The organism is Enterobacter sp. BIDMC93 (assembly GCF_001037805.1).
GTDB classification, from domain to species: Bacteria; Pseudomonadota; Gammaproteobacteria; order Enterobacterales; family Enterobacteriaceae; genus Enterobacter; species Enterobacter hormaechei_C.
Genome location: NZ_KQ089962.1, coordinates 646,085 through 703,755 on the forward strand (window position 1 = coordinate 646,085; position 57,671 = coordinate 703,755).

General features: G+C 55.8%; 40 protein-coding genes, 2 tRNA genes and 3 rRNA genes (2 of these 45 running past the window's edge). 30 read left to right on the forward strand and 15 right to left on the reverse strand.

Annotated elements, in window-relative coordinates; genetic code table 11:
• Positions 1–345, reverse strand: partial view of a xylose ABC transporter ATP-binding protein gene (locus SK58_RS02985; RefSeq protein ID WP_015572746.1) — the 5' end (the start) only. The gene continues 1,197 nt to the left of window position 1, outside the view; only the first 345 of its 1,542 coding nucleotides appear in the window; it begins with the start codon at positions 343–345; the stop codon falls past the left edge of the window.
• A gap of 72 nt (positions 346–417) precedes the next feature.
• Entirely contained in the window at positions 418–1,410 is a 993-nt protein-coding gene (xylF, locus tag SK58_RS02990; protein WP_006808602.1) for a D-xylose ABC transporter substrate-binding protein, read from the reverse strand.
• A 371-nt stretch (positions 1,411–1,781) separates the two neighbouring features.
• Between xylF and xylA the strand changes: the two genes are divergently transcribed.
• Both xylA and xylB read left to right on the forward strand, forming a co-directional pair.
• Positions 1,782–3,104, forward strand: a complete 1,323-nt coding sequence (gene xylA, locus SK58_RS02995) for a xylose isomerase (protein ID WP_048220425.1) — start codon at positions 1,782–1,784, stop codon at positions 3,102–3,104.
• A gap of 59 nt (positions 3,105–3,163) precedes the next feature.
• Positions 3,164–4,618: a xylulokinase gene (gene xylB, locus SK58_RS03000; protein WP_032669007.1), complete on the forward strand. Its 1,455-nt coding sequence runs from the start codon at positions 3,164–3,166 to the stop codon at positions 4,616–4,618.
• Between the two features lie 52 nt (positions 4,619–4,670).
• Here the strand turns inward: xylB and SK58_RS03005 are convergent, their stop codons facing one another.
• On the reverse strand, positions 4,671–5,666 hold the full coding sequence (locus SK58_RS03005; protein WP_023304607.1) for an acyltransferase: 996 nt from the start codon (positions 5,664–5,666) through the stop codon (positions 4,671–4,673).
• A gap of 184 nt (positions 5,667–5,850) precedes the next feature.
• On the opposite strand from SK58_RS03005, the gene SK58_RS03010 reads away from it, so the two are divergent.
• The 3 genes from SK58_RS03010 (at position 5,851) to glyS (ending at position 9,307) form a co-directional block, all read left to right on the forward strand.
• Positions 5,851–6,156 (forward strand): YsaB family lipoprotein, encoded by a 306-nt coding sequence (locus SK58_RS03010; protein ID WP_017693801.1) that lies wholly within the window; start codon positions 5,851–5,853, stop codon positions 6,154–6,156.
• A gap of 160 nt (positions 6,157–6,316) precedes the next feature.
• Complete coding sequence (glyQ, locus tag SK58_RS03015) at positions 6,317–7,228, forward strand: glycine--tRNA ligase subunit alpha (protein ID WP_003860141.1); 912 nt, start codon at positions 6,317–6,319, stop codon at positions 7,226–7,228.
• Between the two features lie 9 nt (positions 7,229–7,237).
• Positions 7,238–9,307: a glycine--tRNA ligase subunit beta gene (glyS, locus tag SK58_RS03020; RefSeq protein WP_015572740.1), complete on the forward strand. Its 2,070-nt coding sequence runs from the start codon at positions 7,238–7,240 to the stop codon at positions 9,305–9,307.
• Between the two features lie 145 nt (positions 9,308–9,452).
• Here the strand turns inward: glyS and fadA are convergent, their stop codons facing one another.
• Positions 9,453–10,616: an acetyl-CoA C-acyltransferase FadA gene (gene fadA / locus SK58_RS03025; RefSeq protein WP_048219340.1), complete on the reverse strand. Its 1,164-nt coding sequence runs from the start codon at positions 10,614–10,616 to the stop codon at positions 9,453–9,455.
• 9 nt (positions 10,617–10,625) lie between these two features.
• A complete protein-coding gene (gene fadB, locus SK58_RS03030) occupies positions 10,626–12,815 on the reverse strand; it encodes a fatty acid oxidation complex subunit alpha FadB (protein ID WP_048219343.1) in 2,190 nt (729 codons plus the stop codon).
• A gap of 190 nt (positions 12,816–13,005) precedes the next feature.
• On the opposite strand from fadB, the gene pepQ reads away from it, so the two are divergent.
• From pepQ to birA, 11 genes are all read left to right on the forward strand, one after another.
• Positions 13,006–14,337, forward strand: coding sequence for a Xaa-Pro dipeptidase (gene pepQ, locus SK58_RS03035; protein ID WP_017382602.1), 1,332 nt, complete (start codon positions 13,006–13,008; stop codon positions 14,335–14,337).
• The gene (locus tag SK58_RS03040; protein WP_047745919.1) at positions 14,337–14,951 is read left to right on the forward strand and encodes an IMPACT family protein; all 615 of its coding nucleotides are present in this window, start codon (positions 14,337–14,339) and stop codon (positions 14,949–14,951) included. The genes pepQ and SK58_RS03040 overlap by 1 nt, the downstream gene beginning before the upstream one ends.
• A 41-nt stretch (positions 14,952–14,992) precedes the next feature.
• Positions 14,993–16,444: a Trk system potassium transporter TrkH gene (gene trkH / locus SK58_RS03045; RefSeq protein WP_006808591.1), complete on the forward strand. Its 1,452-nt coding sequence runs from the start codon at positions 14,993–14,995 to the stop codon at positions 16,442–16,444.
• Between the two features lie 10 nt (positions 16,445–16,454).
• Complete coding sequence (gene hemG / locus SK58_RS03050; protein ID WP_017382603.1) at positions 16,455–17,000, forward strand: menaquinone-dependent protoporphyrinogen IX dehydrogenase; 546 nt, start codon at positions 16,455–16,457, stop codon at positions 16,998–17,000.
• Positions 17,001–17,355: 355 nt separating this feature from the next.
• Positions 17,356–18,897 (forward strand): 16S ribosomal RNA (locus tag SK58_RS03055).
• A gap of 70 nt (positions 18,898–18,967) precedes the next feature.
• A tRNA-Ile gene (locus tag SK58_RS03060) sits at positions 18,968–19,044 on the forward strand.
• Positions 19,045–19,149: 105 nt separating this feature from the next.
• Positions 19,150–19,225, forward strand: a tRNA-Ala gene (locus SK58_RS03065).
• 180 nt (positions 19,226–19,405) lie between these two features.
• A 23S ribosomal RNA gene (locus SK58_RS03070) occupies positions 19,406–22,310 on the forward strand.
• A 65-nt stretch (positions 22,311–22,375) separates the two neighbouring features.
• Positions 22,376–22,491 (forward strand): 5S ribosomal RNA (gene rrf / locus SK58_RS03075).
• The 16S, 23S and 5S rRNA genes sit together here with 2 tRNA genes alongside, the layout of an rRNA operon.
• A gap of 134 nt (positions 22,492–22,625) precedes the next feature.
• A complete protein-coding gene (gene murB, locus SK58_RS03080) occupies positions 22,626–23,654 on the forward strand; it encodes a UDP-N-acetylmuramate dehydrogenase (RefSeq protein ID WP_017693803.1) in 1,029 nt (342 codons plus the stop codon).
• Positions 23,651–24,613 (forward strand): bifunctional biotin--[acetyl-CoA-carboxylase] ligase/biotin operon repressor BirA, encoded by a 963-nt coding sequence (birA, locus tag SK58_RS03085; protein WP_003861169.1) that lies wholly within the window; start codon positions 23,651–23,653, stop codon positions 24,611–24,613. Before murB ends, birA begins: the two co-directional genes overlap by 4 nt.
• A gap of 35 nt (positions 24,614–24,648) precedes the next feature.
• Here birA and bcsG read toward each other — a convergent pair whose 3' ends face one another.
• From bcsG to bcsE, 3 genes are read right to left on the reverse strand one after another with little or no spacing between them, the layout of a single operon-like run.
• Complete coding sequence (gene bcsG / locus SK58_RS03090; protein WP_032672219.1) at positions 24,649–26,328, reverse strand: cellulose biosynthesis protein BcsG; 1,680 nt, start codon at positions 26,326–26,328, stop codon at positions 24,649–24,651.
• A complete protein-coding gene (gene bcsF / locus SK58_RS03095) occupies positions 26,321–26,515 on the reverse strand; it encodes a cellulose biosynthesis protein BcsF (RefSeq protein ID WP_017384193.1) in 195 nt (64 codons plus the stop codon). Before bcsF ends, bcsG begins: the two co-directional genes overlap by 8 nt.
• A complete protein-coding gene (gene bcsE / locus SK58_RS03100; RefSeq protein ID WP_017693805.1) occupies positions 26,512–28,074 on the reverse strand; it encodes a cellulose biosynthesis c-di-GMP-binding protein BcsE in 1,563 nt (520 codons plus the stop codon). Before bcsE ends, bcsF begins: the two co-directional genes overlap by 4 nt.
• Before the next feature lie 174 nt (positions 28,075–28,248).
• Here bcsE and bcsR point away from each other — a divergent pair, with 174 nt between their 5' ends.
• The 9 genes from bcsR (at position 28,249) to SK58_RS03145 (ending at position 44,110) form a co-directional block, all read left to right on the forward strand.
• Positions 28,249–28,437 carry a cellulose biosynthesis protein BcsR gene (gene bcsR / locus SK58_RS03105; RefSeq protein ID WP_003861175.1) on the forward strand — a complete coding sequence of 63 codons (189 nt, stop codon included), beginning with the start codon at positions 28,249–28,251 and terminating at the stop codon, positions 28,435–28,437.
• Between the two features lie 11 nt (positions 28,438–28,448).
• The gene (gene bcsQ / locus SK58_RS03110) at positions 28,449–29,201 is read left to right on the forward strand and encodes a cellulose biosynthesis protein BcsQ (RefSeq protein ID WP_003861177.1); all 753 of its coding nucleotides are present in this window, start codon (positions 28,449–28,451) and stop codon (positions 29,199–29,201) included.
• On the forward strand, positions 29,198–31,813 hold the full coding sequence (gene bcsA, locus SK58_RS03115; protein WP_017693806.1) for a UDP-forming cellulose synthase catalytic subunit: 2,616 nt from the start codon (positions 29,198–29,200) through the stop codon (positions 31,811–31,813). The genes bcsQ and bcsA overlap by 4 nt, the downstream gene beginning before the upstream one ends.
• Positions 31,814–31,823: 10 nt before the next feature.
• On the forward strand, positions 31,824–34,247 hold the full coding sequence (gene bcsB, locus SK58_RS03120) for a cellulose biosynthesis cyclic di-GMP-binding regulatory protein BcsB (protein ID WP_071591748.1): 2,424 nt from the start codon (positions 31,824–31,826) through the stop codon (positions 34,245–34,247).
• Between the two features lie 6 nt (positions 34,248–34,253).
• Complete coding sequence (gene bcsZ / locus SK58_RS03125) at positions 34,254–35,360, forward strand: cellulose synthase complex periplasmic endoglucanase BcsZ (RefSeq protein ID WP_048219345.1); 1,107 nt, start codon at positions 34,254–34,256, stop codon at positions 35,358–35,360.
• Entirely contained in the window at positions 35,342–38,824 is a 3,483-nt protein-coding gene (bcsC, locus tag SK58_RS03130; protein ID WP_048219347.1) for a cellulose synthase complex outer membrane protein BcsC, read from the forward strand. The genes bcsZ and bcsC overlap by 19 nt, the downstream gene beginning before the upstream one ends.
• A 120-nt stretch (positions 38,825–38,944) precedes the next feature.
• Complete coding sequence (hmsP, locus tag SK58_RS03135; protein WP_048219353.1) at positions 38,945–40,951, forward strand: biofilm formation regulator HmsP; 2,007 nt, start codon at positions 38,945–38,947, stop codon at positions 40,949–40,951.
• A gap of 159 nt (positions 40,952–41,110) precedes the next feature.
• Positions 41,111–42,397: a C4-dicarboxylate transporter DctC gene (dctA, locus tag SK58_RS03140; protein ID WP_015571524.1), complete on the forward strand. Its 1,287-nt coding sequence runs from the start codon at positions 41,111–41,113 to the stop codon at positions 42,395–42,397.
• A 222-nt stretch (positions 42,398–42,619) separates the two neighbouring features.
• Positions 42,620–44,110, forward strand: a complete 1,491-nt coding sequence (locus SK58_RS03145; RefSeq protein ID WP_023295577.1) for a M16 family metallopeptidase — start codon at positions 42,620–42,622, stop codon at positions 44,108–44,110.
• A gap of 62 nt (positions 44,111–44,172) precedes the next feature.
• Here SK58_RS03145 and SK58_RS03150 read toward each other — a convergent pair whose 3' ends face one another.
• Positions 44,173–45,102, reverse strand: a complete 930-nt coding sequence (locus tag SK58_RS03150) for a 2-dehydro-3-deoxygluconokinase (RefSeq protein ID WP_017384186.1) — start codon at positions 45,100–45,102, stop codon at positions 44,173–44,175.
• A gap of 230 nt (positions 45,103–45,332) precedes the next feature.
• On the opposite strand from SK58_RS03150, the gene pdeH reads away from it, so the two are divergent.
• Positions 45,333–46,106: a cyclic-guanylate-specific phosphodiesterase gene (gene pdeH, locus SK58_RS03155; protein WP_015571521.1), complete on the forward strand. Its 774-nt coding sequence runs from the start codon at positions 45,333–45,335 to the stop codon at positions 46,104–46,106.
• Between the two features lie 65 nt (positions 46,107–46,171).
• Positions 46,172–48,214, forward strand: coding sequence for an AsmA family protein (locus tag SK58_RS03160; RefSeq protein WP_048219356.1), 2,043 nt, complete (start codon positions 46,172–46,174; stop codon positions 48,212–48,214).
• A gap of 77 nt (positions 48,215–48,291) precedes the next feature.
• Here the strand turns inward: SK58_RS03160 and SK58_RS03165 are convergent, their stop codons facing one another.
• The 3 genes from SK58_RS03165 to SK58_RS03175 all read right to left on the reverse strand — a co-directional run bounded on the left by SK58_RS03165 (position 48,292) and on the right by SK58_RS03175 (position 51,850).
• Positions 48,292–49,614 (reverse strand): MFS transporter, encoded by a 1,323-nt coding sequence (locus tag SK58_RS03165; protein ID WP_015571519.1) that lies wholly within the window; start codon positions 49,612–49,614, stop codon positions 48,292–48,294.
• Positions 49,615–49,874: 260 nt separating this feature from the next.
• A complete protein-coding gene (gene yhjD / locus SK58_RS03170) occupies positions 49,875–50,900 on the reverse strand; it encodes an inner membrane protein YhjD (RefSeq protein ID WP_023295574.1) in 1,026 nt (341 codons plus the stop codon).
• A 50-nt stretch (positions 50,901–50,950) separates the two neighbouring features.
• Positions 50,951–51,850 (reverse strand): LysR family transcriptional regulator, encoded by a 900-nt coding sequence (locus SK58_RS03175; protein ID WP_017384184.1) that lies wholly within the window; start codon positions 51,848–51,850, stop codon positions 50,951–50,953.
• Positions 51,851–51,969: 119 nt separating this feature from the next.
• On the opposite strand from SK58_RS03175, the gene SK58_RS03180 reads away from it, so the two are divergent.
• Together SK58_RS03180 and SK58_RS03185 are read left to right on the forward strand one after the other, a co-directional pair.
• A complete protein-coding gene (locus tag SK58_RS03180) occupies positions 51,970–52,728 on the forward strand; it encodes an SDR family NAD(P)-dependent oxidoreductase (protein ID WP_017693813.1) in 759 nt (252 codons plus the stop codon).
• Between the two features lie 174 nt (positions 52,729–52,902).
• A complete protein-coding gene (locus SK58_RS03185) occupies positions 52,903–53,505 on the forward strand; it encodes a response regulator transcription factor (protein ID WP_017384182.1) in 603 nt (200 codons plus the stop codon).
• On the opposite strand, the gene SK58_RS03190 is transcribed toward SK58_RS03185, so the two are convergent.
• Entirely contained in the window at positions 53,484–53,822 is a 339-nt protein-coding gene (locus SK58_RS03190) for a lysozyme (RefSeq protein ID WP_015571514.1), read from the reverse strand. The two genes, SK58_RS03185 and SK58_RS03190, sit on opposite strands and share 22 nt — an antisense overlap.
• 77 nt (positions 53,823–53,899) lie before the next feature.
• Positions 53,900–54,433, reverse strand: a complete 534-nt coding sequence (locus SK58_RS03195) for a GNAT family N-acetyltransferase (protein WP_045910933.1) — start codon at positions 54,431–54,433, stop codon at positions 53,900–53,902.
• A gap of 146 nt (positions 54,434–54,579) precedes the next feature.
• On the opposite strand from SK58_RS03195, the gene SK58_RS03200 reads away from it, so the two are divergent.
• Positions 54,580–56,166 (forward strand): STY4199 family HEPN domain-containing protein, encoded by a 1,587-nt coding sequence (locus SK58_RS03200; RefSeq protein ID WP_048219358.1) that lies wholly within the window; start codon positions 54,580–54,582, stop codon positions 56,164–56,166.
• A gap of 57 nt (positions 56,167–56,223) precedes the next feature.
• On the opposite strand, the gene SK58_RS03205 is transcribed toward SK58_RS03200, so the two are convergent.
• Positions 56,224–57,671: the 3' portion of an alpha,alpha-trehalase gene (locus SK58_RS03205; RefSeq protein ID WP_015571511.1), read on the reverse strand. 202 nt of this gene lie beyond the right edge of the window; the window shows 1,448 of its 1,650 coding nt (coding positions 203–1,650); its start codon lies off the right edge, out of view; its stop codon occupies positions 56,224–56,226.

The following is a 57,671-nucleotide window of genomic DNA, read 5'->3' on the forward strand; positions in this document are numbered from 1 at the left end:
ATCCAGTACGCCGTGGCGTGAGAGTTCGGCACCGAGAAAGATATTTTCCAGCACGGTAAGGTGCTTCACCAGCGCCAGCTCCTGGTGAATGATAGCGATGCCTTTACGTTCGGTATCGCGAATGTGCGTGGCCTGGAGCACCTCACCGGCAAAAACGATTTCGCCCTCGTAGCTGCCGTGCGGGTAGATCCCGCACAACACTTTCATCAGCGTAGATTTTCCCGAGCCATTTTCACCGCACAGCGACATCACTTCGCCGGGATTCAGCCGCAGGCTTACGTTATCGACTGCTTTCACCGCCCCGAAGGCTTTGGTGATGCTTTTCATTTCAAGTAAATAAGACATAACTGCTCCGCATAGCCCAACAGATGAACAGGGCAGGTCAATGCGCCCCTGCCGGGCAGGGGCTGCGCTGGATTACAGTTCACTCTTCTTATGGAAACCGTCTTTCACCACGGTGGCGTCAATATTCTCTTTGTTGACTTCGATAGGGGTAAGCAGGCGAGCAGGTACGTCTTTCAGGCCGTTATTTAACGTCGCGTCTGCTTTAGGTTGCTGGCCATTGCCCAGCTCAACGGCAATTTCGGCGGCCGTATTGGCAAGCTCGGTAATGGGCTTATACACCGTCATGGTCTGGGTACCCGCGATGATGCGTTTTACACCCGCAAGGTCGGCGTCCTGTCCGGAAATAGCGACTTTCCCGGCCAGTCCCTGCGCGCTCAGCGCCTGAATGGCGCCACCCGCAGTGGCATCGTTAGAGGCCACCACCGCATCGATTTTGTTGTTATTTGCGGTCAACGCGTTTTCCATAATTTTCAGCGCGTTTTCCGGTAACCAGCCGTCAGCCCACTGGTCGCCGACGACTTTAATTTTGCCCTCGTCGATATACGGCTTCAGCACTTTCATTTGTCCCTGGCGGAACAGTTTGGCGTTGTTATCCACAGGCGAGCCGCCCATCAGGAAATAATTTCCCTGAGGCACTTTTGCGACCAGGCTTTTAGCCTGTAATTCTCCCACCTTTTCATTGTCGAACGAAATATAATAATCAATATCGGCATTATTAATCATGCGGTCATAAGCCAGGACTTTTATCCCTTCCTGTTTCGCTTCTTTCACCACGTTGCTTAATACCTGGCCGTTATACGGGATAATGACCAGCACATCGACGCCACGGTTGATCATATTCTCGATTTGCGACATTTGCGTCTCTTCGTTGCCGTTAGCGGACTGAACGAACACCTCCGCGCCGAGAGATTCCGCTTTTTTAACAAATATATCGCGATCTTTTTGCCAGCGCTCCAGGCGTAAGTCATCAATCGCCATGCCGATTTTGACCTCTTTGGCATGTCCGGCAAAGCTTGCAAGCAGGAGAGTAGTGCAGAGCGTTAGGGTCAGGTTCTTTATCTTCATAATTATTAGGCCTTTTTGTAGGGGTATGTGTAGCTGAGATAAAAGAAACGTTCACTGCTGAGACGCAGCAAATTTTTAACGTGGAAAGGCCTGCTGGCAATTACAGATTTTTATCTTCTCATTACGATATTTGGTTTATTTCTGAATTTATGACCGCGATCGGATTTTAAAAAGCGTAACCTATTAATTACATTTGATTCTGGAATGCGCGCCGAAAAATAGTTTGTCTGCGCATTATTTTGCGAGCCAGCGCACAATTGCGCATTATCTCAATAGCAGTGTGAAATAACGTAATTGAGCAACCTCCAATGTCTATTCACTATTACTCCAGAAGCAAGACCACGCCGCATACCCTGATTATGGAGCTCAATATGCAAGCTTATTTCGACCAACTCGATCGCGTTCGTTTCGAAGGCACGAAAACGACCAATCCTTTAGCATTTCGTCACTACAACCCGGATGAGCTGGTGCTGGGTAAGCGCATGGAAGATCACTTGCGCTTTGCCGCCTGCTACTGGCACACCTTCTGCTGGAACGGTGCCGATATGTTCGGCGTGGGCTCTTTTGACCGTCCATGGCAACAGCCGGGCGAGGCCATTGAGCTGGCGAAGCGTAAAGCCGACGTCGCGTTCGAGTTCTTCCATAAGCTGAACGTGCCGTACTACTGTTTCCACGATGTGGACGTGTCGCCGGAAGGGGCATCGCTGAAAGAGTATCTGAACAATTTCGCGCAGATGGTCGACGTACTGGCTGAAAAACAGCAGCAAAGCTGCGTGAAGCTGCTCTGGGGTACGGCTAACTGCTTTACCAATCCTCGCTATGGCGCGGGTGCGGCAACCAACCCGGACCCGGAAGTCTTCAGCTGGGCGGCAACCCAGGTCGTGACCGCGATGAACGCCACGCATCAGCTGGGCGGTGAGAACTATGTACTCTGGGGCGGTCGTGAAGGCTATGAAACGCTGCTGAATACCGACCTGCGTCAGGAGCGTGAGCAGATTGGTCGCTTTATGCAGATGGTTGTGGACCACAAACACAAAATCGGTTTCCGCGGCACGCTGCTGATTGAGCCAAAACCACAGGAGCCAACCAAGCATCAGTATGATTATGATGTCGCCACCGTGTATGGCTTCCTGAAGCAGTTTGGTCTGGAAAAAGAGATCAAAGTGAATATTGAGGCTAACCACGCTACCCTGGCGGGCCACTCGTTCCATCACGAAATTGCCTCTGCGATTGCGCTGGGCATCTTCGGCTCTGTCGATGCTAACCGTGGTGATCCACAGCTGGGCTGGGATACCGACCAGTTCCCGAACAGCGTGGAAGAGAATGCGCTGGTGATGTACGAGATCATCAAAGCGGGCGGTTTCACCACCGGCGGCCTGAACTTCGACGCCAAAGTGCGTCGCCAGAGCACCGACAAATACGATCTGTTCTACGGGCATATTGGCGCGATGGACACCATGGCGCTGGCGCTGAAAGTAGCGGCCCGTATGATTGAAGACGGTGAGCTGGATAAGCGCGTGGCGAAGCGCTACAGCGGCTGGAACAGTGAGCTGGGCCAGCAAATTTTGAAAGGTCAGTTATCGCTTGCGGAGATCGCGAAGTACGCTGAACAGCATCAGCTTGCGCCGCAGCATCAGAGCGGCCATCAGGAGCTGCTGGAAAACCTGGTCAATCACTACCTGTTCGATAAATAACAGCATCCAGGCCCGGTAAGCGCAGCGCCACCGGGCATTTCTGTCAAAGGAGTCACCACATGTATATCGGGATCGATCTTGGCACGTCGGGGGTGAAAGCCATCCTGTTAAGCGAGCAGGGCGATGTATTAGCCACGCAGACTGAAAAGTTGCAGGTTTCACGTCCGTATCCGCTATGGTCGGAACAAGATCCGGAGCAGTGGTGGCAGGCGACAGAGCGTGCGATGAAAGCCTTAGGCGAGCAGCACAGCCTGCGCGACGTGAAGGCGCTGGGCATTGCCGGGCAAATGCATGGCGCAACGTTGCTGGATAGTCAGCATCGCGTTCTGCGCCCGGCTATTCTCTGGAACGATGGCCGCTGTGCGGAAGAGTGCGCGATCCTTGAGGAGCGTGTGCCTGCGTCCCGCGAAATTACGGGCAACCTGATGATGCCCGGTTTTACCGCGCCAAAACTCCTGTGGGTGCAGCGTCATGAGCCTGAGATTTTTCGTCAGGTGGCGAAGGTTCTGTTGCCGAAAGACTACCTGCGTTTTCGCATGACGGGGGATTTTGCCAGCGACATGTCTGACGCCGCGGGCACGATGTGGCTCGACGTGGCGAAACGGGACTGGAGCGAGGCGATGCTGGATGCCTGCCAGCTGACGCGCGACCATATGCCTGCGCTGTTTGAAGGCAGTGAAATCACGGGCGCTTTGCAGCCTTCTGTTGCTGAACGCTGGAACATGCCAGCCGTACCTGTCGTCGCCGGCGGCGGCGATAATGCGGCGGGTGCGGTCGGCGTGGGGATGGTCGAGGCAGGGCAGGCCATGCTCTCGCTCGGCACTTCCGGCGTCTATTTTGCCGTCAGTGACGGGTATCGTAGCAACCCGGGAAGCGCCGTACACAGCTTCTGCCACGCGTTGCCGGGTAAATGGCATTTGATGTCGGTGATGCTGAGCGCGGCTTCCTGCCTTGACTGGGCGGCAAAGCTAACCGGAATGGCGGACGTCCCGGCGCTTATCACAGCGGCACAGCAGGCAGATGATAATGCCGGTGCGGTCTGGTTTTTACCGTACCTTTCCGGCGAGCGGACGCCGCATAACAACCCGGAAGCGAAAGGGGTGTTCTTCGGTCTTACCCATCAGCACGGCCCGGCAGAGCTTGCGCGCGCGGTGCTTGAAGGCGTTGGCTATGCTCTGGCGGACGGAATGGATGTCGTGCATGACTGTGGACTGACGCCATCCAGCATTACGTTAATTGGCGGCGGTGCACGAAGCAGCTACTGGCGGCAAATGCTTTCCGATATCAGCGGGTTGCAGCTGGACTATCGTACGGGAGGCGATGTCGGCCCGGCGCTCGGTGCGGCACGGCTGGCGCAAATTGCGCTGAACCCGGATAAACCACTGCACCAGCTTTTGCCCCAGCTACCGCTTGAACGACAGCATCGTCCTGATGCGAAAAATCATGCTCGCTATGCTGAAAGACGAGACGTGTTCCGCAAAATCTATCAGCAGCTTTTGCCGCTAATGTCATAAACAGGAGCCGGGTGGCGATAACGCTTACCCGGCCTACCAGCCTTCAACCGGGTTAGCTTACAAACCTGCGCGTATCGATTCTTTGCAGCAACATTGACAGCAGCAGGCTGACAACCAGCGTAACGGTAAATATCCAGACAATATCCAGCACCGGCCAGCTTTTAAGCTCAACGCCGCGGGTGCGCAGGGCGTGGATCACCAGCGCGTGAAAACCGTAAATGCCCAGCGAGTGGCGAGAGATAAACCCCAGCACCGGAAGCGGGCGGGCATTCAGGGTGTTTTTAACCAGCGTCAGCAGAGAGATCGCGCAGATAAAGACCATCGGCCCGCAGTAGAGATACCAGGTATCGGCAAAGTTGCCGCGCCATTGCAGCTCATGCAGCGTCCCGCGAGAGATAATAAACACACCGACGAGAAACGCGGCTGCGCATAGCCAGTTTATTCCTCGCTTTTGCGTCTCCATCATGCCAATGGCGCGCCCCAGCATGCCGTACAGCACGTAATAAAATGTATCCCCGGTGATATAGAGGTTAACGGGCAGCCATTCAAAGCCATCAATTTTCTGTGAAACGGTATTCGGGTTGGCCACGATCCCGATTATTACCATCAAGGCCAGCAGCATTTTACCGCTGACGTTTTTTACCTGAATTAACGGTGACACCAGATAGATAACGATTATCGCGAAGAAAAACCACAGATGATAGAACACAGGTTTTTGCAACAAATTGAGCAGGGAACGTTCAGCGTTAATTGAAGTGAACAGGATGATATAGAGCAGCGAAATGGCGCTGTAAAACAGCAGACAGGAGACAATACGGATGAAATGTCTTGGCTGCGCGCTACGCTCGCCAAAAAAGAGAAAACCGGAAATCATAAAGAACAGCGGGACGCTCACGCGGGAGGCCGAGTTCAGAATATTGGCGACATCCCAGTTAACAGGGCTGATACTGTGCGCGTTCGTGACATACCAGGTCGTTGTGTGGATCATCACCACCATCAGACAGGCTATTCCCCGCAGGTTATCAATCCAGTTAATTTTTGACTGCATCAGTTCCTCTGTATTCCTGATAAAAAAAGTGTGACTGCGATTGTGTAAAACTTTTCCCTTGGAAAATTCTGAGTTTAGCCAGGCTAACTTGTAGGGAGCTGGCGAGATTCGCAGAATGACGGACTTTAATCTATAAACGTGTTGCTACTAAAAATAACAGCCACTGACCAGGGCGGTAATAAAAATGATGATGAAGCGTGGGGTGTCACTCTTTCTGCTGCTCTTATTAACAGGATGCAGTGCTTCTGAGGAGATACCTGTCCAAAAAGCGCAGCAGGGGAAAATGAGCCCGGAGCGTTCCCTGAATATGGAACAGCTGTGCAGGGATCAGGCGGCTCACCGCTATAATTCCGAAGCACAGAAAATTCATATAAACGGCTTCGAGCGCTTTCAGGGCAGCTATGAACTGAAAGGCTATACGGCGCGTAAAGAGGGCTTTGTCTGCTCTTTTGATGCAGACGGCCAGTTTTTACATCTCTCAATGCGTTAAATTGCTCGTATAAGCAGCAACCAGAGCCTTCGCAGGTTCTGGCTGTAGGGCTTATTCCCCAATTTTCCCTAAACAACCCCGTTTCGTACTGTATATCTTGCAGCCAGCGGGTATACTGATCCCTTCCATTTAAAACCACACGTATCCAGCACGAAATACTATGCAAAAGTTTGATACCAAGACCTTCCAGGGCCTGATCCTGACCTTACAGGATTACTGGGCTCGTCAGGGCTGCACCATTGTTCAACCTTTGGACATGGAAGTTGGCGCAGGCACCTCACACCCGATGACCAGCCTGCGCGCGTTAGGGCCAGAGCCAATGGCGACCGCCTATGTGCAGCCATCCCGTCGTCCGACCGATGGCCGTTACGGCGAAAACCCGAACCGTTTGCAGCACTACTATCAGTTCCAGGTGGTGATTAAGCCATCACCCGACAACATTCAGGAACTGTACCTCGGGTCACTGAAAGAGCTGGGTATGGATCCAACCATTCACGACATTCGTTTCGTGGAAGATAACTGGGAAAACCCAACGCTGGGTGCCTGGGGTCTGGGTTGGGAAGTGTGGCTGAACGGCATGGAAGTGACCCAGTTCACTTACTTCCAGCAGGTTGGCGGTCTGGAATGTAAACCGATTACCGGCGAAATCACCTATGGTCTGGAACGTCTGGCCATGTACATTCAGGGCGTAGACAGCGTTTACGACCTGGTCTGGAGCGACGGCCCGCTGGGTAAAACCACCTACGGCGACGTGTTCCATCAGAACGAAGTGGAGCAATCCACCTATAACTTCGAATACGCGGACGTGGACTTCCTGTTCACCTGCTTCGAGCAGTACGAGAAAGAAGCCCAGCAGCTGCTGGCGCTGGAGACTCCGCTGCCGCTGCCTGCCTACGAGCGTATTCTGAAGGCTGCCCACAGCTTCAACCTGCTGGATGCCCGCAAAGCGATCTCCGTGACTGAACGTCAGCGCTACATTCTGCGTATTCGTACCCTGACCAAAGCCGTTGCAGAAGCTTACTACGCGTCCCGTGAAGCCCTTGGCTTCCCGATGTGCAACCGAAACAAATAAGAGGCGGCCATGTCTGAGAAAACTTTCCTGGTGGAAATCGGCACTGAAGAGCTGCCACCAAAAGCCCTGCGCAGCCTGGCTGAATCTTTCGCTGCGAACGTCACTGCTGAGCTGGATAACGCTGGCCTGGCGCACGGTAAAATTGAGTGGTTTGCTGCGCCGCGTCGTCTGGCGCTGAAAGTGGCAAACCTGGCGGCGTCCCAGCCGGATCGCGAAGTTGAAAAACGTGGCCCGGCCATTGCTCAGGCGTTCGACGCGGAAGGCAAGCCGAGCAAAGCGGCAGAAGGCTGGGCGCGCGGCTGCGGCATCACCGTTGATCAGGCTGAGCGTCTGACCACCGACAAAGGTGAATGGCTGCTGTACCGTGCCCATGTGAAAGGCGAAAGCGCCGAAGCGCTGCTGCCTGACATGATCGCGACCTCGCTGGCAAAATTGCCGATTCCTAAGCTGATGCGCTGGGGCGCGTCCGACGTACACTTTGTGCGTCCGGTTCACACCGTGACCCTGCTGCTGGGCGATACCGTTATCCCGGCGACCATTCTGGGCGTGGCGTCCGATCGCGTGATCCGCGGCCATCGCTTTATGGGCGAGTCGGAGTTCACTATCGACAATGCTGACCAGTACCCGCAGATCCTGCTGGAGCGCGGCAAGGTCATTGCTGACTACGAACAGCGTAAAGCCAAAATCAAAGCGGACGCAGAAGACGCGGCGCGCAAAATTGGCGGTAATGCTGATCTGAGCGACAGCCTGCTGGAAGAGGTGACCTCGCTGGTCGAATGGCCAGTTGTACTGACCGCGAAATTCGAAGAGAAATTCCTGGCCGTTCCGGCAGAAGCGCTGGTTTACACCATGAAGGGTGACCAGAAGTACTTCCCGGTTTACGCCAACGACGGCAAGCTGCTGCCAAACTTCATCTTCGTGGCGAACATCGAATCGAAAGATCCGAGCCAGATTATCTCCGGTAACGAGAAAGTGGTGCGTCCGCGTCTGGCGGATGCCGAGTTCTTCTTCAATACCGACCGTAAAAAACGACTGGAAGACAACCTGCCGCGTCTGCAAACCGTACTGTTCCAGCAGCAGCTGGGTACGCTACGCGACAAGACCGACCGTATCGCGGAGCTGTCCGGCTGGATTGCCCGTGAAATTGGCGCCGACGTTAACCACGCTACCCGCGCAGGCCTGCTCTCCAAGTGCGACCTGATGACCAACATGGTGTTCGAATTTACCGACACCCAGGGCGTGATGGGCATGCACTACGCGCGTCACGATGGCGAAGCGGAAGACGTGGCGGTAGCGCTGAACGAGCAGTATCAGCCGCGCTTTGCCGGTGACGATCTGCCGTCTAACCCGGTTGCCTGCGCTGTGGCGATTGCCGATAAGATGGACACCCTGGCGGGTATCTTCGGTATCGGTCAGCATCCGAAAGGCGATAAAGACCCGTTTGCGCTGCGTCGTGCTGCGCTGGGCGTGCTGCGAATCATCGTAGAGAAGAACCTCAACCTCGATCTGCAAACGCTGACCGAAGAAGCGGTACGTCTGTACGGCGATAAGCTGACCAACGCGAAGGTTGTGGATGATGTTATCGACTTTATGCTCGGTCGTTTCCGCGCGTGGTATCAGGACGAAGGTTACTCCGTTGATACCATTCAGGCGGTGCTGGCGCGTCGTCCGACCCGTCCGGCAGATTTCGATGCGCGTATGAAAGCGGTATCCCACTTCCGTACGCTGGAAGCGGCGTCTGCGCTGGCCGCGGCCAACAAGCGCGTATCCAACATCCTCGCGAAATCCGACGAGACTCTGAACGAGCGCGTCAACGCTGCAACCCTGAAAGAGCCGGAAGAGATTTCTCTGGCGATGCAGGTTGTGGTGCTGCGCGACAAGCTGGAGCCGTACTTCGCGGAAGGTCGCTACCAGGAAGCGCTGGTGGAGCTGGCGGAGCTGCGTGACGTCATCGACGCCTTCTTCGAGAAGGTGATGGTGAACGTGGAAGATAAAGAGCTGCGGATTAACCGTCTCTCGATGCTTGAGAAACTGCGTGAGTTGTTCCTGCGCGTGGCGGACATTTCGCTGCTGCAATAACGTAAAAAACCCGCCCCTGACAGGCGGGAAGAACGGCAACTAAACTTTTTCTCTTCGTAGGCCGGGAAAGCGTAGCGCCTCCCGGCAAAAGCCCGATGGCGCGATGCTTATCGGGCCTACGTTACTTTGAGATACTTTTCCTTATTTACACCCTCTCAAACACCGTCGCGATCCCCTGACCTAACCCGATACACATCGTTGCCAGACCAAACTGGGCATCTTTGCGTTCCATCAGGTTAATCAGCGTGGTACTGATACGCGCCCCGGAGCAGCCCAGCGGGTGACCGAGGGCGATCGCGCCGCCGTTGAGGTTAATCTTCTCGTCGATCTGATCCATCAGTCCCAGATCTTTAATGCACGGCAGGATCTGCGCGGCGAACGCTTCGTTCATCTCAAAGAGGTCGATATCACTTGCGCTCAGCCCCGCTTTTTTCAGCGCCAGTTTTGACGCCGGAACCGGACCGTAACCCATGATGGAAGGATCGCAGCCCACGACCGCCATCGAACGCACGCGGGCGCGTGGCGTCAGGCCTAATTCGCGGGCGCGGCTTTCGCTCATCACCAGCATCGCGGCGGCGCCGTCGGACAGGGCGGACGAGGTGCCCGCCGTTACCGTGCCGGTGACCGGATCAAACGCCGGACGCAGGGTAGAAAGCGCTTCGACCGTGGTTTCCGGGCGGATAACTTCGTCGTAGCTGAACTGCTTCAGTACGCCGTCTGCGTCGTGACCGCCGGTTGGGATGATCTCATTCTTAAAGGCACCAGACTGCGTGGCGGCCCAGGCGCGGGCATGCGAGCGTGCGGCAAACGCATCCTGCATCTCACGGCAGATGCCGTGCAGACGGGAGAGCATCTCGGCGGTCAGGCCCATCATACCGGCGGCTTTCGCCACGTTGCGGCTCATGCCTGGATGGAAATCGACCCCGTGGCTCATTGGCACGTGGCCCATGTGCTCCACGCCGCCCACCAGACAGGCCTGCGCATCGCCGGTCATGATCATCCGTGCCGCGTCGTGCAGCGCCTGCATCGACGAACCGCAAAGACGGTTGACGGTGACGGCCGGAACCGAATGCGGGATCTCCGCCAGCAGGGACGCGTTACGGGCAATGTTGAAGCCCTGCTCCAGCGTCTGCTGGACGCAGCCCCAGTAGATATCGTCCAGCGCTGCTGGGTCCAGCGCCGGGTTACGCGCCAGCAGGCTACGCATCAGGTGCGCGGAGAGGTCTTCCGCGCGCACGTTACGGAACGCACCGCCTTTTGAACGGCCCATCGGGGTGCGAATCGCATCAACAATGACAACCTTTTCCATTGTGACTCCTTAAGCCGTTTTCAGTTCGCCAACCGGACGGGCTGGCTCAACTGCTGGGTAGTAGGGTTCGTTATGGCGCGCTTTGTTACGCAGCCCTTCCGGCACCTCATAAAGCGGGCCGAGGTGCTGGTACTGCTGAGCCATATCGAGATAGCGGGCGCTGCCGAGCGTATCCAGCCAGCGGAACGCGCCTCCGTGGAACGGAGGGAAGCCGAGGCCGTACACCAGCGCCATATCCGCTTCTGCCGGGCTGGCGATAATGCCTTCTTCGAGGCAGCGCACCACTTCGTTGACCATTGGGATCATCATCCGTGCGATGATCTCATCGTCGGTGAAGTCGCGTTTTGGCTGACTGACGTTGGCCAGCAGGCCATCCACCGCCGGATCTTCTTCTTTCTTCGGTTTGCCTTTGCTGTCTTCTTTATAGCGCCAGAAGCCCAGACCGTTTTTCTGCCCGAAGCGGTTGGCGTCGAACAGGGCATCAATGGCGTCGCGATAATCTTTCTGCATGCGCTGCGGGAAGCCCGCCGCCATCACCGCCTGCGCGTGATGGGCAGTGTCGATGCCGACAACGTCCAGCAGATACGCCGGGCCCATCGGCCAGCCGAACTGTTTTTCCATCACTTTGTCGATTTTGCGGAAGTCTGCGCCGTCGCGCAGCAGCTGGCTGAAACCGGCGAAGTACGGGAACAGCACGCGGTTAACGAAGAAGCCCGGGCAGTCGTTAACCACGATCGGCGTTTTGCCCATCTTGCTCGCCCACGCCACCACTTTGGCGATGGTTTCGTCGGAGGTTTTTTCCCCTCGGATCACTTCGACCAGCGGCATGCGGTGCACCGGGTTAAAGAAGTGCATCCCGCAGAAGTTTTCCGGACGCTTCAGCACGCTCGCCAGTTCGCTGATAGGAATGGTGGAGGTGTTAGAGGCCAGCACGGTTTCCGGACGCACCTTGTCTTCGGTTTCGGCCAGCACCGCTTTTTTCACTTTCGGGTTCTCGACGACCGCTTCAACCACCACGTCCACACGGTCGAAACCGCTGTATTCCAGCACTGGCTGGATGGTGGAGATCACGCCTGCAAGCTTCAGACCATCAATTTTGCCGCGCTCAAGCTGTTTATTCAGCAGCTTGGCCGCTTCGGTCATGCCCAGCGTCAGGGATTTCTCGTTGATGTCCTTCATCACCACCGGCACGCCTTTCCAGGCAGACTGATAGGCGATGCCGCCCCCCATAATGCCCGCGCCGAGTACCGCCGCGTGTTTTGGCGTTTCAACGTTTTTGGTGAGTTGTTTGGCTTTGCCTTTCACGAACTGATCGTTAAGGAAGATACCAACCAGCGCGCGGGCTTCGTTGGTGTGCGCCAGCGGGACAAAGCTCTGGTTTTCAAGCTTCAGAGCGTCATCACGGCCCAGACGGGCTGCCGCTTCAATGGTTTTCACCGCCGTGATCGGCGCCGGGTAGTGTTTACCCGCCGTCTGCATCACCATGCCTTTGGCGATGGTGAAGCTCATGGTGGCTTCAATTTTGCTGAGCTTTAATGGCTCCAGCTTTGGCTGACGTTTGGCTTTCCAGTCGAGATCGCCGTTAATCGCCTGACGGAGGATGGCGATAGCACCCTCAATCAGTTTTTCAGGCTTAACCACGCCGTCCACCAGGCCGATTTTCTGCGCCTGTTCTGCGCCGACATCTTTACCCGCGGCAATGATCTCCAGCGCGCTGTCGGCACCCAGCATGCGCGGCATACGCACGGAACCGCCAAAGCCCGGCATGATGCCCAGCTTGGTTTCCGGCAGGCCGATGCGCAGGTCCGGCGTCGCCAGACGGTAGTCGGTCGCCAGCACGCACTCGCAGCCACCGCCCAGCGCGTAGCCGTTAACGGCGGAAAGGGTCGGGACAGGCAGATCTTCCAGACGATTAAAAACGCTGTTGGCAAAGTGCAGCCACTGGCTCAGCTGTTCTTCGGGCACCAGGAACAGCGACAGGAATTCGGTGATATCCGCGCCAACGATAAAGGCCGCTTTGTTGGAGCGCAGCAGCAGCCCTTTCAAATCTGATTGCTTTTCAAGTACATCCAGCGCCTGGCCAAGACTGGCCACCGTCGCGGTATCAAGCTTGTTCACTGAGCCGGGGGCATCGAACACCAGTTCGGCAATGCCATCTTCCAGCCAGTCTACGTACAGGGTGTCGCCTTTGTAGAGCATGTCGGTCTCCTGAATCCAGCAATTGGATCTGGTCATACCAGATGAAACGGAGTGTGGAATTTATGTTAATAAAATGCAAATTAGTCATTAAGAAATTGCTGCGCTGATCACGGTCGGTGGAAATCACGCAGCCGCAGTGAGGTGTGCTAAGATGCGATGACTTGAGGTCAAAAAAACGAAAGGAAGAATGATGGACTCACTGGCTTCGCTTTATAAAAATCATATCGTTACCCTACAGGAACGTACCCGCGATGTACTGGCCCGCTTCAAGCTGGATGCCCTGCTGATCCACTCCGGCGAGCTGATGAATACTTTTCTTGATGACCATGCTTATCCCTTCAAGGTTAACCCGCAGTTTAAAGCCTGGGTGCCTGTCACGCAGGTTCCAAATTGCTGGCTGCTGGTGGATGGCGTGAACAAGCCGAAACTGTGGTTCTACCTGCCGGTCGATTACTGGCACAACGTGGAGCCGCTGCCGACCTCATTCTGGACCGAAGAAATTGACGTGATTGCGCTGCCAAAAGCAGACGGCATTGGCAGCCAGCTGCCAGCGGCGCGCGGCAACATCGGCTACATTGGTCCGGTTCCTGAGCGTGCGCTGGGTCTGGATATTCCGGCAGATAAACTCAACCCGAAAGGCGTGCTGGATTATCTGCACTACTATCGCGCCTACAAGACCGACTACGAACTTTACTGCATGCGTGAAGCGCAAAAAACGGCGGTGAATGGCCACCGTGCGGCGCACGAAGCGTTCCAGTCCGGTATGAGCGAGTTCGATATTAATCAGGCCTACCTGACGGCGACCGGCCACCGCGATACCGACGTGCCGTACAGCAACATCGTGGCGCTGAATGAACATGCCTCGGTCCTGCACTACACCAAACTGGATCATCAGGTTCCGGCTGAGATGCGCAGCTTCCTGCTGGACGCGGGGGCTGAGTACAATGGTTATGCGGCAGACCTGACCCGTACCTGGGCGGCGAATGCGGACACCGATTTTGCGCAATTGATCAAAGACGTGAACGACGAACAGCTGGCGCTGATTGGCACCATGAAGGCCGGAACCAGCTACGTGGATTATCACATCCAGTTCCATCAGCGCATCGCTAAACTGCTGCGTAAGCATCAGATTGTCAAAGACATGAGCGAAGAGGCGATGGTTGAGAACGATCTGACCGGGCCATTTATGCCGCATGGTATCGGTCACCCGCTGGGTTTGCAGGTTCATGACGTCGCGGGCTTTATGCAGGATGATACCGGTACGCACCTGGCGGCACCGTCTAAATATCCTTATCTGCGCTGCACCCGCGTTCTGGCGCCGCGTATGGTATTGACCATCGAGCCGGGCATCTACTTTATTGAATCCCTGCTGGCGCCGTGGCGCGAAGGGCAATTCAGCAAGCACTTCAACTGGGAGAAAATTGAAGCGCTGAAGCCGTATGGCGGCATTCGTATCGAGGATAACGTGGTTATTCACGAGAACAGCATTGAGAACATGACGCGAGATCTGAAGCTGGCCTGATGGAAAGCTGGCTGATACCGGCCGAGCCGGTCACCTTTGTTGAGGAAATCAAGAAAAGCCGCTTTATCACGCTGCTGGCGCATACCGACGGCGTGGAGGCGGCGAAGGCGTTCGTCGAGTCCGTCCGCGCGCAGCACCCCGATGCCCGCCATCACTGTGTGGCGTGGGTCGCAGGGCCGCCAGACGACTCACAGCAGCTCGGGTTTTCTGACGACGGTGAACCGGCGGGTACGGCCGGAAAACCGATGCTATCCCAGTTGATGGGCAGCGGCGTGGGTGAAATCACCGCCGTTGTTGTCCGCTACTACGGGGGCATTTTGTTAGGCACCGGAGGGCTGGTTAAAGCCTACGGAGGTGGTGTCCAGCATGCGCTTAATCTGCTGATAACAACCCGCAAAACGCCACTTACGGAATATACTTTGTTATGCGATTACGCCCAGCTATCGGGTATCGAAGCACTGCTTAAACAGTTTAACGGTGTCATCGCACACAGTGATTATCAGGCAATGGTGCAATTACGCGTGGCGCTTCCTCAGGCGGAACTGGCTGCTTTTTCAGCAAAACTCGCTGATTTTAGTCGCGGTTCATTGCAATTACTGCCGATTGAAGAATAATCCCCACCTCACAATTTTGAATACCTAAGGAAGCGGCAGAGATGCATTTTCGTGCCATTACCCGAATCGTTGGATTGCTGGTCATACTTTTCTCCGGGACAATGATCATTCCCGGACTGGTGGCGCTCATCTACCGGGACGGTGCGGGGCGTGCATTTACGCAAACCTTTTTTGTCGCGCTGACGATTGGCTCCCTGCTGTGGTGGCCAAACCGCCGTGAGAAAGGTGAACTGAAATCCCGGGAGGGGTTTCTGATTGTGGTCCTGTTCTGGACGGTACTGGGAAGCGTGGGTGCGCTGCCGTTTATCTTCTCCGAACAACCGAATCTCACCGTCACGGATGCGTTTTTTGAATCGTTCTCCGGATTAACGACCACCGGGGCCACCACGCTGGTGGGGCTGGATTCGCTCCCGCATGCGATTCTCTTTTACCGGCAGATGCTCCAGTGGTTCGGCGGTATGGGGATCATCGTCCTGGCGGTGGCTATCCTGCCGATTCTGGGCGTCGGGGGGATGCAGCTTTACCGGGCGGAGATGCCCGGCCCGCTGAAAGATAACAAGATGCGCCCGCGTATTGCGGAGACGGCGAAGACCCTGTGGCTTATCTATGTCCTGCTGACGGTGGCCTGCGCGCTGGCGCTGTGGTTTGCCGGGATGCCTGCGTTTGATGCCATCGGACACAGCTTTGCGACTATTGCTATCGGCGGGTTCTCCACCCACGATGCCAGCGTCGGCTACTTCGACAGCCCGACAATCAATACCATCATTGCCATCTTTCTGCTGATTTCAGGCTGTAACTACGGTCTACACTTCTCGTTGCTTAGCGGACGGAGCCTGAAGGTGTACTGGCGCGACCCGGAATTCCGGATGTTTATTGGCGTCCAGCTGACCCTGGTGGTTATCTGTACCCTGGTACTGTGGTTCCACGATGTTTATAACTCGGCGGTCACGACCCTGAACCAGGCCTTCTTCCAGGTGGTATCGATGGCGACAACCGCTGGTTTCACCACGGACAGTATTGCGCGTTGGCCACTGTTCCTGCCGGTGCTGCTGCTGTGCTCTGCGTTTATCGGCGGTTGCGCCGGGTCAACGGGCGGCGGTCTGAAGGTGATCCGCATCCTGCTGCTGTTCAAGCAGGGGAACCGTGAGCTGAAACGTCTGGTCCACCCGAATGCGGTTTACAGTATTAAGCTGGGGAACCGCGCGCTGCCGGAGCGCATCCTCGAAGCGGTGTGGGGATTCTTCTCCGCTTATGCACTGGTCTTTATTGTCAGTATGCTGGCGATTATCGCCACGGGCGTGGATGATTTCTCTGCCTTCGCCTCTGTGGTGGCAACGTTAAACAACCTGGGGCCGGGGCTGGGCGTCGTGGCGGATAACTTCGCCAGTATGAACCCGGTGGCGAAGTGGATCTTAATCGCCAATATGCTGTTTGGGCGTCTTGAGGTCTTTACGCTGCTGGTGCTGTTTACCCCAACATTCTGGCGTGAGTAAGGAGACATTGGTGAAAACGTTAATTCTTTTCTCAACGCGTGACGGACAAACGCGTGAGATTGCTTCATATCTGGCTTCTGAACTCAAAGAGCTGGGCATTTATTCTGATGTGGTGAACCTGAATCGCACAGAGCAGATTGCCTGGCAGGATTACGACCGCGTGGTCATTGGCGCTTCAATTCGTTACGGCCATTTCCATCCGGCGCTGGATCGCTTTGTGAAAAAGCATACGGCGGAGCTCGCTCAACTGCCTGGCGCGTTTTACTCGGTCAACCTGGTTGCCCGTAAAGCGGAGAAGCGTACGCCGCAGACCAACAGCTATACGCGCAAGTTTTTGCTAAGTTCGCCATGGCAGCCCGATATCTGTTCTGTCTTTGCTGGCGCGCTGCGTTACCCGCGTTACCGCTGGTATGACCGCTTTATGATCCGCCTGATCATGAAAATGACGGGCGGGGAAACGGATACGCGTAAAGAAGTGGTTTATACCGACTGGGCCCAGGTCGCCAGTTTTGCCCGTGAAATTGCGCGTTTAACGGACGATGCGCGGGATAAATAAGCGTTGAGTTTGAAAAGTGAGCGAACGGAAAGTTTTTTGTATTTAGTGCTTGTCACTTCAGAAGAACTCCCTATAATGCGCCTCCACTGACACGGAACAACGGCACGCAAGCCGCCGGGTCAGCAGAGAAAAGCAAAACAAACGCTTGACTCTGAAGCGGGAAAGCGTAATATGCACACCCCGCGCCGCAGCGAAAACGAAGCGGCACTGCTCTTTAACAATTTATCAGACAATCTGTGTGGGCACTCAAAGTGACATGGATTCTTAATGTCCTCGGACACTAAATGAATACCAAGTCTCAACGAGTGAACACGTAATTCATTACGAAGTTTAATTCATTGAGCATCAAACTTTTAAATTGAAGAGTTTGATCATGGCTCAGATTGAACGCTGGCGGCAGGCCTAACACATGCAAGTCGAACGGTAACAGGAAGCAGCTTGCTGCTTCGCTGACGAGTGGCGGACGGGTGAGTAATGTCTGGGAAACTGCCTGATGGAGGGGGATAACTACTGGAAACGGTAGCTAATACCGCATAACGTCGCAAGACCAAAGAGGGGGACCTTCGGGCCTCTTGCCATCGGATGTGCCCAGATGGGATTAGCTAGTAGGTGGGGTAACGGCTCACCTAGGCGACGATCCCTAGCTGGTCTGAGAGGATGACCAGCCACACTGGAACTGAGACACGGTCCAGACTCCTACGGGAGGCAGCAGTGGGGAATATTGCACAATGGGCGCAAGCCTGATGCAGCCATGCCGCGTGTATGAAGAAGGCCTTCGGGTTGTAAAGTACTTTCAGCGGGGAGGAAGGCGATAAGGTTAATAACCTTGTCGATTGACGTTACCCGCAGAAGAAGCACCGGCTAACTCCGTGCCAGCAGCCGCGGTAATACGGAGGGTGCAAGCGTTAATCGGAATTACTGGGCGTAAAGCGCACGCAGGCGGTCTGTCAAGTCGGATGTGAAATCCCCGGGCTCAACCTGGGAACTGCATTCGAAACTGGCAGGCTAGAGTCTTGTAGAGGGGGGTAGAATTCCAGGTGTAGCGGTGAAATGCGTAGAGATCTGGAGGAATACCGGTGGCGAAGGCGGCCCCCTGGACAAAGACTGACGCTCAGGTGCGAAAGCGTGGGGAGCAAACAGGATTAGATACCCTGGTAGTCCACGCCGTAAACGATGTCGACTTGGAGGTTGTGCCCTTGAGGCGTGGCTTCCGGAGCTAACGCGTTAAGTCGACCGCCTGGGGAGTACGGCCGCAAGGTTAAAACTCAAATGAATTGACGGGGGCCCGCACAAGCGGTGGAGCATGTGGTTTAATTCGATGCAACGCGAAGAACCTTACCTACTCTTGACATCCAGAGAACTTTCCAGAGATGGATTGGTGCCTTCGGGAACTCTGAGACAGGTGCTGCATGGCTGTCGTCAGCTCGTGTTGTGAAATGTTGGGTTAAGTCCCGCAACGAGCGCAACCCTTATCCTTTGTTGCCAGCGGTCCGGCCGGGAACTCAAAGGAGACTGCCAGTGATAAACTGGAGGAAGGTGGGGATGACGTCAAGTCATCATGGCCCTTACGAGTAGGGCTACACACGTGCTACAATGGCGCATACAAAGAGAAGCGACCTCGCGAGAGCAAGCGGACCTCATAAAGTGCGTCGTAGTCCGGATTGGAGTCTGCAACTCGACTCCATGAAGTCGGAATCGCTAGTAATCGTGGATCAGAATGCCACGGTGAATACGTTCCCGGGCCTTGTACACACCGCCCGTCACACCATGGGAGTGGGTTGCAAAAGAAGTAGGTAGCTTAACCTTCGGGAGGGCGCTTACCACTTTGTGATTCATGACTGGGGTGAAGTCGTAACAAGGTAACCGTAGGGGAACCTGCGGTTGGATCACCTCCTTACCTTAAAGAACCTGCCTTTGCAGTGCTCACACAGATTGTCTGATGAAAAACAGCAGTAAAAAACCTCTACAGGCTTGTAGCTCAGGTGGTTAGAGCGCACCCCTGATAAGGGTGAGGTCGGTGGTTCAAGTCCACTCAGGCCTACCAAATTTTTGCTGATGCTGCGTTGCGGCGACACTCACATACATAAGTATGCTTCGTGTCACCACGCCTTGCCTCAACAAAAATTACCGGTACAGAGGTGACTTCGATGGGGCTATAGCTCAGCTGGGAGAGCGCCTGCCTTGCACGCAGGAGGTCTGCGGTTCGATCCCGCATAGCTCCACCATCTTTTACTGCGAACACAAGAAAACTTCAGAGTGAACCTGAAAAGGTGCACTGCGAAGTTTTGCTCTTTAAAAATCTGGATCAAGCTGAAAATTGAAACGACACACAGCTCATGTGTGTTCGAGTCTCTCAAATTTTCGCAAGTCGATGGTGAATCGAAAGAAACATCTTCGGGTTGTGAGGTTAAGCGACTAAGCGTACACGGTGGATGCCCTGGCAGTCAGAGGCGATGAAGGACGTGCTAATCTGCGAAAAGCGCCGGCGAGGTGATATGAACCCTTGACCCGGCGATGTCCGAATGGGGAAACCCAGTGCAATCCGTCACACTATCGTTAACTGAATACATAGGTTAACGAGGCGAACCGGGGGAACTGAAACATCTAAGTACCCCGAGGAAAAGAAATCAACCGAGATTCCCCCAGTAGCGGCGAGCGAACGGGGAGCAGCCCGGAGTCTGAATCAGCTTGTGTGTTAGTGGAACGGTCTGGAAAGTCCGACGGTACAGGGTGATAGTCCCGTACACGAAAGCACACATGCTGTGAACTCGAAGAGTAGGGCGGGACACGTGGTATCCTGTCTGAATATGGGGGGACCATCCTCCAAGGCTAAATACTCCTGACTGACCGATAGTGAACCAGTACCGTGAGGGAAAGGCGAAAAGAACCCCGGCGAGGGGAGTGAAAAAGAACCTGAAACCGTGTACGTACAAGCAGTGGGAGCCTCTTTATGGGGTGACTGCGTACCTTTTGTATAATGGGTCAGCGACTTATATTCTGTAGCAAGGTTAACCGTATAGGGGAGCCGAAGGGAAACCGAGTCTTAACTGGGCGTTAAGTTGCAGGGTATAGACCCGAAACCCGGTGATCTAGCCATGGGCAGGTTGAAGGTTGGGTAACACTAACTGGAGGACCGAACCGACTAATGTTGAAAAATTAGCGGATGACCTGTGGCTGGGGGTGAAAGGCCAATCAAACCGGGAGATAGCTGGTTCTCCCCGAAAGCTATTTAGGTAGCGCCTCGTGAACTCATCTTCGGGGGTAGAGCACTGTTTCGGCTAGGGGGCCATCCCGGCTTACCAACCCGATGCAAACTACGAATACCGAAGAATGTTATCACGGGAGACACACGGCGGGTGCTAACGTCCGTCGTGAAGAGGGAAACAACCCAGACCGCCAGCTAAGGTCCCAAAGTCATGGTTAAGTGGGAAACGATGTGGGAAGGCACAGACAGCCAGGATGTTGGCTTAGAAGCAGCCATCATTTAAAGAAAGCGTAATAGCTCACTGGTCGAGTCGGCCTGCGCGGAAGATGTAACGGGGCTAAACCATGCACCGAAGCTGCGGCAGCGACACTATGTGTTGTTGGGTAGGGGAGCGTTCTGTAAGCCGTTGAAGGTGTGCTGTGAGGCATGCTGGAGGTATCAGAAGTGCGAATGCTGACATAAGTAACGATAAAGCGGGTGAAAAGCCCGCTCGCCGGAAGACCAAGGGTTCCTGTCCAACGTTAATCGGGGCAGGGTGAGTCGACCCCTAAGGCGAGGCCGAAAGGCGTAGTCGATGGGAAACAGGTTAATATTCCTGTACTTGGTGTTACTGCGAAGGGGGGACGGAGAAGGCTATGTCAGCCGGGCGACGGTTGTCCCGGTTTAAGCATGTAGGCGGAGGTTCCAGGTAAATCCGGTACCTTGTTAACGCTGAGGTGTGATGACGAGGCACTACGGTGCTGAAGTGATAAATGCCCTGCTTCCAGGAAAAGCCTCTAAGCATCAGGTAACACGAAATCGTACCCCAAACCGACACAGGTGGTCAGGTAGAGAATACCAAGGCGCTTGAGAGAACTCGGGTGAAGGAACTAGGCAAAATGGTGCCGTAACTTCGGGAGAAGGCACGCTGATGTGTAGGTGAAGCCCCTGCGGGCGGAGCTGAAATCAGTCGAAGATACCAGCTGGCTGCAACTGTTTATTAAAAACACAGCACTGTGCAAACACGAAAGTGGACGTATACGGTGTGACGCCTGCCCGGTGCCGGAAGGTTAATTGATGGGGTTAGCTGTAAGGCGAAGCTCTTGATCGAAGCCCCGGTAAACGGCGGCCGTAACTATAACGGTCCTAAGGTAGCGAAATTCCTTGTCGGGTAAGTTCCGACCTGCACGAATGGCGTAATGATGGCCAGGCTGTCTCCACCCGAGACTCAGTGAAATTGAACTCGCTGTGAAGATGCAGTGTACCCGCGGCAAGACGGAAAGACCCCGTGAACCTTTACTATAGCTTGACACTGAACACTGGTCCTTGATGTGTAGGATAGGTGGGAGGCTTTGAAGCGTGGACGCCAGTCTGCGTGGAGCCAACCTTGAAATACCACCCTTTAATGGCTGGTGTTCTAACGTAGACCCGTAATCCGGGTTGCGGACAGTGTCTGGTGGGTAGTTTGACTGGGGCGGTCTCCTCCCAAAGAGTAACGGAGGAGCACGAAGGTTGGCTAATCCTGGTCGGACATCAGGAGGTTAGTGCAATGGCATAAGCCAGCTTGACTGCGAGCGTGACGGCGCGAGCAGGTGCGAAAGCAGGTCATAGTGATCCGGTGGTTCTGAATGGAAGGGCCATCGCTCAACGGATAAAAGGTACTCCGGGGATAACAGGCTGATACCGCCCAAGAGTTCATATCGACGGCGGTGTTTGGCACCTCGATGTCGGCTCATCACATCCTGGGGCTGAAGTAGGTCCCAAGGGTATGGCTGTTCGCCATTTAAAGTGGTACGCGAGCTGGGTTTAGAACGTCGTGAGACAGTTCGGTCCCTATCTGCCGTGGGCGCTGGAGAATTGAGGGGGGCTGCTCCTAGTACGAGAGGACCGGAGTGGACGCATCACTGGTGTTCGGGTTGTCATGCCAATGGCACTGCCCGGTAGCTAAATGCGGAAGAGATAAGTGCTGAAAGCATCTAAGCACGAAACTTGCCCCGAGATGAGTTCTCCCTGAGACCTTGAGTCTCCTGAAGGAACGTTAAAGACGATGACGTTGATAGGTCGGGTGTGTAAGCGCAGCGATGCGTTGAGCTAACCGATACTAATGAACCGTGAGGCTTAACCTTACAACGCCGAAGGTGTTTTGGCGAAGAGACGAAATTTTCAGCCTGATACAGATTAACAGAATTTGCCTGGCGGCTTTAGCGCGGTGGTCCCACCTGACCCCATGCCGAACTCAGAAGTGAAACGCCGTAGCGCCGATGGTAGTGTGGGGTCTCCCCATGTGAGAGTAGGGAACTGCCAGGCATCAATCAAGTGAAGAGGCCATCCGCAAGGATGGCCTCTTTGCGTTTCTGCACCTGCTTCCTTTCCATAAACAAATCACCTATCCCCCCATATATACGGTAAACTATCCCGGTTTTTGCATCAGGATAGCGTCTATGAATCACTCCCTTAAGCCCTGGAATACCTTTGGTATTCAACGGAATGCTAATCAAATTGTACGTGCCGACAGTACTCAGCAGTTGCTGAATGCATGGCAAAACGCAACAGAAAACGGTGAACCCGTACTTATTCTGGGCGAAGGAAGTAATGTCCTGTTTCTCGATGATTTTGCGGGGACGGTAATCGTCAATCGCATCATGGGGATTGAGTGTAAAGAGAGCGCTGACAGCTGGCATTTACACGTGGGTGCTGGCGAGAACTGGCATCATCTGGTGCAATATACCCTTGAAAAAGGGATGCCCGGACTGGAAAACCTGGCCCTGATCCCGGGCTGTGCAGGATCATCTCCTATTCAAAATATCGGTGCCTACGGCATCGAACTGAAACACGTCTGCGAATATGTCGACTGCATTGAACTCGCGACCGGAACGGCGAAGCGCCTGACCGCAGAGCAGTGCCGCTTTGGCTATCGCGACAGCATTTTCAAGCACGACTATCAGGATCGTTTCGTCATTGTGGCCGTTGGTCTGCGCCTGGCGAAAGCCTGGAAACCCGTTCTGACATACGGCGATCTGACCCGTCTTGACCCGGCAACCGTCACACCGCGTGAGGTATTTGATTCCGTTTGCCATATGCGAATGACCAAGCTCCCGGACCCGAAAGTTAACGGAAATGCGGGCAGTTTCTTCAAAAACCCGGTGATCAGCAGCGAAAATGCAAAAGCGTTTCTCGCCGGCTGGCCAACGGCCCCGCATTATCCTCAGGCGGATGGCAGCGTGAAGCTGGCCGCAGGCTGGCTTATCGATCAGTGTGAATTAAAAGGTACGACTCTTGGTGGCGCTGCTGTTCATCGTCAGCAGGCGCTGGTACTGATCAACCAGTCCAACGCGACAAGTGAGGATGTCGTCAACCTGGCGCATCATGTTCGCCAGCGCGTGGGCGAAAAATTCAATGTCTGGCTGGAGCCTGAAGTTCGCTTTATTGGCCGAACGGGCGAAGTGAATGCCGTGGAGACCATTGCGTGAAGGACAATACTATTCCGTTAACTCTCATCGGTATCCTTGCTGATGGCGAGTTTCATTCTGGCGAGCAACTGGGCGAACAGCTGGGCATGAGCCGTGCTGCGATCAATAAGCATATTCAAACGCTCCGCGACTGGGGCGTGGATGTGTTTACGGTGCCGGGAAAAGGCTACAGCCTGCCGGAACCGATCCAGTTACTGAATGAAGAGATTATCCGCAGCCAGATTGGGCACGGTAACGTCGCGGTATTGCCGGTCATTGATTCGACGAACCAGTATCTGCTGGATCGCCTGAGCGAGCTGAAATCCGGTGATGCCTGCGTTGCCGAGTACCAACAGGCAGGACGTGGCCGCCGGGGGCGTAAGTGGTTCTCACCATTTGGCGCCAACCTCTACCTTTCCATGTACTGGCGGCTTGAACAGGGGCCAGCTGCGGCCATCGGGCTGAGCCTGGTCATCGGCATTGTGATGGCAGAGGTGCTGCACGATCTGGGTGCCGATCAGGTGCGGGTAAAATGGCCCAACGATCTGTATCTCAACGATCGAAAGCTGGCGGGCATCCTGGTCGAACTGACGGGAAAAACAGGCGATGCCGCACAGATCGTCATTGGAGCGGGGCTGAACATGGTGATGCGAAACGTGCAGAACGATGTCGTGAACCAGGCCTGGACCAACCTACAGGAAGCGGGGATCACCATCGATCGCAATACGCTAGCCGTCCGCATGATCAATGAGTTGCGTAGTTCGCTGACGCTCTTTGAACAAGAGGGGTTAGCGCCATTCCTGTCTCGCTGGGAAAAGCTGGATAACTTTATTAACCGACCGGTGAAGCTGCTGATTGGGGATAAAGAGATTTACGGCACATCACGCGGCATTGACGCGCAGGGCGCGTTGCTTCTTGAACAGGATGGCGTGATTAAGCCCTGGGTGGGCGGTGAAATTTCGTTACGAAGTGCAGAGTAACCCTCTCCCCACAGGGGAGAGGGTGTAGCAGGTCATTACTGCGGATACGGCACCCAATCCCCGGCATTCAGTCGGACATAAGGCTTATTCTGATACTGGATCACCACCGCATTGGCGTTTTCCGATACCTCCGCCGTCTGCGGCAGCCCGCTGGTGAGCTGATCCCAGTTCACGCTATCTTCCACAAACAGCTTACCGTCTACAGCGCGAGCAACCAGTTCCGAGATAGCCAGATAGCTGCTTGGCTGGGTGATTTCAATGGGCGCTCCCTGATGCGGCGCCTTCATGCCAAAGAACTTAATCCCGGCCGGAACGTTAGTGATGGACGGGCTTGGGATATCGCGCAGACCAGACACCTGCATCCTGTCGCCTTTCAGCGCCCCTCCGTGTTCTGGTACCACCACCACCATCACTTTGCGACCTGATTTTTCCAGCTCGTTGAAGAACGCGTTCAGCTCGTCAAAGAACTTCTGAGCACGGGCCTTATAATCGGCCGTTTTACTCACGCCGGGATAATGATTCCCGTCGTGCAGCGGCAGCGTGTTATAGAACGTCGCACTACGTGTCCCTTCCTCTTTGCCGACGGTATCTAACCAGCGCTGAAGCACGGCGGTATCGTCATACACCGGCGAGCCATCAAAGCCCAGCAACGTTACCGGCAGCCCTTTCTGGTCCATCAGCGGGGCCTGCATGCCACCCTGTTCACGCACTTCTTTCAGGAAGTTACCGAACTGACCGTTATGGCCCATCATCAGGTGCTGGGTAAAGCCCAGTTTTGCGAGGTTATCAAACAGATAACACTGGTTAGCTGCCGGCTGGTAGAGGTTCTTATGCGAAGGCTGTCCGCAGCTGGCACGCAGCAGGCGGATAGCCGCCGGGCCGCTGTACGACGTGGCCGAGTTGAAGTCCTTAAACTGAATATCGAAATGCGACCACAGCGGGTGCGACATCAAACCAGCCGCGTCAACGTCAGCCCAGGACAGAGAACAGATGTTAATGACCAGCAGCTCAAACGGCTGAGCATCGGCAGGCAGCGCGTCCGGGAATTTCGTCTGACGCTTATCTTCCGCAGCGTAAAAACTGGAGAGCCACGCGTTCAGGTTAGTGGATGTCGGCGGTGCAGTCTGCGCAGGAATATCCCCAACCACTGGCGTATCCCCTGCTGTCGCAACGGTCGCGGCGGCGGAACCGCCCGTGGTGGTCACGGTTGTCGTCGGCTGACCGGCTGGCCACAGCGAGAAGCTCGGGCCCGTCAGTGTCAGGACGTTAAGCCAGATCATAATCGCGACGACAAACACCGTCACCCGGATCCACTGAGACAGGAACAGCCAGGCGACCAGCAGGACAAATACCGCGCCAATCATCTGCCAGTTAATAAAGCGCTCAACCAGATCGAGCATATAGTCCGCACTGAAACCTGCGACCTGGGAGCCCTGGCTCATGATGCTTTCAGGGCCGGGCAGCCAGGTATCATGCCAGAACAGGGCGAAACCGATGGGGATAGCGACCCAGTGACGTATACGGTGCAGCCTGAGGTTCGGGATTGGCATCAGCAGGAATGCCATAAACACCAGGTTAAGCAGAGGGTGGAAATTAAGATAGCCTGCCCACAGCAGACCAAACTTCACCAGAAAGTAGAAATTCCAGCCGGACAGGCCGCGCCAGTATTGCCAGAGTGGCGAGGGCGCCGAAGAGGTATAGGTAGAATTAGTCATGTTTTCGGTTTGCCTTGACGTTCGGAGCGCGAGTCAGTGTTCCGGCGGGTTTAATATAGCGAGGTTTGACGAACAGTAATCTGATCGTATCGCGAATACGGCGCAGGGAATGGCGTGCATAGTAGCCAAGCGGCAAAAAAATCAGCGCGCACAGAACAACCAGTTGGATGATATCGCTGATATTCATAATGGCGCGCTCTCCTTGTTCTCATCCAGTAAGCGTAGCGGCTCGGGTACCCGTCGCCAGACATGCCCGTCATGTTTCGCGTTCAGAACCGGTTTGGCGCCGCTTGTGACAGGCAACGGTTTGGCCCACTTTTCAGGTGGCAGGGCACGCATCTGGACAAGCTCAGCCGCGATCAGGTTATCTTCAAACCAGACCATACGGTTCGAGAAGATATCCGCGGTAGGAAGCGGGAAGATATGGTTAAGCGCAGTATCCAGATCGTTCACCCGGCAGAAGGAGAGGAACAGCACCAGGCGGTTATCGCCAATGGTCATGATGTCCCCGATACGGTTAGGGCGGCACAGAGTGAGCGCCTGCTCAACGCGAATACCCGGCACGGGGCGCAGGGCAACCATCACCCCTTTTCCGTCTGCCGGTAACAGCGTATTGCTCATCATGTTGCCCACCGCATCGCAGAAGGTGTCCCATTTCTGGTAGCCGCGCAGTTTCATCGGCTGCGTCATTGAAAGCAGGGTGCTGATATCTTCCGGAACATGTCGATTAAACTGCTGGCCCTGGATGCTTTCGATCAGCGTCAGACAGCGCGACAGGGGAGCATTCCACGGAATGACCATATTCGCGCCGCAGCCCAGTAATAAGCGCTCATCGGTGGCGCGCAGGCTGGTATTATTTTCACGCACCACAATTTTTAACGCGCTGCCGCGCTGGCGACGTAATGTGTGAATGTGCCTTGCCAGCGTTTCGATTTGGTTATTCTGGATCAACGAGAAGATAATAGTCGCCGCCTGCGTGGTGCGCGCCTCATCAAATAAGGCTTCATTGGTATCGAACAGTGACCAGTGCTCAGACAGTGCAGGCGCACCTTCCAGTACCGCAATATGGCTCAGAACGCGTTTTTCATCACTGCGTGGCTGAACTACCGTCTCTTCCTGTTGAGCAAGATGCCACTCATCCCCGACATGTTTGAGGGTAAGTTGTTGTCGGGAGCTCACCCCTTTTTCATTGCACCAGAAAGCCACGTCGTAAAGATGGCTGTCGGTCTGGACGCGAATACTGGCCAGGCCATAGAGGGAACGGTATTCACTCATTAAAAGTGAAAAAAGCTTGTCATTATTACTGCCTGGGTTAACAACCAATAAGGTGCAATTTTGATTTTTTGCCCATCTGTTGATTCTTTCCAGCCATTTCAGCAGTTTTTCAGACGGGATATTTTGCAGGCCGTTATTAGAGCATTTTAGAATCAGTAAATAGTGTTCGGGAACAATAGAACACTGAATATCGCGGGGTAAAAAGTATAGACTGTCAGCCTCCGCAGGCATGGAAAATAATCGTACTGTCTGGGGCCCACGGTCACTGTCGAGCCTGATGATTGACTTCGGCTCTTCGCCCATCGTAATGACGGCCACGCGGGAATCCTTCCCCTGCGCCGCTATCGTCTGGTTTACCAGACTGATGGCATCTTCATTACGATCCGTATTAACCCACCAGACTCCTCCGACTGGCATGTGGCGCAATTCGTCCCATAATGACTGGATGCCAATAGAAAATATGGAGTCCACGGTGTCCCTCTTTTCGTCGAATTTCTATGTCTCTCAGTTTACTAGCGAAAGCGTAGAAATAAACCTAACATTGAAATTAAAGAACATCAGATTTAGCATGTAAATGAAATTTAATGGGCAGGACGCCTCGCTGCATCTGAATCTTATGATTTTACTCAAAGGGATGAAAAAAGAATGCAAAATAACGAACCCGCAACCCCAGTCGACTCAAGTCTGGGTTACACATTCCAGAACGATTTTTTGGCACTCACGCAGGCTTTTTCTTTGCCTGAAATAGATTACACCGATATTTCCCAGCGTGAACAGTTGGCGGCGGCTATTAAACGTTGGCCGTTATTAGCTGAGTTTGCCCAACAACAATAAGGAAGCCATTGATGGCTGTACTAGGATTACAGGGCGTCCGTGGTGGGGTGGGTACAACTTCCGTTACCGCGGCGCTGGCGTGGTCATTGCAGGTATTAGGTGAATCGGTACTGGTCATTGATGCCTGTTCCGATAATTTGCTGCGCATGTCATTCAATGTCGACTTTACGCATGCAAACGGCTGGGGACGCGCGCTTCTGGACGATAAAGACTGGCGGGATGCGGGTTTGCGTTATACCTCCCAGCTCGATTTGCTTCCCTTTGGTCAATTGACCGAAACCGAGCGCGGGAATGAAGCCGCGTACCAGCGCCTGTTCTCTCGCTTCATCACCGCATTGCAGAGCCTGAAAGAGAGCGGGCACTATCAGTGGATCCTGCTGGACCTGCCGCACGGCGCCGCGTCGCTGACCCGCCAGCTGCTGGCGCAGTGCGACCATGTGCTCTCCATCGCGAACGTAGATGCGAATTGTCATATCCGTCTGCATCAGCAGCCGATGCCTGCCAATGCCCATATTCTGATCAACGATCTGCGCATTGGCAGCCAGATCCAGGACGATCTCTACCAGGTCTGGCTCCAGAGTCAGCGCCGCCTGTTGCCGATGGTGATCCATCGTGACGAAGCGATGGCGGAGTGCCTCGCGTCCAAACAACCTCTCGGGGAGTACCGTAGCGATTCACTGGCGGCGGAAGAGATCCTGACGCTGGCCAACTGGTGTCTGCTGCACTTTGCTAAACGGCCGGAGCCTGCCGGGAGTTCAGTATGAGCCGCCTGACTAACTGGCTGCTCATTCCGCCGGTCAGTTCGCGCTTAAGTGAACGCTACCGCCATTACCGTCATCACGGCGCCTCGTCGCTGAGCGCTGCGCTGGGCTGTTTGTGGATGATTCTGGCGTGGATGTTCATCCCCCTCGAACATCCCCGCTGGCAACGCATTCGTGCGCGCCAAGGTGAACTCTATCCGCATATCAACCCTGACAAGCCGCGTCCGCTGGATCCCGCGCGCTACGCTATTCAGTCCATCTGGCTACTAACGACCTCAACGGGCGCGGAGAAAAAAACGTCCCGCTGGCGCAGCTTCGATCGTGTGCAGAACCTGCGTGAACACTACCACCAGTGGCTTGACCGGCTACCTGACCGGGTGGGCGACAAAACGGGTCATTTAGATAACCACAAAGAGCTCGGGCACCTACACCCGGGCTTGCGGCGTTTTATTCTCGGCGTGGTTGTGGTGTTCTCGCTGATTCTTGCGCTGGTCTGTATTACCCAGCCCTTCAATCCGCTGGCGCAGTTCACCTTCCTGATCCTGCTGTGGGGCGTGGCGCTGCTGGTGCGGCGCATACCAGGGCGTTTTTCTGCCCTGATGCTGATTGTGCTATCGCTGACCGTTTCCTGCCGCTACATCTGGTGGCGATATACCTCAACGCTGAACTGGGACGACCCGGTCAGCCTGGTGTGCGGCTTAGTCCTGCTGTTTGCTGAGACTTACGCCTGGATCGTGCTGGTGCTGGGTTACTTCCAGGTTATCTGGCCGCTGAATCGACAGCCGGTGCCGCTGCCAAAAGACACGACCCAGTGGCCTACGGTTGACCTTTTCGTGCCGACCTACAACGAAGATCTGTCGGTGGTAAAAAACACCATTTACGCCGCGCTGGGTATCGACTGGCCGAAGGATAAAATCAAAATCTGGATCCTCGATGACGGTGGCCGTGCCGAGTTCCGCCAGTTCGCGGACGAAGTGGGGGTAGAGTACATCGCCCGTACCACGCATGAACACGCGAAAGCCGGTAACATCAACAATGCGCTGAAATATGCCAAAGGGGAGTTCGTCTCTATTTTCGACTGCGACCACGTGCCAACGCGCTCGTTCCTGCAAATGACCATGGGCTGGTTCCTGAAGGAGAAAGAGCTGGCGATGATGCAGACGCCGCACCACTTCTTCTCGCCGGACCCGTTTGAACGTAACCTCGGCCGTTTTCGTAAAACCCCGAACGAGGGCACGCTGTTCTATGGACTCGTGCAGGACGGGAACGACATGTGGGACGCAACGTTCTTCTGCGGCTCCTGTGCGGTGATCCGCCGGAAACCGCTGGATGAAATTGGCGGGATCGCCGTCGAGACGGTCACGGAAGATGCGCACACCTCGCTGCGTCTGCACCGTCTTGGCTATACCTCCGCCTACATGCGTATTCCTCAGGCGGCGGGGCTGGCCACGGAATCCCTGTCGGCGCACATCGGCCAGCGTATTCGCTGGGCCCGCGGCATGGTGCAAATTTTCAGGCTCGATAACCCGCTGATGGGTAAAGGGCTGAAGCTGGCGCAACGGCTGTGCTACGTTAACGCCATGTTCCACTTCCTGTCCGGTATTCCACGGCTTATCTTCCTCACTGCGCCGCTGGCGTTCCTGCTCCTTCACGCTTACATCATCTATGCGCCTGCGCTGATGATTGCCCTGTTCGTTCTGCCGCACATGATCCACGCCAGCCTGACGAACTCGAAGATTCAGGGGAAATATCGCCACTCCTTCTGGAGTGAAATTTACGAAACGGTGCTGGCCTGGTACATCGCGCCGCCCACCATGGTGGCGCTGATTAACCCGCATAAAGGGAAATTCAACGTCACCGCGAAGGGCGGGCTGGTGGAAGAGGAGTATGTCGACTGGGTGATCTCCCGGCCCTATATCTTCCTGGTGCTGCTGAATATTGTGGGCGTGATTGTTGGGATCTGGCGCTACTTCTACGGCCCGGAAAACGAAATTCTGACGGTCTTCGTGAGTATGGCGTGGGTGTTTTATAACCTGATTATCCTCGGTGGCGCGGTGGCGGTATCGGTGGAGAGCAAACAGGTTCGCCGTGCGCATCGCGTCGAAATCAGCATGCCAGCGGCCATTGCCCGCGACGATGGACATCTCTTCTCCTGTACCGTACATGACTTTTCGGATGGCGGTCTGGGTATCAAGATCAACGGTCAGGCAAAGGTGCTGGAGGGGCAGAAGGTCAACCTACTGCTTAAGCGCGGCCAGCAGGAGTATGTCTTCCCGACGCAGGTGGTGCGTGTGAGAGGAAATGAAGTGGGTCTGCAACTGATGCCGCTGACCAAAAAGCAACACATTGATTTTGTGCAGTGTACGTTTGCCCGCGCGGATACGTGGGCTCTCTGGCAGGACAGCTTCCCTGAGGATAAGCCTCTGGAAAGCCTGCTGGATATTCTTAAGCTGGGGTTCCGTGGCTATCGTCACCTTGCAGAATTTGCCCCGTCGTCGGTGAAATTAATTTTCCGGTCACTTACTTCACTGGTTTCCTGGGTCGTGTCGTTCATTCCGCGTCGACCTGAGCGAGATGAAGCGAAGCAGGCGGACCCGGTTATGGCTCAACAATGATGATAACGCGATGAAAACAAAACTTTCCTGGTTATGTGCAGTGGCAATGGGGATGAGTGCGCTCCCTGCAACAGTGGCTAACGCAGCGCCTGATAACGCAGCGGCCACGCCCGCGCCAACGGTGCCTGTCGTCGCGCAAGCGACCGATCCGGTTGTGACGGCCGCGCCGGGGCAGACGGAAAACGTCGTCCCGAATCAGCCGACGACGGGGAATACGCTGCCCGCCGACAACCCGGTGGTTGGGCAGGTCATGCCTGGCGTGCCGGGAGCCAGTGCGCCGGTGGTTGCCGAAAATACGCCGTCGCGTGACGTTAAGCTGACGTTTGCCCAGATCGCGCCTCCTCCGGGCAGCATGGTTCTGCGCGGCATCAACCCAAATGGCGGTATCGAATTCGGTATGCGCAGCGATGAAGTCGTGTCGAAAGCGATGCTCAACCTGGAATACACCCCATCGCCGTCGCTGCTGCCGGTGCAGTCCCAGCTTAAGGTCTATCTGAATGACGAGCTGATGGACGTCCTGCCCGTCACCAAAGAGCAACTGGGTAAGAAAACCCTGGCTCAGGTGCCGATTAATCCGCTGTTTATCACCGACTTTAACCGCGTGCGTCTGGAGTTTGTCGGCCACTACCGCGATGTCTGTGAAAACCCGGCCAGCAGCACCCTGTGGCTGGATGTCGGGCGTAACTCTTCGCTTCAGATGACCTATCAGCCGCTGGCGTTGAAAAACGATCTCTCCGCCTTCCCGGTGCCGTTCTTCGACCCGCGTGATAACCGTCCGCTGAACCTGCCGATGGTCTTTGCCGGCTCTCCCGATGTGACCGAACAGCTGGCGGCCTCTATCGTGGCATCCTGGTTTGGTTCCCGCTCCGGCTGGCGTGGTCAAAGTTTCCCGGTCATGTACGACAAAATGCCGGACAAAAACGCGATCGTGTTTGCCACCAACGCCAAACGTCCGGCTTTCCTGCGTGACCATCCGGAGGTGAAAGCGCCCACCATCGAGATGATCAGCCATCCGGACAATCCGTACGTGAAGCTGTTGGTGATCTTCGGCCGTGATGACAAAGATCTGGTGCAGGCGGCGAAAGGCATTGCGCAGGGGAATATCCTGTTCCGCGGTAACAGCGTTGTGGTGGACGAGGTGAAACCGCTGCTGGCACGTAAGCCTTATGATGCGCCGAACTGGGTACGTACCGACCGGGCCATCACCTTTGGCGAACTGAAAACCTATGAAGAGCAATTGCAGTCAACCGGGCTTGAACCTTCTCCTGTCAGCCTGTCGCTGAACCTGCCGCCGGATCTCTATCTGCTGCGCACCAACGGCATTGATATCAATCTGAACTACCGTTACACCGCGCCGGCAACCAAAGACAGCTCGCGCATGGATATCAGCCTCAACAACCAGTTCCTGCAATCGTTCAGCCTGACCAGCAGCCAGGAGACAAACCGGTTGATGCTTCGTCTGCCTGTATTACAGGGGCTGCTGGATGGCAAAACCGATGTGTCGATCCCGGCGCTGAAGCTCGGTGCGGTGAACCAGCTGCGGTTTAACTTCCAGTATATGAACCCCATGCCGGGTGGATCGGTGGAAAACTGTATTACCTTCCAGCCGGTGCAAAACCACGTGGTGATTGGCGATGATTCCACGATCGACTTCTCGAAGTATTACCACTTTATTGCGATGCCGGATCTGCGTGCCTTTGCTAACGCCAGCTTCCCGTTCAGCCGCATGGCAGACCTCTCTGAATCGATTGTCGTGATGCCAAAAGCGGCCAACGAAGGCCAGGTTACCACGCTGCTGGACACCATGGGCACCGTCGGGGCGCAAACCGGCTTGCCGGCGATCAACGTGACGGTGACGGATGACGGGAGCCAGATCCAGAACAAAGATGCCGATATCATGGTCATCGGCAACATTCCGGACAAGCTGAAAGACGAGAAGCGCGTCGATCTGCTGGTGCAGGCGGCTCAGTCATGGGTTAACACGCCGCTGCGTCAGACCGAGTTCCCGAGCATCATGCCGGACAGCGGCGATCGTCAGGCCAATATCAGGACGACCGTAAGCTCAACGGGTCCGATGGCCGCGATTGTCGGCTTCCAGTCGCCGTATAACGACCAGCGCAGCGTTATCGCCCTGCTGGCGGATAGCCCGCGCGGGTATGAGCTACTCAACACGGCCATGAACGACAGCGGTAAACGGGCGGCAATGTTCGGTTCCGTCTCGGTGATCCGTGAGTCGGGGGTAAACAGCCTGCGCGTGGGGGATGTCTACTACGTCGGTCATCTGCCGTGGTTCGAACGCCTGTGGTACGCCCTGTCTAACCACCCGGTGCTGCTGGCCGTGCTGGCTGCGCTCAGCGTTGTACTGCTGGCGTGGGTACTGTGGCGTCTGCTGCGAATCATCAGCCGTCGTCGTCTTAACCCGGACCATGAGTAAGCGGTGATGAAAATCTTTCGCGGGTGTGTAGTCGCAGCGTTGATGCTGGCGGCGGCGAATCTTCACGCCGCCTGTCGCTGGCCTGCCTGGGAGACGTTCAAGCAGGATTATATGAGCGAAAGTGGGCGCGTCATTGATCCCAGTGACGCGCGCAAAATCACCACCTCCGAAGGGCAAAGCTACGGACTGTTCTTTGCCCTCGCGGCAAACGATCGCAAGGCGTTCGATCTGCTGCTGGCATGGACGTGCGATAACCTTGCCGAGGGAGATTTAACCCAACATCTCCCGGCCTGGCTGTGGGGGAAAAAGGACGACGAAACCTGGGCGGTTATCGACCCTAACTCCGCGTCTGATGCCGATATCTGGATTGCCTGGTCGCTGCTGGAAGCCGGGCGGCTGTGGAAAAATCCCGATTACACGCGCACGGGTAAGGCGCTGTTGACGCGCATTGCCAGTGAGGAAGTGGTGAAGGTGCCGGGGCTGGGTTCTATGCTGCTGCCGGGTAAAGTCGGTTTTGCCGAAGAGAGTGTCTGGCGCTTCAACCCCAGCTACCTGCCGCCGCAGCTTGCGAGCTATTTCACCCGTTTTGGCGCGCCGTGGACGACGCTCCGTGAAACCAATCTGCGTCTGCTGCTGGAGACCGCGCCTAAAGGATTTTCCCCGAACTGGGTGAAATACCAGAAAAAGGGCGGCTGGCAGCTGTCGCAGGATGCATCCCTGATCGGCAGCTACGATGCGATTCGCGTCTATCTGTGGGTAGGGATGATGAACGATAACGATCCGCAGAAAGCCCGGCTACTGGCGCGTTTCAAGCCCATGGCGACCACCACAATCAAACAAGGCTTGCCGCCGGAGAAAGTGGACGTCGCGACCGGGAAACGCACCGGAGATGGGCCGGTAGGGTTTTCTGCCTCCCTCCTTCCGTTTTTACAAAACCGGGACGCGCAAGCGGTGCAACGCCAGCACGTCGCCGATCGTTTTCCCGATAACAATGCTTATTACAGCTACGTTCTGACCCTCTTTGGACAAGGGTGGGATCAGCATCGTTTTCGTTTCACCGTGCAAGGTGAATTACTACCGGACTGGGGCCAGGAATGCGCACGTTCACACTGAATCTACTCACCTTATCGCTTGGCCTGGCGCTAATGCCCCTGGCCCAGGCCGCCAACTCCCCGCAGCAGAGACAGCTGCTGGAACAGGTCCGTCTGGGGGAATCCACCCAGCGTGAGGATTTGGTGCGCCAGTCGCTCTACCGCCTTGAGTTGATTGATCCCAATAATCCGGACGTGATTGCCGCGCGCTTCCGCTACCTGTTACGACAGGGTGATATGGCGGGCGCGCAAAAAGAGCTGGATCGCCTGAAAGGGATGGCGCCCGATTCCAGTGCGTACCAGTCCTCCCGGACGACCATGCTGCTCTCCACGCCGGATGGTCGTCAGGCCCTTCAGCAGGCTCGCCTGCTTGCCACCACCGGCCACACGCAGGAAGCCATTGCCGCGTATGACAAACTGTTTGACGGTAAGCCGCCCAGCGGCGACATCGCCACGGAGTACTGGAACGTGGTGGCGAAAGAGCCTGCCCGCCGCAACTCGGCCATTAATCAGCTTAAGAAAATAAACGCCAGCAGCCCGGGCAACGTCACGCTACAGTCCTCGCTGGCACAGCTTCTGTTCCAGAGCGGACGCCGTGATGAAGGATTTGCGGTGTTACAGGAGATGGCCAAATCGAACAATGGCCGCAGTCAGGCGTCGGACATGTGGTACCAGCAGATCAAAGATCAGCCTGCCAGCAGTGCCAGCGTCAGCGCGCTGCAACAATACCTGAGCGTGTTCAGCGATGGCGATAACGTGACGGCGGCGCGCGCCCAGCTTGAAGCGCAGCAAAAACAACTTTCCGATCCGGCGTTCCGCGCCAAAGCCGAAGGGTTAGCCGCTGTGGATGCCGGGCAGGGCAGTAAAGCGGTGGCGGAGTTGCAGAAAGTGGTCAGCGCCAACCATGCCGACAGTGAAGCCGTCGGCGCGCTGGGGCAGGCCTATTCCCAGAAAGGCGATCGCGCGCGCGCGGTTGCGCAGTTTGAGAAGGCGATCGCCCTCGATCCGCAGAGCGATAATCGGGGCAAATGGGACAGCCTGCTGAAGGTCAACCGATACTGGCTGCTGATCCAGCAGGGGGATAACGCCCTGAAAGCCAACAATACGGCCCAGGCGGAGCGCTATTACCAGCAGGCGCGCAACATTGACAACACAGACAGCTACGCGGTTCTGGGCCTCGGTGATGCGGCGGCGGCGCGCAAAGATAACGACGCGGCCGAGCGCTATTACCGCCAGGCGTTGCGGATGGACAGCGGCAACAGCAACGCGGTACGCGGTCTCGCCAATATTTATCGCGCGCAGTCTCCGGAGAAGGCGACGCAGTTTATTCAGTCGCTCTCTGCCAGCCAGCGCCGCAGCATTGATGATATTGAACGTAGCCTGACGAACGAGCAGCTGTCAGCCCAGGCCGAACAGCTGGAAAGCGAGGGGAAATATGCGCAGGCCGCAGAAATTCAGCGCCGACGCCTTGCGCTTTCCCCGGGCGACGTGTGGATCACCTACCGACTGTCACGCGATCTGTATAGCGCGGGTCAGCGCAGCCAGGCGGATAACCTGATGCGTCAGCTGGCAAGCCAGAAACCGGGCGATCCGGATCAGGTTTACGCCAGCGGGCTGTACCTGTCCGGTAACGATCAGGACCGGGCGGCGCTGGCGCATCTGAACACGCTGCCGCGCGACAAGTGGAACGGCAACATTCAGGCGCTGGCGGACCGCCTGCAAAGTAACCAGGTGCTGGAAACCGCCAACCGCCTGCGCGACAGTGGAAAAGAGCAGGAGGCGGAAACGTTGCTTCGCCAGCAGCCTCCGTCCACCCGTATCGACCTGACGCTGGCGGACTGGGCTGAACAGCGTGGCGATCATGAGGCCGCGAAAACCGCCTACAACACCGTCCTGCAACGCGAACCGCAGAACGAAGACGCGATCCTCGGCCTGACCGAGGTCTCTCTTGCCCAGGGCAACAAGGACGCGGCGCGCGCGGCGCTGGCGAAACTGCCCGCGGCACAGAACGGCGAACCGCTCTCGATCAATATGCAGCGCCGGCTTGCCATGGCGCAGGCTGGCCTGGGTGATCGTGCCGCGGCAGAAAAGACCTTCAACGCCATTCTTCCGCAGGCCAAATCGCAGCCGCCTTCGATGGAAAGTGCGCTGGTGATGCGCGATGCCGCCCGTTTCCAGGCACAAAATGGTCAGCCTAAGCAGGCGCTGGACACCTGGAAAGATGCGATGGTCTCATCGGGCATCACAACGACCCGTCCGACCGATAACGACAGCTTTACTCGGCTCACGCGTAACGATGAGAAAGATGACTGGCTGAAGCGCGGCGTGCGCAGCGATGCAGGCGATCTTTATCGTCAGCAGGATCTGAACGTCACGCTGCAACACGACTACTGGGGCTCCAGCGGCACGGGGGGCTATTCCGACCTGAAAGCGCACACCACCATGCTCCAGGTTGATGCGCCGCTGTCGGACGGACGTATGTTCTTCCGTAGCGATCTGGTCAATATGAACGCCGGTTCCTTTGACACCGACAACGGAACCTACGATCCGACATGGGGTACCTGCGCCGAAACGCCATGTCACGGCAGCACGAACCAGTCGGCCAACGGCGCCAGCGTGGCCGTCGGCTGGCAGAACAAAACCTGGTCGTGGGATATCGGTACAACGCCGATGGGCTTCGACGTGGTCGATGTGGTGGGTAGCCTGAGCTACAGCAACGATTTAGGGCCGATTGGCTACACCCTGAACGCCCATCGCCGTCCGATTTCCAGCTCGGTGCTGGCCTTCGCCGGGCAAAAAGATCCCAATACCGACACCACCTGGGGCGGCGTGCGTGCCACCGGTGGCGGCGTGAGCATGAGCTACGACAAAGGCGAAGCTAACGGGATCTGGTCAAGCCTGAGTGCCGACAGCCTCACCGGGAAGAATGTCGAAGATAACTGGCGCGTCCGCTGGATGACCGGCTATTACTACAAGCTCATCAATCAGAACAACGAACGCCTGACGGTGGGCGTGTCCAACATGCTCTGGCATTACGATAAGGATTTAAGTGGCTATTCGCTGGGCCAGGGCGGTTACTACAGTCCCCAGGAGTATGTGTCGTTCGCCTTACCGGTGAACTGGCGTAAACGCACAGAGAACTGGTCATGGGAGCTGGGCGGCTCCGTCTCCTGGTCTCATTCAAAAACAAAAGATGTGATGCGTTATCCGTTACAGGGGCTGATCCCGGACAATGAGCCAGGCCGTTATACCGATAAAGGTGTAATGGAAACCGGAAGTAGCTCGTCAGGGACGGGTTATACCGCAAGGGCGATTGTTGAACGCCGCGTGACGTCCAACTGGTTTGTCGGACTGGGCGTCGATATTCAGGAAGCAAAAGACTATACCCCGAGCCATGCGCTGCTCTACGTTCGGTATTCTGCCGCGGGCTGGCAAGGTGATATGGACTTACCACCGGAACCGCTGGTGCCTTATGCAGACTGGTGATCGGATTTTTTCTTAATCTAATTGTAAGTCTCTCTTAAAAGTGCAGCTATCGGGTATACTCGGGCGCACCAGGTTTACACCCTGGTGCGCCCTGCGCTTCGAGTTTTGTGGAGAGTCATTTTGCGTGTCAGCCGTTCCTTAACGATCAAACAGATGGCGATGGTGTCTGCCGTCACAATGCTGTTTGTCTTCATCTTCTGCGTCATTTTGCTGTTTCACTCCGTACAGCAGAATCGCTATAACACGGCTTCGCAACTGGAAAGTATTGCCCGCTCGGTGCGGGAACCCCTGTCAGCCTCGATCCTGAAAGGGGATATCCCCGAGGCGGAATCCATCCTGAAGCGCATTCAGCCCGCCGGTATCGTGAGCCGCGCAGATGTCGTGCTGCCGAACCAGTTCCAGGCGCTACGGATGAGCTTTATCCCGGAGCGTCCCGTCCCGATGATGGTGATGCGCCTGTTTGAACTGCCGGTGCAAATTTCCCTGCCTCTCTATTCCCTGGAAAGACCGGCTAACCCGCAGCCGCTGGCCTACCTGGTGCTACAGGCCGACTCGTACCGCATGTATAAATTCGTCATGAGTTGGGTTGCTACGTTAGTGACTACTTACTTACTTTTGACACTAATGCTGAGCGTGGCGCTGACGTGGTGTATCAACCGGTTAATTGTGCATCCGTTGCGCCGCATAGCCCGGGAGCTGAACGACCTCTCTCCACAGGAGCACATGGGGCATCAGCTTCCCTTGCCGCGCCTGCATCACGACGATGAAATTGGCATGCTGGTCCGGAGTTACAATATCAACCAGCAGCGTGTCCTGCGTCAGCAGGAAGAGCTCAGTAGCAACGCCACCCGTTTTCCGGTATCCGATCTGCCAAACAAAGCGTTTTTAATGGCCTTGCTGGAGCAGACCGTCGCCCGCCAGCAGACCACCGCGCTGATGGTGATTGCCTGCGAAACCTTGCAGGACACGGCGGGCGTGCTGAAAGAGAGCCAGCGCGAGATGCTGTTGCTGACGCTGGTGGAAAAGGTGAAATCCGTTCTGGCGCCGCGCATGGTGCTCACCCAGGTCAGCGGCTATGACCTGGTGGTGATCGCGCACGGTGTTAAAGAGCCGTGGCACGCCATTACGCTAGGTCAGCAAGTACTCACTGTCATTAATGAGCGGCTGCCCATTCAGGGTATCCAGCTTCGCCCGAGCGCCAGCATCGGTATTGCGATGTACAACGGGGGGCTGACCGCCGAGCAGCTTTATCGTCGGGCCTTCTCGGCCGCGTTCACCGCGCGCCGGAAAGGCAAAAACCAGATCCAGTTCTTTGATCCGGAGCAGATGGAAAAAGCCCAGCAGCGCCTGACGGAAGAGAGCGACATTCTGACGGCGATGGACAATCGCCAGTTTGCGCTCTGGCTACAGCCGCAGGTCAATTTGCGCACGAGTGAAGTGACCAGCGCCGAAGCGTTGCTGCGTATGCAACAGCCGGACGGCACGTGGGAGCTGCCTGAGGGGATGATCGAACGTATCGAGTCCTGCGGCCTGATGGTCACCGTCGGCTACTGGGTGCTGGAAGAGTCCTGCCGCCAGCTTGCGGCCTGGCAACAACGGGGCATCACGCTGCCGCTGTCGGTGAATCTCTCTGCGCTACAGCTGATGCACCCGACCATGGTGCCGGAGATGCTCGAGTTGATCCACCGCTACCGCATTCAGCCCCACACGTTGATCCTGGAAGTCACCGAGAGCCGTTGTATCGACAATCCTGACGATGCTGTCGCCATTCTGAAACCGCTGCGTAATGCCGGGATCCGCATTGCGCTGGACGATTTTGGTATGGGGTATTCCGGCCTGCGTCAGCTCCAGCACATGAAAACGTTGCCGGTGGACGTCCTGAAAATCGACAAAACCTTTGTGGATGGGCTGCCGGAGGATTGCAGCCTGGTACAGGCCATTATTCAGATGGCGCACAGCCTGAATCTGCACGTAATTGCCGAGGGTATTGAAACCGACGCCCAACGTGAGTGGCTGGCTGCGGCGGGCGTGGAGAGCGGACAGGGCTTCCTGTTTGACCGCGCCGTACCGACGGATATCTTTGAGCAACGCTATCTCGCCGACGCTGGCAATAACGCAAAAGTGTAATTTTGTTGCTGGCTTGTGCGAGCCAGCTCAAAGTTCTTAACATTTGTGTTTCAAATTTGAACCCCGTTTATTTCTGTCCTGTTATGTGGGTGTTATTTTAAAGCCGCAGGTTAACCATAACCTTACAAAGCCTGTAGTTTTTCTTTCCAGGGACACCCTATGAAAACCTCACTCTTCAAAAGTCTTTACTTCCAGGTCCTGACAGCCATCGCCATCGGTATTCTGCTCGGTCACTACTACCCGGAGCTGGGCGCGCAGATGAAACCGCTTGGCGACGCGTTCGTTAAGCTCATCAAAATGATCATCGCGCCGGTCATTTTCTGTACCGTGGTGACCGGTATCGCTGGCATGGAAAGTATGAAGGCGGTCGGGCGTACGGGGGCGGTTGCCCTGCTGTACTTCGAGATTGTCAGTACCATCGCGCTGATTATCGGCCTGATAATTGTCAACGTGGTACAGCCTGGCGCGGGCATGAACGTCGACCCGGCCACGCTGGATGCGAAAGCGGTGGCGGTTTACGCTGAACAGGCGAAAGATCAGGGGATTGTTGCCTTCCTGCTGGACGTGATCCCGAGCAGCGTGATTGGCGCGTTCGCCAGCGGAAACATCCTCCAGGTGCTGCTGTTTGCCGTGCTTTTTGGCTTTGCCCTGCACCGTCTTGGCAGCAAAGGCCAGCTGATTTTTAACGTCATTGAAAGCTTCTCGCAGGTGATCTTCGGCATCATCAACATGATCATGCGTCTGGCCCCGATTGGCGCCTTTGGCGCGATGGCCTTCACCATCGGGAAATATGGCGTCGGCACGCTGGTACAGCTGGGCCAGCTGATCGTCTGCTTCTACATCACCTGTATTCTGTTTGTGGTGGTGGTGCTCGGCTCCATCGCCCGTGCGACCGGCTTCAGCATCTTCAAATTTATCCGTTACATTCGTGAAGAGCTGCTGATTGTCCTCGGCACATCCTCTTCGGAGTCCGCGCTGCCGCGTATGCTCGATAAAATGGAAAAGCTGGGCTGCCGTAAGTCAGTGGTGGGGCTGGTTATTCCTACGGGCTACTCCTTTAACCTGGACGGCACCTCGATATACCTGACGATGGCGGCGGTCTTTATTGCCCAGGCCACTAACAGCCACATGGATATCTTCCATCAGATTACGCTGCTGGTGGTGCTTCTGCTCTCTTCAAAAGGGGCGGCGGGCGTAACGGGCAGCGGATTTATCGTGCTGGCGGCCACCATTTCGGCGGTGGGCCATCTGCCGGTGGCGGGCCTGGCCCTGATCCTCGGTATTGACCGCTTTATGTCTGAAGCCCGTGCGTTAACCAACCTGGTCGGCAATGGCGTGGCGACGATTGTGGTGGCGAAGTGGGTGAAAGAGCTGGATCACAAGAAGCTTAACGATACGCTGAATAACCGCACATCTGAGGACAAAACCCCCGGTTTATCCTCTTAATCCCTCATAAATGCCCGTATTCCCTTGTGGGGATGCGGGCACCTGCGCATAATAACCGTTCATACCTGTCATAATTCGACAAGATTTTTTTTGGGTATATTTCACTTCCGCCCGTGACGTTTAGCCGAACACGCTGTCTAATCGGAAGGTTTTCATCGTCATCTTTGAGTGCTCACGTCGCGAGACACTCTCTTTAACCAGGAATGTTGATCAGGGGTTCACATGCAGGGCACAAAAATTCGACTCTTAACCGGCGGTTTGCTGATGATGGCAGCAGCCAGTTATGTGCAGGCAGATGCGCTCCAGCCAGACCCGGCCTGGCAACAGGGAACACTGGCGAACGGTTTCCAGTGGCAGGTATTATCCACTCCGCAACGTCCGAGCGATCGCATTGAAATCCGTCTTTCTGTGAATACCGGCTCCCTCACTGAAAGCACCCAGCAGACCGGCTTAAGCCACTTTATTCCTCGACTGGCGCTCACCCAGAGCGGCAGTTTGCAGGCGGTTCAGGTGCGTTCTTTATGGCAACAGGCCATCGATCCGAAACGCCCGCTGCCCCCGGCTGTGGTCTCCTATGACTACACCATGTTTAACCTGAGCCTGCCCAACAACCGTAACGATCTGCTTAAAGAAGCACTGACCTATCTTTCGGATGCCACCGGCAAACTGGCGATTACGCCTGAGACCGTTAACTATGCGTTGAGCAACAGCGACATGGTGGCGACCTGGCCGACGGATACCAAAGAAGGCTGGTGGCGCTACCGCCTGAAAGGGTCAACGCTGCTTGGCCACGACCCGGCAGAGCCGCTGAAACAGCCGGTTGATGCCGCGCAGGTGAAATCTTTCTACCAGCAGTGGTACACCCCGGATGCCATGACCCTGATTGTGGTGGGCAACGTGGACAGCCGTGCGGTGATAGAACAGATCAACAAAGCATTTGGCGATCTGAAAGGGAAGCGTGAAACGCCCGCCCCTGTTCCTACCTTGTCCCCGCTGCGTCCTGAGACGGTCAGCATCATGACGGATACCGTGCGTCAGGATCGTCTTTCAATGATGTGGGATACGGCCTGGCAGCCGATCCGCGAGTCTTCTGCGCTGTTGCGTTACTGGCGTGCGGATCTCGCGCGTGAAGCGCTGTTCTGGCACGTTCAGCAGACGCTCAGCAAGAACAACGTGAAAGATATTGGCCTGGGATTTGACTGCCGTGTGCTGTTCCAGCGCGCCCAGTGCGCCATTAACGTGGAATCGCCGGGTGATAAGCTGAATGCCAATCTCGGCGTGGTGGCGAAAGAGCTGGCTAAGGTGCGGAAAGAGGGCCTGTCTGAAGAGGAGTTTAACGCGCTGGTGGCGCAGAAATCCCTCGAATTGCAGAAACTGTTCGCCACCTATGCCCGCGCCGATACCGATATCTTAATCAGCCAGCGCATTCGCTCCTTGCAGAATCAGGTGGTGGATATCGCGCCGGAGCAGTATCAGAAACTGCGTCAGGACTTCCTGAACGGTCTGACCGTGGAGATGCTGAATCAGGATCTGCGTCAGCAGCTGTCGCAGGATATGGCGTTGATTCTGTTGCAGCCGAAAGGTGAGCCGGAATATGACATGAAAGAGTTGAAGGCCACCTGGAGCGCCATCATGGCGACGCCGCCGCAGCCAGCGCAAACGGCAGCCGATGATTTACACCAGGATGCGAGCGATATTCCGCAGGGCCAGTAAGCTCTGCGTTCCCTCAGCCCTGAGGGAGAGGGTTAGGGTGCGGGCATCAGCCCGCACAGTCCTTAAGCAGGCATCGCCTCGCGCGGAATAATCGCTCCGCGATACTGAATCACCGTGCTGGCCGTCAAATGACCGCGCTGCGCCGCCGCTTCCGGCGTCCCCCCCGTCAGACGTACCGCCAGATACCCCGCGCTGAAAGAATCTCCCGCCGCCGTGGTATCGATTACCTTCTCTTTCGCCAGCTTCACCGCCGGCACCTCTGTCACGGCTTCACCTGCAACCGCCACCAGGCAAGACTCCGCCCCGCGCTTGATCACCACTTCGCTGACCCCGGCAGCCTGCGTCCGGGCAATGACCTCATCAACCGGTTTTTCGCCCCACAGAGCATCTTCATCATCCAGCGTCAGGAAGGCGATATCGGTGCATTCGAGCATCTGCTGGTAGACCTGCTGCGTCTCTTCGCGGCTGGCCCACAAACGCGGACGGTAGTTGTTATCGAAAATCACCTTACCGCCATTGGCACGGCATTCGCGCAGCAGTGACAGCAGCTTTTCACGGCTCTCCTGGCTCAGGATCGCCAGGCTGATCCCGCTCAGGTAGAGGTAATCGAAGGTCGCCAGTTCTTCGCAAATGGCAGCGGCGGCCTCGCTTTCCAGCCAGAATTTGGCGGCCGCTTCATTACGCCAGTAATAGAAGGTGCGCTCGCCGGTGCTGTCGGTTTCGATGTAGTACAAACCCGGCAGGCGGTTTTCCATTCGCTGGATCAGCGAGGTCCCAACGTTTTCACCCTGCCAGGCTTCCAGCATCTGCTGGCTGAAGCTGTCCGTTCCCAGCGCGGTAACGTAGCTCACGCTCAGCGCGTCGGGGGCGACCTGACGGGCAATGTAAACGGATGTGTTCAATGTATCGCCACCAAAACCGCGGCTGACTTCCGCGCCTTTCTGGGACAGCTCAATCATGCATTCGCCAATCACGGCAATTTTTTTAGACATAGTCGTGAACCTGAACAAAGAAATTAAGGGTAGTGTGCGCTGTGTGTTTTTTATGGTCAACTATATTAAAACGACGTTCCATTATTTTTTTTGAGCCAGCGCGTATTCCGGCATATTTCTGTCATCTTAATTTCATTTTCCCGGTGAATTGAACATAAAGTTCTCACCTGGCGGGCCGATAACTCAGTGACGAGTCCAGAAAGGCTATCCCATACAACAGGACATCCGAAATGAAGTCAGAGCAGGTTATCCAGCGGCTGAGCACTACGCCTGAGGCAAGTATTGAGAACTTGCAGGAGCATCGCTACTGGCTGCAATGTGAGCGAGCGTACACCTATCAGCCCATCTACCGTACCGATGGTCGGTTAATGGCGATTGAGGTGTTAACGGTCGTCACTCATCCATCGAATCCTTCACAGCGTATTGCACCGGACCGCTATTTTGCGGAGGTTGCCGTGCGTCAGCGTATCGACGTGCTGGAAGAGCAGCTGAGAATGCTGGCGACGAAGCAGGCGTTCTTCGAGCAGCACGGTATTCTGGCGTCGGTGAACGTGGATGGCCCAACCCTGATGGCGTTACGTCAGAACGCGACATTGCAGGCGCTGATTGCCACCTTGCCGTGGATGCGCTTCGAGCTGGTGGAACATGTTCAGCTGCCGCAGGACTCCTCGTTTGCCTCGATGTGTGAGTTTGGCCCGCTGTGGCTGGATGATTTCGGTACCGGTATGGCGAACTTCTCCGCCCTGAGCGAAGTGCGTTATGACTACATCAAAGTGGCCCGCGATCTGTTTATCATGCTGCGCCAGACGCCGGAGGGACGGAACCTGTTTACGATGCTCCTGCAACTGATGAACCGCTATTGCCAGGGCGTCATTGTGGAAGGCGTAGAGACGCTGGAGGAGTGGCGCGACGTGCAAAATTCTCCGGCAGCGGCGGCACAGGGTTATTTCCTCTCCCGTCCTGTCCCCATGGATACCCTGGAAAAGGTGATAACCACCCTCTGATCTGCCCGCTTCCCTTTGTCTGAACTATAGTTTTAGAGGCAAGTTCATCAGGAAAGGGGACAACAATGACAAAAACAACCAGGGTGATTTCCTGGACAGCAGGGATTTTCTTGTTGCTGATCGTGGTCTTAATCATCATTATCGCCACGTTTGACTGGAACCGGCTCAAACCGACCATCAACCAGAAAGTCTCAACCGAGCTAAACCGCCCCTTCGCAATACGTGGCGATTTGGGTGTCGTGTGGGAGCGCCAGAAAGAGGAAACCGGCTGGCGAAGCTGGGTGCCATGGCCGCACGTTCACGCCGACGACATCATTCTCGGCAACCCGCCGGACATCCCCGAAGTGACCATGATCCACCTGCCGCGCGTGGAAGCCACGCTGGCGCCGTTAGCCCTGTTAACCAAAACGGTGTATCTGCCGTGGATCAAACTTCAGCAGCCCGACGCGCGGCTGATTCGCCTGTCAGAGAAAAACAATAACTGGACGTTTGATCTCGCCAGCAGCGGCGATAAAGATCAGAATGCGCAGCCCTCTTCGTGGTCTTTCCGCCTCGACAATATTCTGTTCGATCGGGGGAGGATCGCCATTGACGATAAGGTGAGTAAGGCTGACGTGGAGATCCTCGTCGATCCGCTGGGCAAGCCGCTGCCGTTTAGCGAAGTGACGGGCAGTAAAGCCAAAGGCGATGACAGCAAAGCGGGCGATTACGTCTTCGGCCTGACGGCGAAAGGGCGCTACAACGGCCAGCCGCTGACCGGTAAAGGCAAAATCGGCGGCATGCTGGCGCTCAGGAGTGAGGGCACGCCGTTCCCGGTGCAGGCGGATTTCCGCTCGGGCAACACCCGCGTGGCGTTCGTGGGCACGGTTAACGACCCGATGAACATGGGCGGCGTCGACCTCCAGCTTAAGTTTGCCGGGGATTCGCTGGGTGAACTGTACGATTTGACCGGCGTGCTGCTGCCGGATACCCCGCCGTTTGAAACGGACGGGCGCCTGGTTGCCAAAATCAACACCGAAAAATCGTCCGTCTTTGACTACCGGAATTTTAACGGGCGCATCGGCGACAGCGATATCCACGGCACGCTGACCTACACCACCGGTAAACCGCGCCCGAAACTGGAGGGGGACGTTGAATCCCGCCAGCTGCGTCTGGCCGATCTTGGTCCGCTGATTGGCGTAGATTCGGGCAAAGGCAGGAAGTCTAAAGAGGTTAAAAAGGACGTTCAGCCTGCGGGTAAAGTGCTGCCCTATGACCGCTTCGAAACCGACAAATGGGACGTGATGGATGCGGATGTACGCTTCAAAGGACGTAAAATTGAGCATGGCAGCACGCTGCCGCTGAGCAACCTCTCGACCCATATCATCCTGAAAAACGCCGACCTGCGCCTGCAACCGCTGAAGTTTGGCATGGCCGGGGGAACCATCTCATCGAATATCCACCTGGAGGGGGATAAAAAGCCGATGCAGGGAAGGGCGGAGATCCAGGCGCGTCGGCTGAAGCTGAAAGAGCTGATGCCGGACGTGGAGCTGATGCAGAAAACCCTCGGTGAGATGAACGGCGACGCGGATATTCGCGGCACGGGTAACTCGGTAGCGGCGCTGCTGGGTAGCGGAAACGGCAACCTGAAGCTGCTGATGAACGACGGGCTGGTGAGCCGTAACCTGATGGAGATCCTGGGGCTGAACGTCGGGAACTTTATCATCGGGCAAATCTTCGGTGACGACGAAGTACGCGTTAACTGCGCGGCGGCAAATCTGGATCTGGTCAACGGCGTGGCGCGTCCGCAGATCTTCGCTTTCGACACGGAAAACGCGGTTATCAACGTCACCGGTACCGCCAGCATGGCGTCCGAGCAGCTGGATTTAACCATCGATCCGGAAAGTAAAGGTATTCGTATCATCACCCTGCGCTCGCCGCTGTACGTTCGCGGGACCTTCAAAGATCCTCAGGCGGGCGTGAAGGCCGGGCCGTTGATTGCGCGTGGTGCGGTCGCCGCCGCGCTCGCTACGCTGGTCACCCCTGCGGCGGCGCTGCTGGCGTTGATTTCGCCGTCAGAAGGCGAAGCGAATCAGTGTCGGACGATTTTGTCGCAGATGAAGAAGTAGTCCCGTTTCTCCCTCTCCCTTGCGGGAGAGGGCTGAATCGTAGGCCGGGTAAGGCGTAGCCGCCACCCGGCATTCACTTACAGCGCCTGATGCTTCGTCTCGTGCGTCAGCAGCAGCGCAATCAGCGTCAGCGCTGCCATTGCCGCCAGATAGACACCCACATAGAACAGGCCATAGTTCGCCTGAAGCCATGTGGCGATATACGGAGCCACCGAGGCGCCCAGAATCGACGAAACGTTATAGGAGAACGACGCGCCGGTGTAACGCACTTCAGTCGGAAACAGCTCCGGCAGCAGCGCGCCCATTGGGCCAAAAGTCAGCCCCATCAGGCTCAGGCCAATCAGCAGATACGCCATCACCAGCGCAGGGCTACCTGAACCCAGCAGCGGCGGGAAGACAAACAGCGCGAACAGAATAATCAGCGAGGTGATGACGATCATGCTTGAACGACGGCCAAATTTATCCGCCAGCAGGCCCGCGATGGGCACCATCACACCAAATCCGATGACCGCCATCATCAGCATCCACAGCACTTCGTTACGCGGCAGGCCCAGGCCGACCGGCGCGGCGGCGGTACTGAAGGTCATGGAGTAAACGGTCATGATGTAGAACAGCGTGTAGGTTGCCAGCATGATGAACGTGCCCAGCACGGTCACGCGGAGGTGTTTGGTCAGCAGCGTCCCCAGTGGAACTTTAACCTGCTTTTTCGCCGCGGCGACTTTAGCGAAGACCGGCGTCTCGTGCAGCGACACGCGAACGTACAGGCCAATCAGCACCAGCACGGCAGAGAAGACGAATGGAATACGCCAGCCCCAGTTCATGAACTGTTCATCAGTCAGCAGCCAGGAGAGGAGCAGGAAGGTGCCGTTAGCAAAGAAGAACCCAATCGGTGCGCCCAGCTGCGGGAAAGAGCCATACAGGGCACGTTTGCGCGCCGGGGCGTTTTCGGTCGCCAGCAGTGCCGCGCCGCCCCATTCCCCGCCCAGCCCCAGACCCTGCCCAAAGCGCGCCAGCGCCAGCAGCACAGGCGCCAGAATGCCAATAGTTTCATAGGTCGGCAGCAGGCCGATGGCGACGGTGGAGATCCCCATCGTCAGCAGCGAGGCAACCAGCGTCACTTTACGGCCGACGCGATCGCCAAAATGCCCAAAGACCGCTGAACCAATCGGACGCGCAACGAAGGCGATAGCAAAGGTGGCTAAAGACTGTAGCGTGGCTGCCGTCGGGTCGCCCTGAGGGAAGAAAATATGCGGAAAGACAATGACCGCAGCGGTGGCGTAAATATAAAAGTCGAAGAACTCAATGGCGGTGCCAATCAGCGATGCGACGACGACTTTATTGCGCGAGTTGACCGGAACGTGTTCCGCCCCTTCGTTAAGTGTGGTGGCTGTTGCTTGCATAATATTTTCTTATTTTTGGACGAACGAAGGGCCATATTAGGCATAGCAAAAGCGACATTTCAATCTGTAACAAAGGCGTGGTGTGGTCATAAAAGCAACAAAAAGCGGATAATTTTCAGACCAGCGAAAACACTTCTATGAAATGCTTCACACTTTTTAAATATCAGTCATTAAAACTGGTTTTGCGTTAAATAAAAGTTACGGCCTGGATTTATATGCTGAAATGGCGAATCGGGCTGAAATATCAGCCCGACATGATATCAGCGGTGGGTTTTACCCGGCATGCGCGGGTCATCTTTATACTCTGCCGTGGCGATCCACGCGGCGCAGAACAGCGTCAGGCGAGCGAAGAAATAGAAGAAAGCCATCAGCCCCAGCACCGAACCAAAGGCCGCGCCGGAGGGAGACTTCACCAGGGACGGCAGCGTATAGGTCATCACAATCTTGATCACCTCAAAACCAATGGCGGCAATCAATGTCCCGCGCATCAGCGCCTTCTTGCGCGGACGATGGCGGGGCAAACGCCAGAAGATCCAGAAGAACAGAAGGTAGTTAGCAAAGATAGAAATGGCCAGCCCAATGCCGCGCCAGGCCGGTTTCAGCCATTCAATGTAATCCAGGTACAGCGCGGAGATAATCATCTGCTGCGCGGAACCGGCGACCGAGGTGATGGAGAGCGTAATGACCAGCGCCACCAGCAGCCCAATCAGCGAAATAAAGTCGCGCAGATACTTCACCCATATCTTCTCCTGATCCTGCGGTCTACGCTCCCAGACGTCACGCGACTGGGCGCGAATAGCCTCACGCAGGTTGCCCATCCAGTTCACCCCGGAATAGAGCGCAATCAGCAACCCGACGATACCCACGGTGGTACGCTGCTGCACGGCGGTGTTGATGGTGCTTTTGAGCGTTGCGGCGAGCGTCTGGTCGCTGACGTTGGTCAGGATCTTATTGAAGATGTCCTGCAACAGCGTCGGGTGAGACGCCAGCACAAAACCGGCGGCGGCAAATGACACCATCAGGATGGGGATCATCGACAGGAACGAGAAATAGGTAATCGCCGCGCCAAACTGATTTCCCATGCGGTCGTTAAAGCGCTCAGCGGCGCGTATCAGGTGAGCAATCGCGGGTATCTGCTGAATTTTTTCGGCTATGCCGGTCACGGTGCCCAGCGCTTTGCTGGCCGTTCCAGGCTCTTTCGGCGCTTCAGGTTCGTTATCCATCTTTTTGATGGGTTCATAATCTAAATGTTGAGTCGGTCGTTGCGGGTTATTTTCCGGCGTCACGCGCATTTTCCTTTTCGTTGAGCTGGATGTTACTGAATTATAGCTTGTGGCTAGTCGACGTAACCTTTTGTGAGTTCGGTAAGCCACTCCATAAACACATGCACCCGGCGGGAGAGGTTACGGCGGTGGGGATAAATGAGGGAGACGGGCATCGGTTCAGCCCGGTATTGCGGCAGGATCTCAACGAGTTTTTTCGTGCGCAGGGCATCACGCACCCCGACGCGCGGAACCTGAATAATGCCAAGCCCGGCGATACAGGCGGCCTGGTAGGTTTCAGTGCTGTTAACCGTCAATACGCCTCCCGTTTTTACCCACTGGGTCGCGCTGCCGTTGTAATACTCAAAACCCTGCGGACGCGTGCCCAGCGTGGCGGAGTAGTGGATGAGGGCATGCGAAGCCAAATCGTCCAGCGTCTCAGGGTAGCCGAATCGCGTCAGATAATCCGGGCTGGCGCAGTTAATCACCGAGAGTTTCCCAAGCGGGCGGGCGATAAGCCCGGAGTCCTTTAAGTTTCCCACGCGAACCACACAGTCAAATCCTTCGCGGATGACATCGACCAGACGATCGCTGCTACTCAGCTCCAGCTCAATGCCGGGAAACTGTTGTAAAAATGCAGGCAGTTTCGGAATGACTACATTTCGCGCAATGGCAACGGGCATATCCACACGTAGCCGACCGCTGATGGTTGAAGGGTCGTGCAGGAACATGCCGTCCAGTTCGTCCAGATTCATCAGCAGATCTTTAGCGCGCTCGTAATAAACCATGCCGTCCTGCGTCAGGCTGACGCGGCGGGTAGTGCGGTGCAGCAGCTGCGTGCCCAGTGCGTTTTCCAGTGCCTGGATCTGTCGCGATACGCTCCCCTTCGGCAGGCTTAACGTCTCCGCCGCGCGGGAAAAACTTTCCAGTTCCGCGACCCGAAGGAAAAGCTGCATTGCGTGTATTTTATCCATAGATGTTGGTCATTGTTGTTATGAATGAAACAGTGAAGCGCTGACGGCACTATTTATTGATTTTCTACCATCTAATAAGCTCTTTCTCAATCTTCATCACAGCCGAAACGAGGTGAATTATGAGTGAACGTATTGCTTTAGTGACGGGCGGTAGCCGCGGCCTGGGGAAAAATGCCGTTTTGAAGCTGGCCGCGGAAGGGACAGGCATCATCCTGACCTGGAACAACAGCCAGCAGGAGGCGCAGGATGTTGTGCGCGAAATCGAGGCAACAGGCGGGAAAGCGGCAGCATTGCAGCTTAACGTCGGCGATACGGCAAGTTTTTCGCGCTTTGCTCAGCAGGTGAAGGATACCCTCAAACACGTCTGGCAACGTGACACCTTTGACTATTTAGTGAACAACGCAGGCACGGGGTTATACGCACCCTATACCGAGACGACGGAGGCGCAGTTTGATGATGCGCTGAACATTCACTTCAAAGGGCCGTTTTTCCTCACGCAACAGCTGCTGCCGCTCATAAAAGACGGAGGGCGGATCCTGAACGTCTCCAGCGGACTGGCCCGTTTTACTCAGCCCGGTTCAGGCACCTACGCGGCAATGAAAGGGGCGATGGAGGTGCTGACCCGCTATCAGGCAAAAGAGCTTGGCGCGCGCGGAATTTCCGTCAATATCATCGCGCCCGGTGCGATTGAAACCGACTTTGGGGGCGGACGCGTGCGGGATAATGCGGAGCTTAACCAGCTGCTGGCCTCGCAGACGGCGCTGGGACGCGTGGGCCTGCCCGATGATATTGGTGATGCCATTGCGGCGTTGCTCAGTGACAAACTGGGCTGGATGAATGCACAACGTATTGAAGTTTCAGGCGGTATGTTCCTGTAATGTTCAGTCTTAAGGGGGAGGGAACCCTCTTAAGGAAATCCTTAAAACAGGTATGTCTAAATGCTGGAAGATATAAAGAGAGCTGGGTGATTTGTAACCTCTCCATTCATTGAGTTTTTTCTTAAAAAATGCCTCTGTAGAATCCCCCTTCGCTATTCTCAGAGGAGTAAAACGATGCGAGTAATCATGTTTGACAGGCAGTCATTATTTATTCATGGAGCGATGTACAGTTTGCAGAAGTTAATTCCGAAAATAGAGATGACAGGGGCTCGTCAGACTGATGAATTATGGGCGCAATTATCCGCGTCACCCTCCGCTATCGTCATGATAGATGGGTATTTAATTCGTGATAATGGTGTGGCTTTACTGGAAGAGATTATGGATCGTTTTCCAGCGTCGCGCGTGGTGTTGGTGTTAACGAAAAAAGAGCGACGTTGGGTTGAGCAAATGTTTCAGCGCAACGTGGTGGCGATAATTCCCCGCAATGCGAATCCCGAACGCTTTTCCGCAGTGCTGGATTCCGTATCGCGTGGAATGGTCTGTTTTCCCGGCGAGTGGCTGAAGCAGCACTCCTCTCAGGATGAACTGGCAGTGTTAAGCGAGCGCCAGCGTGAGGTATTGAAGTTACTGGCGGCCGGAGAGTCCAATAAAGAGATTGGTCGTAATCTCAATATCAGTGCGGCAACGGTAAAAGCCCATCTTGAGACGCTTTTCCGGCGTCTTGATGTCAAAAACCGGACGCAGGCCGCGATGTACTACACCCGGGCGACGGCCTGAAGGATCTTCTCAGGCAGAGGGGACTCTTCCCCAAAACTGAAGAGGGTTAATATCAGGGCGTCATGCTGCTGTTGGGTTAATGGGCGTTTGTTCATTTCCCGCAGCAGCGCCTCACATAATTGAATATCATTAAAAAGCAAATTCTCCGCCTCAATCGGCGTGATGAGACTGTTAAATTTTTCCCACTGGCGAATCACGTGACCATAACCAATAACCCATATACCCTTTTCGTCACGGTATTTCTCCAGGGAAAGACCCTGTTGTTTTTTAATTAATGCGATTGCAGCAGAAGATATCTGCATTGCATAACCCGTCATAAGCGTTTCCTCTTAGTGGCGCGACTATAGAGGAAACGCCGCCGGGGAAATATCCGCCAAATGGCTGTTGATCAGGTTTAACTGAACGGGAATTCCTTTTTCAGTAAACCGAATAACCAGTCGTTATGCCATTGCCCTGAAAGGAAATAACTCTCACGCAACTCACCTTCCAGTTGAAAACCTGTTTTTTCCAGCAGTCGCCTTGAGGCGATATTTCCCGCCGTCACGGTGGCGGTGAGCCGACGGATATTACCCTGAGTCAGCGCGAAATCACACACAGCCCGCAGAGATTCAAAGCCGTAACCTTTCCCCTGCGCAGAGGGCGCAAAGAGAAAACCGACTTCAGCACAATCTGCTTCCCGGTGCACATAGCCGGTTACGCCCAGCGGCGTCTGGCTGGCCGTCTCACGCACCACAAGGCAGAGCCAGTACGAGCTGCCCGGCATCCACGGCAACAGACGAGACTCAAAGGCTTCCCGAATGTCCGCCTCGCTACGCGCAGGGGCGACAAAACGCATCACCTCAGGATTTTGCTGTAGCGACAGAAAAAAGGGCCAGTCTTGCTCTTGCAGCGGCGAGCAGGTGAGACGCGCGGTGGTTAAGGCGGGCATGACGATCCTCCGGAGGCATTGCAAATGATTATAAGGTTGTCACTTTATTTCAACAGAAAGTCAGGTATGTTTAACCTCATATAAATAAAAAGAAAAACGACTTTTAATGCCGCTTTAGCGGTACTCATTGTCTCTCAAGGAAAACAATGATGATTAGCTCATCGCATCATACCCGCGAACAGTTTGAACACTGTCTGGCAGCGATCCGTCAGGCGTCTGTTGAAATTTTACTTCTGTTGAATGTACATGTTTCTGAAGGAAAAGATCCACGCTGGTTTCTGGAGCAACTGGATAGCGCCCGCCTGGGGCTGGGCGGGTGGGGCGCCGTAGCCAGGAAGCTGAATCTGAATGATGCGGAAATGACGGCCTTTACGCTGCAATTACGCTTGCTTCAGCAGCGTGTTCCCCAGTATGAAAGCGGGCAGGATGTCAGCGAAAATCAGCTGATTGCGGCGATGCGCTTCGTCACCTCCCTTGAATATCTGCGCCTGCAACAGCCCCTCCTGACCTACGAAACCGGGAGGGTGCCAGAGAAGGAGAGCCAGCTTCAGGCGCAGAAACAGGTGCGTGCCATTGAGCTGATGATTAAAGGACTGATACAGCAGGCGTGGCCCGATCCGGTGCGGCTGAATAATCATCTTAAGACCTTGTTTAACGCTGAACGCGTGCGTCGCTGGCTGAAAAACGGTGAGATTAATGATGTTCTGAGCGGCATGTTGTTCAGCGAACTGGCCCAGCTGCTGGTGGATAAAAAAGAATTTAGCCGCTACTACGCGCCGCTGTTTAACGCTCCGGACATGCTGACGCTGCTGGTAGAGCCCCGCAAAACCCTGCAAACCTTCCTCGAAGATATTCGACAAATCCGCAACAGCATCACCGTGCAGCAGCCGTTAAGCGGGGCGCAAATCCAGCTGCTCGACTGCTATTACACGCAGATCACCCGCTCCGTTCAGCGCGCGTTTGAGGAAGGGCGGACACGCGTTAACCCGGCGGCGCTGATGGCGGTGGACGAAAGCGAGCTGCACGCGTTCTGGGAAAAGGCGCAAAAAATGGACCGCACCACAGGCGGCGATCTTTTTGAAGTGCGCGACAGCATAGAAAAACCGACTCAGCGCACCGCGCGTACGCCAGAGCAGCGCGAACAGCTGATTTCCGGCGTGCTGTGGGGAGCGGTTGGCGTGATGGTTATCGCGATTGTCGTGGGGGGATTCTGGCTGGTGACCAGCAGTAAACCGCAGCCGGCTGTGGCCAGTACGGTATCTCCCGCGCAGGTGCAGGAGATGCGCGAAACGCCTTCCTCACGCGAGACGTTAACCCGCATGGGTGTTACCTGGGATGAGAATAATTTCCGCTCGGCCATCAATCGCAATGACACCCGCGTGGCGCTCCTGTTTTTGCAGGGCGGGATGGACTGGAAAATGTCATGGACGGAGGAGGCGTTGTCGGCAGGCTACGACGATGTACTGGAAGTAATGTTGCGCTACCGCCTGCAAATGACAGAGCAAAAGCCCTGCCGACGCTTTATTAATACGCTTAGCCATGCGATGGCGAACGGCGAATCGCTGACGCCTATGCGTAAGCAGTACCTGAAAGCATTCTGTACCGTTCCCGCGGTGGTGAAACGCCAGCAGCACGACGCCGATATGGCAACGCGCCGCGCGAAGACGCAGCCCGATGCCAGCACAAAAAAATGGCAGTCCATCCAGACTGCCATTTATGAGGTGATCCGCTGATTATTTTTCCCCCTCACCCTGCCACTCAGGGGAGAGGGGCAGGGTGAGGGGTGAGGCTCAGGGCTCCCCATACAGCCCAATCAACCGCCGCACCACGCCATTCGTCCAGCCGAAGCCATCCTGCAACGGATACTCACCCCCGCCACCTTCGCGTGGCGTGCTGCTGGCGATGTGGTACTTCTCAATCAGCTTATGATGGGTTTTGTAGTAATGGTTCACCGTGTGCAGCCAGCTCCAGGCGATCTCATCTCCCAGCGAGTCGTTGCCGTACTGCTTGAACCCCTGGATCGCCATCCACTGGAGCGGCGCCCAGCCGTTCGGCTTATCCCACTGCTCCCCGGTTTCATATTCGGTGGCGAGAATACCGCCCGGCGTGAGCAGACGGGCTTTAACGGCATCGGACAGCCGTTCAGCCTGCTCATGCGTCGCCATGCCCACATAGAGCGGCACAATGCTGGCCGCAGAGAACAGCGCCAGGGCTTCACGCCGCCAGTCGTAATCACGATAACAGCCGTTCTCTTCGTCCCACAGATAGCGGTTCACCGCCGCGCGCCGGTCGCTGGCTTTCTGGCGGAACAGATCAGCCGTCTCTTTATCCCCTTTCGACGCGGAGATATTGGCGATAGCGCTCTCCAGTTTGAACAGGAATGCGTTCAAATCAATGGGGATAAATTGTGTCGTGCGGATGCTGGCCAGCCGCGCAGGATCGCGCAGCCAGCGGGATGAGTAATCCCATCCTGAGGCTGCCCCGGCGCGCAGGTCGCGATACACCTCGTTCGGCGGACGACCGGAATGACGGGCGGTTTCCACGTCCTCAATCCACGATTCATCTCGCGGCGTGTCGCGATCGTCCCAGTAGCGGTTGAGCAATGAGCCATCCGGCATGCGTACCGCACTGCGATAGGCCTGATTGAGCAGCAGCGATTCCGCCCCGTCCATCCAGAAGGCGTACTCCATCTTAAGATGCTCAAGATAGCGCTTCGCCCCTCGCACGCCGTCCTCTTCAAACAGCTCCACCATCAGGGCAAAAACGGGCGGCTGGGAGCGGCTGAGATAGTAGGTACGGTTGCCGTTCGGGATATGGCCGTAGCGCTCAATCAGCCAGGCGAAGTTATCGGCCATACATTTCAGCAGATCGTTACGACCGCTTTCAGCAAGCCCCAGCATGGAGAAGTAAGAGTCCCAGTAGTAGGTCTCACTGAATCGCCCGCCGGGCACAATATAGGCCTGCGGCAGCGCCAGCAGCGACGACCACGGGATGTGATCCTGCGGTTCGCGCGTCAGCACCGGCCACAGATTATCAATATGTTCTTTCAGGGACAGGCCGGGGTCAGAGACGTACTCTTTGCTGTAGTCCTCCGGCAGCCAGAAGTGATTCTCCACAAAGCGCGCCAGGTCAAAATCACGGTGACGACGCACCTTGCGATAGCGGATCAAAATATCCAGCGGATCCATCTTCGGCGCGCAGTCGGGAAAGGTTTTGCTGTCCGCAAACAGCCGCGACG

Bases quoted from the DNA above. Each gene is read 5' to 3' on its own strand.
- xylF (WP_006808602.1), bottom strand. From the start codon at position 1,410: ATGAAGATAAAGAACCTGACCCTAACGCTCTGCACTACTCTCCTGCTT.
- xylA (WP_048220425.1), top strand. From the start codon at position 1,782: ATGCAAGCTTATTTCGACCAACTCGATCGCGTTCGTTTCGAAGGCACG.
- xylB (WP_032669007.1), top strand. From the start codon at position 3,164: ATGTATATCGGGATCGATCTTGGCACGTCGGGGGTGAAAGCCATCCTG.
- SK58_RS03005 (WP_023304607.1), bottom strand. From the start codon at position 5,666: ATGCAGTCAAAAATTAACTGGATTGATAACCTGCGGGGAATAGCCTGT.
- SK58_RS03010 (WP_017693801.1), top strand. From the start codon at position 5,851: ATGATGATGAAGCGTGGGGTGTCACTCTTTCTGCTGCTCTTATTAACA.
- glyQ (WP_003860141.1), top strand. From the start codon at position 6,317: ATGCAAAAGTTTGATACCAAGACCTTCCAGGGCCTGATCCTGACCTTA.
- glyS (WP_015572740.1), top strand. From the start codon at position 7,238: ATGTCTGAGAAAACTTTCCTGGTGGAAATCGGCACTGAAGAGCTGCCA.
- fadA (WP_048219340.1), bottom strand. From the start codon at position 10,616: ATGGAAAAGGTTGTCATTGTTGATGCGATTCGCACCCCGATGGGCCGT.
- fadB (WP_048219343.1), bottom strand. From the start codon at position 12,815: ATGCTCTACAAAGGCGACACCCTGTACGTAGACTGGCTGGAAGATGGC.
- pepQ (WP_017382602.1), top strand. From the start codon at position 13,006: ATGGACTCACTGGCTTCGCTTTATAAAAATCATATCGTTACCCTACAG.
- SK58_RS03040 (WP_047745919.1), top strand. From the start codon at position 14,337: ATGGAAAGCTGGCTGATACCGGCCGAGCCGGTCACCTTTGTTGAGGAA.
- trkH (WP_006808591.1), top strand. From the start codon at position 14,993: ATGCATTTTCGTGCCATTACCCGAATCGTTGGATTGCTGGTCATACTT.
- murB (WP_017693803.1), top strand. From the start codon at position 22,626: ATGAATCACTCCCTTAAGCCCTGGAATACCTTTGGTATTCAACGGAAT.
- bcsG (WP_032672219.1), bottom strand. From the start codon at position 26,328: ATGACTAATTCTACCTATACCTCTTCGGCGCCCTCGCCACTCTGGCAA.
- bcsF (WP_017384193.1), bottom strand. From the start codon at position 26,515: ATGAATATCAGCGATATCATCCAACTGGTTGTTCTGTGCGCGCTGATT.
- bcsR (WP_003861175.1), top strand. From the start codon at position 28,249: ATGCAAAATAACGAACCCGCAACCCCAGTCGACTCAAGTCTGGGTTAC.
- bcsQ (WP_003861177.1), top strand. From the start codon at position 28,449: ATGGCTGTACTAGGATTACAGGGCGTCCGTGGTGGGGTGGGTACAACT.
- bcsA (WP_017693806.1), top strand. From the start codon at position 29,198: ATGAGCCGCCTGACTAACTGGCTGCTCATTCCGCCGGTCAGTTCGCGC.
- bcsB (WP_071591748.1), top strand. From the start codon at position 31,824: ATGAAAACAAAACTTTCCTGGTTATGTGCAGTGGCAATGGGGATGAGT.
- bcsZ (WP_048219345.1), top strand. From the start codon at position 34,254: ATGAAAATCTTTCGCGGGTGTGTAGTCGCAGCGTTGATGCTGGCGGCG.
- bcsC (WP_048219347.1), top strand. From the start codon at position 35,342: ATGCGCACGTTCACACTGAATCTACTCACCTTATCGCTTGGCCTGGCG.
- dctA (WP_015571524.1), top strand. From the start codon at position 41,111: ATGAAAACCTCACTCTTCAAAAGTCTTTACTTCCAGGTCCTGACAGCC.
- SK58_RS03145 (WP_023295577.1), top strand. From the start codon at position 42,620: ATGCAGGGCACAAAAATTCGACTCTTAACCGGCGGTTTGCTGATGATG.
- SK58_RS03150 (WP_017384186.1), bottom strand. From the start codon at position 45,102: ATGTCTAAAAAAATTGCCGTGATTGGCGAATGCATGATTGAGCTGTCC.
- pdeH (WP_015571521.1), top strand. From the start codon at position 45,333: ATGAAGTCAGAGCAGGTTATCCAGCGGCTGAGCACTACGCCTGAGGCA.
- SK58_RS03160 (WP_048219356.1), top strand. From the start codon at position 46,172: ATGACAAAAACAACCAGGGTGATTTCCTGGACAGCAGGGATTTTCTTG.
- SK58_RS03165 (WP_015571519.1), bottom strand. From the start codon at position 49,614: ATGCAAGCAACAGCCACCACACTTAACGAAGGGGCGGAACACGTTCCG.
- SK58_RS03175 (WP_017384184.1), bottom strand. From the start codon at position 51,850: ATGGATAAAATACACGCAATGCAGCTTTTCCTTCGGGTCGCGGAACTG.
- SK58_RS03180 (WP_017693813.1), top strand. From the start codon at position 51,970: ATGAGTGAACGTATTGCTTTAGTGACGGGCGGTAGCCGCGGCCTGGGG.
- SK58_RS03185 (WP_017384182.1), top strand. From the start codon at position 52,903: ATGCGAGTAATCATGTTTGACAGGCAGTCATTATTTATTCATGGAGCG.
- SK58_RS03190 (WP_015571514.1), bottom strand. From the start codon at position 53,822: ATGACGGGTTATGCAATGCAGATATCTTCTGCTGCAATCGCATTAATT.
- SK58_RS03195 (WP_045910933.1), bottom strand. From the start codon at position 54,433: ATGCCCGCCTTAACCACCGCGCGTCTCACCTGCTCGCCGCTGCAAGAG.
- SK58_RS03200 (WP_048219358.1), top strand. From the start codon at position 54,580: ATGATGATTAGCTCATCGCATCATACCCGCGAACAGTTTGAACACTGT.